Raw genomic sequence first — 56369 nt, 5'->3', positions numbered from 1 at the left:
CTGTGTGGACAGGCGCATCCCACCAGCCGGTCATCTCGTCATCCAGCATGGTCAGCGTGATCGAGCAGCCGGCCATGTCGAGCGAGGTGACGTAGCTGCCGACCAGCGAGCGGGTAATCGTCACGCCGCGCTTCTCGAAAATCTTTCGCGCACTGTTGTACATCAGATAGAGTTCCATCAGCGGCGTGCCGCCGAAGCCGTTGACGAACAGCAGCGCCGGGCCTTTCGCCCTGTCGCCGAGATCGCCCAGGATCGAGGCGCAGATTTCCTCGGCGATCGCGTCAGCGCTCTTCAACGTGTCACGGCGGCGGCCGGGTTCGCCATGGATGCCGACGCCGAACTCCATCTCGCCGTCACCGATGTCGAAGGTCGGCTTGCCGGCGGCCGGCACGGTGCCACTGGTCAGCGCCACGCCCATCGAGCGGGTGGCGGCGTTGACGCGGTCGCCCAGCACCTTCAACGGCTTCAGCGCCAGGCCATGCTCGGCCGCCGCGCCGACGATCTTTTCCACCACCAGCGTGCCGGCGACGCCACGCCGGCCGGTCGTATAGGACGAATTCTCGACGGCGACGTCGTCATTGGTCACCACCTGCAGGATGCCATCAGACATTTCCGCCGCCATGTCGAAGTTCATCACGTCGCCCTCGTAATTCTTGACGATGAACAGGCAGCCGGCGCCGCTGTCGACGGCCTGCGCCGCCGCCAGCATCTGGTCCGGCGTCGGCGAAGTGAACACCTGGCCGGGGCAGGCCGCGTCCAGCATGCCATGGCCGACAAAGCCGCCATGCAGCGGCTCGTGGCCCGAGCCGCCGCCGGAGATCAGTGCCACCTTGCCCGGCCGCAAGGTCCTGCGGCGGATGAATTTATGCTCCTCGCCAAGCACAAGGATGTCGGCATGGGCGGCGACGAAACCGTCGAGGCTCTCGGTCAGCACCGTGTCCACGGCGTTCATAAATTTCTTCATGGCGTCCTCCCAAACAGCCCGGCAAGAAATGGTCAGCTGCCACCCTTGCCGGCGATGCTGGTGATCTTCTGGATGAATTCGTTGATCGCCCGGTCGAGCGCCGCATTCTGCTTGTCGTCGCCGAAATCGGGCACGACAAGCGACACATGCCGCGTCTTGCGCATGCCTGCCGCGATCGACATTTTTCCCGGATGCGCCTGATGGTAGGCGGCGAGGAACTGATCCCGCTCGGCCGGGCTGAAATGGCAGACAGAAAAGATCGAAGGCAGATGCTTTGACGGGATAGGGATCGTATAGGCCGGGCTCGAGATCTGCGTCACGAAACTGCGGTGCTTGCCAAGCGCATCGGCGAGGCGCTGGCGCATGCCGGACGGGCGCTGGTCGATGACCTGAGACAGGATCGTCTTGTAGGCGCGGATCGCCTCTTCGGAACCGGGTTCGGGTTTGATGTCGACCATGCCAGCCTACACCGAAACATCAGCGATGGCCGCCTTGGCCATGGCGAGTTGCGCCGGCGCGACGGAAAGATCGCGCAAACCGGCTTCGAGCAGCGCCGGTATCGCGGCCGGATCGCCACCGGCATCGCCGCACAGGCTGACAGGAATGCCGGTTTCCCGTCCAAAGGCCGTGACCGAGCCGATCAGCCGCAGCACGGCGGGATGGCGGACCGAATTGAGGTGGGCGACCGCGGCGTTGTCTCGCGCGGCCGCCATCACATATTGCGTCAGGTCGTTGGAGCCGATCGAGAAGAAGGCGACGCCGGTGAATGCCTCCGGCGCGATGGCGACTGAAGGCACCTCGACCATGATGCCCAGCGGCGGCATCTTCTGCGCGACGCCGCGCGCTGCAAGCGCCGCCTGTTCCTCCACAAACAATGCGGTTGAGCGTTCATACTCCTCTGCAACGGCGATCATTGGAAACATGACCTTGAGATTGCCGTGTGGCGCGGCGCGCAGCAATGCCCGGATCTGTACGCGAAAAATGTCGAGCCGCGCCAGCGACAGCCTGATTCCGCGCAGGCCAAGGAACGGATTGCTTTCCTCAGTGGTGAAGCCCGGCACCGGCTTGTCGCCGCCGGCATCGACGGTGCGGATCGTCACCGGTTTCTCCCCGGCCCATTCGAGCACCTTGCGATAGGCGCGATACTGCGTCTCCTCATCCGGCAATGTCTTGCCGAACAGGAATTCGGTGCGCATCAGTCCGACACCGTCGCAGGTGGCGATGTCGATGCTGTCGACGTCCGACGGGTCGGCAATGTTGACCTGCACGCGCACCGCCGTGCCGGCCTTGGTCACCGCCGGCCGCGCCAGAAAAGTTCGCGCCTTGCCCTGGCGGGCTGCGAAAGAAGAGGACGACTGCCGGAACGAACCGATCTCTGCCGGCGAGGGCGCTAGCACGATACTGCCGTGCTCGGCGTCGAGCAGCGCAACGCCTGCGAGATCGGCAGGCGGTTCGCGCAGACCCACGACCATCGGCACGCCACGCGAGCGCGCCAGCATGGCGACATGGCTGGCCGTGCTACCCGCCTTCAGCGCGATGCCGCCGCCATTGCTCCAGTCGGTTTCGAGAAAGCGCGTCGGTGCGATGTCCTCGCCGCAGAGAATGGCACCGGCAGGCGCTGTGCTGCCACCGTCCTCGGTCAGGGCGCGCAGCACCTGGTCCCTGATGTCGCGCAAATCCGTGGCGCGGGCGCGGAAATAGTCCTGGTCCGAGGCCTCGTAGCCGGCGATCTCGGCATCGAGTGCCTGCCGCCAGGCCACGTCGGCGGTCCGCCCGGAAGCGATCGACGCGAAGGCCGGGCCGCTCAGCGCGTCGTCTTCCAACATGGCGATGTGGAATTCGAGGATGCCGGCGGCGTCGCTGTCGGCGGTTTCGACCATTGCCGAAAGCCGGTTCACGGCCTTGCCGATCGCGGCTTCCAGCGATGTCTTCTCTTCCGCTGATGTGGCTTTACCTGCATAGACGGCCGACGGCCGGTCGAGGTCGAACAGCGGTCCCTCGGCATAGCCGGCCGAGGCCGGAACACCCTCAATCCGCATGGCCCGCATTCCTTGCGGGCCGGCGAAGAAGCGCGCCAGCGTCAAGCTGAGCGGACATGACCGGCGTCCTCGTCGAAATCGCGCTGCACCAGATCGATCAGCGCGCTGACGGCGTCCTCGGCGCCGTCGCCGCTGGCCCTGATGTGCAGCACCGTACCTTTCGGCGCCTTGGCCGCCATCACCTTGACGATGCTCTTGGCGTCGAACCATGGCCCGTTGGCGGCAAGCGCGATTTCCACGTCGGCGGCAAAGGTCTTGGCCAGCTTGGTGAACTTCACCGAAGGACGCGCATGCAGGCCCACATCGTGGGTGATCAGGACGGTCGCTTCGGCGGCTGCGGACATTTCAGAAATCCCGTTCACTCACGACGGCGACAATTCGTGCGCCGTCGCCACGACTTCCCTGAGCGAGGCGCCGCCGGATGCCTCGGTCGCGGCCATCACCGCGCCCTCGACGATCGGCGCGTTGCAGACGATGATCTTCTGCGAACGCGGCTCGCCGATCATCTCCACCGCCATTTCCGAATTGGTCTCGGCGCCGCCGAGATCGACAAGGATGGCGACACCGGCTTCCGACCAGGCCTTGTCGATGGCGCCCATGATCGCCTCGACATTGGTGCCGAGCCCGCCATGGCCGTTTCCGCCGCACCATGCAAGCGGCACTTCGTCGCCCACCATCTGGCGTACCATGTCGGCCGTGCCCTCCGCGACCAGCGGCGAATGCGACACGATCACGATCCCGACATTGCTCATGCGTCGTCTCCGATCGCTTGGCCCAGCGTGCGCACCAGCAGTGCGGTCGAGCGCGCGCCGGCATCCATATGGCCGATCGAGCGGTCGCCAAGGAACGAGGCACGGCCACGCAGTGCCTTCATCGGCACGGTCGCCTCTGCGGCTGCGTCGGCGACGTCGGCGATTTCCGTCGCCGTCTTTCCGCCGGCGAGCGCGTCATGCACCGGCTGCAACACATCGAGCATTGTCTTCTGTCCAACTTGCGATTTGCCGCGCGCGGCCACCGCTTCGATCGCTTTGCCGAAGGCGGCCGTCAAATTGGCACGATCGGGGTTCGCCGAAATCTCCTTGCCGAGCGCTAGGAACAGGGTGCCGAATAGCGGGCCGGATGCGCCGCCCACCGTCATCACCAGCTTGGTGCCGATCGCCTTCAGGGCGTCGGGCAGCGGCTTTGCCGCGAACGCATCGGCCTCGGCCCGCACGGCCTCGAAGCCGCGCTTCATGTTCAGCCCATGGTCGCCGTCGCCGATCGCCTGGTCGAGCGCCGTCAATTCCTCGGCGTGAGCAGCAATCGTGTCGGCGGCGGCCGCGATCAGCCGGGCAAGGTTCAATGCCGCCATGTCGCCCAAAGTCCCGGTTTCCACCTTGCCGGCAGTAGCGAAAGAATGGTCACTCGACAACTGGTGCATGCGTCAGGCCGACACAAGCAGCGTGGCGGCGGCCGCGAACACCTCGGCCACCGCATGGGCGCCGGGGTCGACCACGCCCTGCAATTTCGTGCCGACATAGGCGGACCGACCGGCCTTCGCCTTCTCCATGGCAGCCGTGGCCTCGGCACCGCGCCGGGCGGCCGCCGCTGCTTCTTCCAGCCCGTTGGCGTCGAGCGCTTTCAGGGCTGGCTCCAGCGCATCGACCATCGTCCGATCGCCAATTTTTGCGCCGCCATAGAAAGTCATCCGGTCGAGCCCGGCGAGCAGCGCCTTGGCCACATCAGCGCCGCCATCCAGGGCTTGCGCTGCCGCCGTGAAGAAGATCGACAGCAGCACCCCGCTGGAGCCGCCCATCGACGCGCTCAATATATCGCCTATTGCGCCAAGCGTCGCCGCGGGGTTGGCCAGCGGCAGCGTGTCGAGCCGCTCAAGAATGCTGCGCGCGCCGGTTGCCACCGTCGAGCCGGTGTCGCCGTCGCCTGCCTTGGCGTCGAGCCCGTTCAACGTCGCTTCGAGTGAAATCAGCTTCTCGCAGACCGTGACGACCAAGCGCCTGGTGCCGGCATCCTGGCTGGGCTTGTGTGCCGCACCTTGTCCGGCTGCTTTATCGATCGGCACGATAGCAGGCGCCGCGACCGGCTTTGCCGGCATCCAGGCGTGTGGGCCGACCGGCGCCAGCAAGGCCGCCTCACGCGCGGCATCCAGCCGGATCAGTGACAGCGAGAAGCCGTTCATGTTGAGTGCCGTCATCAGCGGGCCGGGGCCGATCGCCAGCTTGACGGTATTGGCCAGCGGCGAGGCCAGTACCGCATTGGCAACCAGCGACATTTCGAGCGGCGGCACCGCGCCGAGATTGTTGATCAGCAAAGCATGGCTGGCTTTCGGATCGAGCCGCGCCGCCAGGCGCTCCGCCATGATCGCCACCAGCCTGTCGGCGCTTTGCACCGCGATGCGTTCGACGCCAGGCTCGCCGTGGATGCCAAGGCCAAGCTCGCCATCATTTTCGCCGAACCTGTCCTCGTGCGGCTGGCCGGGGATCGAGCAGGACGACAGCGACATGCCGAGCGAAACAATGTCCTTTGCCGCTGCCCGCGCCGCCACTGCGATGTCGGCCAGGTCGTGGCCAGCCTCCGACAGATGGCCTGATATCTTGTGCACGAACAGGGTGCCGGCCACGCCGCGCGGCTGGGCAATGTCGGGCAGCGCGATGTCGTCGGCAACGATCACCATCTCGACGCGGAACCCTTCGGCGCGCGCCTTCTCGGCCGCCAGGCCGAAATTGAGGCGGTCGCCGGTATAATTCTTGACGATCAGCAGGCAGCCGGCCGGTCCGGTGACCGCGCGAACGGCCGCCAGCACGGCTTCGACACTCGGCGAGGCAAAGATCTCGCCCGACACCGCCGCCGTCAGCATGCCCTTGCCGACAAAGCCGGCATGCGAAGGCTCGTGCCCGGCGCCGCCGCCGGAGACGACGCTGACCTTCGTCTTGTCCCAATCGGCGCGCAGCACGACCTTGATTTCGGGATAGCCGTCGAGGCGTGCGAGGTCGCCCGAGCCAATGGTGCGCAACAGGCCGTCCAGCGCCTCGGTGACGATCGTTTCCCTGCGATTGAAAAAGTGCTTCATCGAATTCGTCCCGTATTCGCGATCGTCAACCAAAAGCGGTGTTGCCCCTTGGGCGGAAAGCACCGAAACCATTCACATCAGTCGTTGTCCGTCAGCGCCGAAATAGAGCGGCGAGCGGTAGCGGATCACCACTCTGTCGCCTTGCGCCAGATCGGTGTCAGGATCGGTCAGCGTCACCAGCTTCTTCGGCCCCACCGTCACATGCAGGTGGTTCTGGTCGCCGAGATGCTCGACCCAGTCGACGACGCCGTCGGCATGGCCATTGCTGGCTTTCTCGATCGCCAGATGTTCGGTGCGCGCGCCGATCGTCTTGGTGCCGGTCGGTGCGCCGGCATCGGGCAGCAGTCCGGTTGGCAGAAGGTTGATCGCCGGCTGGCCGAGCCTTGCCGCGACATGCAGATTTGCCGGTTCGGAATAGATCGTCCTGGGTGAGCCGATTTGCACCAGCACGCCATCGGCGAGGATGCCGATACGGTCGGCCATGGTCATCGCCTCGATCTGGTCATGCGTGACGTAAAGCATGGTGGCGCCAAGCTCTGTCTGGATGCGCTTCAGTTCGAGCCGCAGATCCGCCCGCAGCTTGGCATCGAGCGACGACAGCGGTTCGTCCATCAGGTAGATCGAAGGCTTGCGCACCAACGCCCGGCCGATGGCGACGCGCTGCATTTCGCCGCCGGAAAGCTTGGTCGAGCGGTTGGCGAGCTTGTGATGGATGCGCACCATCTTCGCCACCTCCTCGACGCGCCGGCGGATCTGGTCTTCCGGTATTTTCCGCGCCGGCGAGCGCAGCGGGAAGGCAAGATTGTCGAACACCGACAGATGCGGATAGAGCGAATACTGCTGGAACACGAAAGCGGTGTCGCGCTCGGCCGGCGACAGCGTCGTCGCGTTGTGGCCGCCGATCTCGATCGTGCCGCTGTCCGGCCGTTCCAGCCCGGCGATCAGCCGCAGCGTCGTCGTCTTGCCGGCGCCGGTCGGCCCGAGCAGCACGACGAACTCGCCGTCGGCGATGTGCAGGTCGAGACCGTTGACGGCGACCTGCTCGCCAAAACTCTTGGTCACGTTCTTGATGTGCACGTCAGCCATGCTGCGCTCTCCCCTGAGAGGCGGTATCGTGGACGGCGGTTCTCACCGCGCGGCCGGACCCCTTGTCGAACAGCGAAAGTCGCGCGCTGTTCAAGGCCAGGCCGACATGGTCGCCGGCATTGAGCCGGATTTCGGCCGGGACGCGCGCCTTGATGATGCCGTCCGCCGTCTCCACAGCGACGATCTGCGTGGTGCCGAGATATTCGGTGCCGTAGATGGCGCCGCGCAGCTTGGAAGCGTCGTCGAAGCGAATGTGTTCCGGCCGGATGCCGAGCGCCATGTCTGCTGGCGCGATATCCTCGCGCACCTCCGGCACCGCGACTTTCGCGCCCTGGACGACGATCTCCTTCGCGCCCTTGGTGAGCCCGCCGCCGAAGCTCAGAAAATTCATTGGCGGCGAGCCGATGAAGTCGGCGACGAACATCGTTGCGGGACGGTCATAGATCTCGCGGGGCGTGCCGAACTGTTCGATGACGCCATGGTTCATGACAGCGATCTTGTCGGCCATCGACATCGCTTCCATCTGGTCATGCGTGACATAGACCGTGGTGGCGTGGATGCGGTTGTGCAGTTCGCGCAGCTCATGGACCATCAGGTCGCGGAATTCCGTGTCGAGCGTGCCGAGCGGCTCGTCCATCAGGAAGCATTTTGGCCGTCGCACGATGGCGCGGCCGAGCGCCACCCGCTGGCGGTCGCCGCCGGCGAGACCGGAAACGGATTTGTTGAGCAGATGGTCGATGCGCAGGAGTTTCGCCGTCTCTTCGACGCGGGTGCGGATTTCGGCCGAAGGCATGCCTTGCGCCAAAAGGGGAAAGCCGATGTTCTTGCGCACATTCATATGCGGATAGAGCGCGAAGAGCTGGAAGACGAAGGCGATGTCGCGCTCGCGTGCCCGCAGCATGGTGACGTCGTCGCCGCCGAGCAGGATCTCGCCGCCCGTCGGCAGCTCGAGCCCGGCGATCATGCGCAGCGTCGTCGTCTTGCCGCAGCCCGATGGGCCGAGCATGACGAAGAACTCGCCGTCCTCGACGACGAAGTTGGAATCCTGCACGGCGACGAAATCGCCGAAGGCCTTTCTCAGGTGCTGAACGCGGATTTCGGCCATGTCTATTCCGGGAATTTCGAGACGATGATGAACATCACGGTGCCGGCAAGCATGGTGATGAAGGAGTAGGTGTAGAGCGACAGCGCGAAGGGTTGGAACAGCATCAGGAAGCCGATGGCGATCAGCGCCGTCGCGATGTTTTCCATCAGGCCGCGCCTGGCCCAGACCGGCCAGCGCGATTTGCGTTTCACGGGCTTGGTCATGCTCATTTGCGCACCGCACCGAAGGTGATGCCGCGCAGCAATTGCTTGCGAAGCAGGATGGTGAAAACCAGGATCGGCACCAGGAAGATCGTCGTGCCGGCCGCAACCGCCGGCCAATCCTGGCCGCCTTCGCCGATAATGGTCGGGATGAACGGTGGCGCCGTCTGCGCCGTGCCCGAGGTCAGGAGCGCCGCGAAAGCATACTCGTTCCAGGCGAAGATCAGGCAGAAGATGGCGGTCGCGGCTATGCCGGTCGTCGCTTGCGGCAGGACGGTGCGCCAGAACGCCTGCAGCCGCGTATAGCCGTCGATCATCGCCGCTTCTTCATATTCGCGCGGGATCTCGTCGATGAAGCCCTTCAGCAGCCACACCGCCAGCGACACGTTGACCGCCGTGTAGAGCAGGATCATGCCGAGCGCGGTGTCCGAGAGGCCAAGCTCGCGGTACATCAGGTAGATAGGAATGGCGACCGCGATCGGCGGCATGAAGCGCGTCGACAGGATGAAGAACAGCAGGTCGTCGGCGAGCGGCACCTTGAAGCGCGAGAAACCATAAGCCGACAGCGTGCCGAGGAAGACCGCGCAGAAGGTCGAGCCGAAGGCGATGATCAGCGAGTTGACAAAGCGCGGCAGGAAGTTGGACGGGCCGGCGATCACCATGTTGCGCTTGCGCGTGGTTTCGTCGCAGAAGCCGGTCGCCGGTCCTAGCGAGTTGATGTATTCCGGCGTTTGCCGCGTCCGCGTCGTGAACAAATTGCAATAGCCTTCGAGGCTCGGCTGGAACAGCAGCTTCGGCGGATAGGCGATCGAGTCCGGCGGCGTCTTGAAGCTGGTGGCGAAGATCCACAAAAGCGGCACGATCGAGATCAGCGCATAGGCGATGATGATCGCGCCGGCGATGCGCTTCGAGTTGGTCGAGGGGGCGACGACCGAATGGGCTGTGGTCAGGCTCATCTCTGCTTCACCTTGTTGAGCGCCTTGACGTAGATGTTGGCGAGACCGAACACCGCGACGAACAGGATGATGGCGAAGGCCGAGGAATAGCCGGTGCGCCAGCTCTCGAACGCCTGCCGCTTCAGCGTGATCGAGGCGACCTCTGTGGTCGAGCCCGGGCCGCCGCCGGTCAGCAGGTTGACCATGTCGAACATCTTGAAGTTCTCGATGCCGCGAAACAGCACCGCCAGCATGATGAAGGGCAGCGCCATCGGCAGGGTGATCGACCAGAACTGCCGCCAGTTGGAGGCGCGGTCGACCTCGGCCGCCTCATAGATGTATTCGGGGATCGAGCGCAGTCCGGCCAGGCAGATCAGCATCACGTAAGGTGTCCACATCCAGGTGTCGACGATGATGATCGACCACGGCGCCAGCGACACGTTGGACAGCATCTGGATGCTTGTCGGTGGAATGCCGCTGACGAACGAGATGACATAAGAGAACAGGCCGATCTGCGGCTCATAGAGGAAGCGCCAGAAATTGCCGACCACCGCCGGCGACAGCATCATCGGCACCAGGATCAGCGTCGTCCAGAAGGCGTGGCCGCGGAACTTCCGGTCGATCAGCCAGGCCAGCGTGAAGCCGATCAGCGTCTGCAGCAGGATGGTCCAGAACACGAAATGCGCCGTCGTCTGCATGGCGATCCAGATGTCCTGGTCGCCGAGAATGCGCTGGTAGTTGGCAAAGCCGAGATTCTTCACCACTTCGTTCGGCCGGTTGGCCCGGTAATTCGTGAACGACAGATAGATCGCCCAGAACAGCGGGAAGATGTTGATGGCCAGCAGCAATAGGATCGTCGGCGAGATGAACAGCCAGGCGAGGCCCTTGTCGCTAATGCCCCGGACCTTGCGGGCCAACGGTTCCGGGGTCGCCCGGGCAACGTTCTCCGCAGTCCGATTGAGCATGGTAAGTCCTGCTTCGGTCACTTGGGTCGTCTCTGTCATGGAATTTATCTGAACTGCGTCCCGTGCCAAGGGTGGCACGGGACGCTCTGGGTCCTAGCTCGGGAGGAGCCGGTTACATCTTGCCGTCATCCTGGAACACCTGGGTCCAGTCCTTGACCAGGCCGTCGAGCGCATCCTTGGCAGAGCCCTGGCCGGCGACGACATAGTCATGGAAGCGCTTCTGCGACGCCTGCAGCAGCGGCGCGTAGCTTGGCTCGGCCCAGAAGTCCTTCACGATGGCCATCGAGTCGAGGAAGGTCTGCGCGTAGGGCTGGCTGGCCGGGAACTTCGGATCCTTCACCACTGCGTTGAGGCAGGAGTAACCGCCGAGCGACCACCACTTGGCCTGCACGTCCTTGTTGGCGAACCACTTGATGTATTTCAGCGCCGATTCCTGCTTGTCGGAATAGGACACCACCGAAATACCCTGGCCGCCGAGCTGCGCGAACTGGGCGCCGCCGGGACCCTTGGGATTGACGAAGTAGCCAATCTTGTCGCCGCCGACATTCTCGTCCTTCTGCAGGCCTGGCCAGGTGAAGGCGAAGTTCATGTGCATCGCCACCTGACCGGATTTGAAGGCATCGACGCCTTCACCCATGTAGCTGTTCGATGCGCCCGGAGGGGTGCAGCAATCATAGAGCGACTTGTAGAATTCCAGGCCTTTGACCGAGTCGGCCGAATTGACGAAGCCTTCCATCTCGTAGGGCTTCTTCGGGTTCTCGTACTGGAAGCCGTAGCTGTAGAGCACGTCCATGGCGCCCATGGTGATGCCTTCCGAGCCACGCTCGGTGTAGATCGAGGCGCCGTAGACGGTCTTGCCGTCGATCTGCCGCTTCTGGAAGAATTCGGCGACCTGCTTCAGCTGGTCGAAGGTCGTCGGCGGGCCGAGATCCCAGCCGTACTTTTCCTTGAATTCCTTCTGCAGCTCCGGCTTGGAGAACCAGTCCTTGCGGTAGGTCCAGCCGACGACGTCGCCCATGGCCGGCAGTGCCCAGTAGTTGGGCGTGTTCTTCGGCCATTCCRAATAGCCCACCACGGTCGCCGGCACGAAGTCGTCCATGCTGATCTTCTCCTTGTCGAAGAAGTCGTTCAGCTTGACGTAGTGGCCGTTCTCGGCCGCGCCGCCGATCCACTGGCTGTCGCCGATGATCAGGTCGCACAATTTGCCGTGCGAATTCAGCTCGTTGAGGAAGCGATCGGCATAGTTGGTCCACGGCACGAATTCGAATTTCATGCCGATGCCGGTTTCCTTGGTAAAATCCTTGGACAGTTCGACAAGCGCGTTGGCCGGGTCCCAAGCAGCCCAGCACAGTGTCAGGTCTTCAGCGTGCGCGGCGTTCGAGACAGCTGTCGACGCAACCACTGCCGAGGCCAGTCCCAACGCCATTTTCAAGCTCGATTTCATGCCTTCCTCCCATTTGCGAAACGCGCCCGGATGACGGTTTCAAGAGCCCTCAACCTCTCTCCTCAGAGGCCCAAACATGGCGGCGCCAGAGCGCGGCAGATGTTTAGTAATTTGTTTAGTGATGCAATTTTTACTAAACAACGCAAGCGAATTCGTTGCTGCGCCGCAACATGTCGAAACGCATGCTTGAAATCGTTGAGAAATGACCGCCGGATGGTTCTCCGGCAGCCGCTCAGTCCGCCTCGCCGATGACGTTGGTCTGTGGCGTCACCGGCCGGACCGGCGGCGCGGGCGGCAGCAAGGCGCGTATGTCGGCGAAGGGAAATGTCGGCTCGAAGCGAAAAGCCTCGGCCAGAGAACCGGGGACAGCGTTGCATTGACCGGCGCGAAATTCATTCTGAATGCGCGCCCTGTCGACATATTGCTCCGGCCGTTGCGAGCGGTGCGCGCGGATCGCCTGCGTCTTGATATCCCGGTAGGCTGATATGTCGACATAGTGCGTCGGCGAGAATCCGGTGCCGCCCATCGTGTCGGCATGCAGCACCGGAACCGCGAACGAGGCCGCGATGCGCACGCCGTCCGACAGTGCGCGGTGGTCGGCGTGATAGTCGTTGGGCGCATGCGTGATCACCAGATCCGGTCCGGTCTCGCGGATCAGCGTTTTCAGCGCGCCGATCAGCGCGGCATCGGCGACCAGCTCGCCATCGGGAAAGTCGAGGAAGCGTGGCGCAGCACCTAGCAGCGCCGCAGCGGCCGTTGCTTCGTCGCGACGGACACGGGCGAGAGCCGTGGCATCACTCTTGCCGCCCCTGGCGCCATCCGTGGCCACGGCAAAAGTCAGTTCTGCGCCTTGCGCCGCATAGGCGGCCATCGTACCGAACATGAAGATCTCGATGTCGTCCGGATGCGCACCGAGCGCCAGTATTTTCAACCACTCTCTCCCCGGAAATGAAAAACGTGACGAACGGAATTCTGCTCGCCCTGATTGCCTATGCAAGCTATTCGGGCAGCGATGCCGTTATCAAGAGCCTGGGCGGACAGTTCACCGTCTTCGAGATCGGCTTCTTCGCCACCTTGTTTGCCGGTTTTTTCCTGTTCTTCACTCGCCCGGCGGGTGAACGCTGGCGCGATTTCTGGCGCATGAAGCGGCCATGGGCGGTGCAGGCTCGCGCCTGGGCCGGCATCGCGTCAGGCGTGCTCAGCGTCTATGCCTTCACCCACATTCCGCTGGCCGAAGTCTACGCTTTGATCTTTCTGGCGCCCTTGCTGGTCACCATCCTGTCCACCGTCATCCTGAAGGAAAAGGTCGGTCCCTGGCGATGGTTGGCCGTGTTTGCCGGTTTTGCCGGCGTGATGCTGGTGGTGCGGCCGGGTTTTCGTGAATTGAACCTCGGCCATTTGGCCGCCTTCGTGAACGCTTTCCTCGCCGCGACCAGCGTCATCCTGCTGCGGTCGCTCGCGCAACAGGAGAAGCGCACGTCGATGCTCGGCGTGCTTGTCGGCTATGGCCTGCTGTTCAACGGGGTCGGCACCGCCGCCACCGCGTTCACCTTGCCGAATGCCATGCAGCTTGTCTGGCTGGCGATGGCGGGCGCCTTCACCGCGGGCGGACAATTCATGCAGCTGCTCGCCGCCAAATACGCTCCCGCCAACCGCATCGCGCCGACGCATTATTCGCAGATCGTCTGGGCGGGGATCCTCGGCGCGCTGTTCTTCAAGGAATACCCCGACTGGCTGTCGCTCGTCGGCCTCGCGATCGTCGGTGGGGCCGGCCTGCTGACCATGGTGCGCGAGGAGGTACGGCTCGGCACCGTGCGCTGGAACCCGTTTTCGCGGACCAGGCTATAGGGGTCGCGCGGTTGCACGGTGACCGTGACCGCTGATATGCGGACGCGATGACGACAAGATCACTGCCGGAGCTTCCGGTATCCGCCGTGCTGCCGGCGCTGGGCGCAGCGCTCGGCGCCGGCAACAGCGCGATGCTGGTGGCGCCGCCCGGCGCCGGCAAGACGACGCTGGTGCCTCTGGCACTGCTCGATGCGCCGTGGCTGGGTGCGGGCAAGATCGTTCTGCTCGAGCCGCGCCGGCTCGCCGCCCGTGCCGCCGCGCGCCGCATGGCGCAATTGCTGGATGAGGAGCCCGGCGCCACGGTCGGCTACGCCATGCGCATGGAAAACCGCACCTCGGCCAAGACGCGGATATTGGTCGTCACCGAGGGCGTGCTGGCGCGCATGATCCTCGACGATCCCGAACTGCCCGGTGTTTCGGCGGTCATTTTCGACGAGTTTCACGAGCGTTCGCTCGACGGCGATTTCGGTCTGGCCCTGGCGCTCGACGTGCAGGGCGCACTGCGGCCGGATCTGCGTCTGCTGGTGATGTCGGCGACGCTCGACGGTGCCCGCGTCGCCAAGCTCCTGTCGGGCGCGCCGGTGATCGAAAGCGAGGGCCGCGCCTTCCCCATAGACATCCGTTACGACGAACGTCCGGCCGGTGTTCCGATCGAGGATGCGATGGCCAAGGCGATCCGCGCCGCCCTTGCCGACGAGAGCGGCAGCGTGCTCGCCTTCCTGCCCGGCCAGCGCGAAATCGAGCGCACCGCCGAACGGCTGGCCGGCAAGGTCGGCGCCGACACCGACATCGTCCCGCTCTATGGCATGCTCGACGGCAAGGCGCAGGACGCCGCGATCAAGCCGGCGCCGGCGGGACGCCGCAAGGTGGTGCTGGCGACCTCGATTGCCGAGACCTCCATCACCATCGACGGCGTACGTGTCGTCATCGATTCCGGCCTGTCGCGCCTGCCGCGCTTCGAGCCGGCCAGTGGCCTGACGCGGCTGGAAACCGTGCGGGTCAGCAGGGCCTCGGCCGACCAGCGTGCCGGCCGCGCCGGACGCACGCAACCGGGCGTCGCTGTCCGCCTGTGGCGCGCCGAGCAGACATCAGCACTTCCCGCCTTCACGCCGCCGGAAATCCTCGAAGCGGATCTCTCCGGCCTGCTGCTCGACTGCGCCGCCTTCGGCGTCGCCGATCCCACGGCGCTCGCCTTTCTCGATCCGCCGCCGGCCCCGGCCCTCAACGAGGCAAGGGCGCTGCTGCGTGCGCTCCATGCCATCGACGATGCCGGGCGCCTGACCGAAGCGGGCATGGCGATGCGCAAGCTCGCGCTGCCGGTGCGGCTGGCGCATATGGTCGCCGAGGCTGCCAGGAGCGGCCATGCTTTCGAGGCGGCCATGCTCGCCGTGTTGCTCACAGAACGCGGCCTTGGCGGCGACGGCGCCGACCTCGAACGGCGGCTGATGCGCTTTCGCGGGGAAAGATCGCCGCGCGCCACCGCCGCGCGGCAATTGGCTGAGAGGCTGGCAAGGCAGGTGGGCGGCACAAAAAACAGCGAAGCTGTACCTGCCGGTCCTTTGCTCATCCACGCCTGGCCGGATCGCGTCGCTAAGGCACGTGGCGAGCGCGGGCGCTTCGTGCTGGCCAATGGTTCCGGCGCTATGCTCGATGCCGGCGACCCGCTGGCGGGCGAGCCGTTTCTGGTCGTCGCCGACCTGCAGGGCAAGGCGCAGAATGCCCGCATAGCGGCCGCCGCGGCCATCGGCGAGGACGACATCCGCGCCACGCTGGCCGACCGGATCGAAACACGCCGGCAAACGAGCTTCGACCGCGAGCGCCGCGCCGTGCGCGTGCGTGAAACCGTGCGCCTCGGCGCCATCACGCTCGCTGAACGCATGCTGCCGGCGCCTTCCGGCGCCGAGGCCGACCGCGCCATCCTTGACGCCTTGCGGGATCACGGGCTGTCGCTGCTGACCTGGAGCAAGGAGGCCGAGACGCTGCGCCAGCGGCTCTCCTGGCTGCATCGTGGCCTTGGGTCGCCGTGGCCCGATATGTCGGATGCCGTCCTTATTGAGCGCCTCGACGACTGGCTGCTGCCCTTCTTGTCGGGTGCGGCTTCGTTTGCCGCCATCGATCCCGGCATTGTCTCGGCCAGCATGGCCTCGCTCGTGCCGCACGATCTGCAGCGTAAGGTCGATGCGCTGGCGCCGACCCATTTCGACGCCCCGTCGGGCAGCCACGTGCCGATCCGCTATGACGGCGAATGGCCGGTGCTGGCGGTTCGCGTGCAGGAGCTGTTCGGGCTCGACCGCCATCCCTCGATCGCCAATGGCACGGTGCCGCTGACGCTCGAACTGTTGTCGCCGGCGCACCGGCCGATCCAGACCACGCGCGACCTGCCCGGCTTCTGGCGCGGCTCCTGGGCAGATGTACGCGCCGACATGCGCGGCCGCTATCCCAAGCATGTCTGGCCGGAAAACCCCCTGCTTGCCCAGGCCACCGCTCGCGCAAAACCGCGCGGGACCTAGCCTTGGGCGCTTTGCAGCTGTAATCCATGGCCATGATCAACGTTTTGCGTTCCCCCGATTTCCAGCAGAGCCAGAGACTGCGCCTCAACACGCTGATCCGGCTGCGCTGGCTGGCCATTGTCGGCCAGAGCGTAACGGTGCTCGTCGTCGCCTATGGCCTGAAATTCCCGCTGCCGGTCAGCCTGTGCTTCGCTCTGATCGCCTGTTCGGCCTGGATGAACCTGTTCCTGGCTTTCCGCTTTCCGGCCGCGCACCGGCTCACCCCGTTCGCCGCCTTCGGCATCCTGATCTTCGACAGCCTGCAGCTTGCCGGCCTGCTCTACATGACCGGCGGTCTGACCAATCCGTTTTCGCTGCTGATGACCGTGCCCGTCGTCATTTCGGCGACGTCGCTGCCGCTGCGCCTGACCTCCATTCTCGGCGGGCTGGTGATGATAGCGGCGACCTTGCTGGTGTTCATCCATCTGCCATTGCCCTGGTATGAAGGCGCGCCGCTGGCGATGCCCTTCATCTATGTCGCCGGCATGTGGATGGCGGTGCTCTCCTCGATCGCCTTCACGGCCATCTATGCCTTCCGGGTGGCGGCCGAAGCGCGGCTTCTGGCCAATGCGCTTGCCGCCACCGAACTGGTGCTGCAGCGCGAACAGCACCTTTCGGCGCTCGACGGCCTGGCGGCGGCGGCGGCGCACGAGCTTGGCACGCCGCTTGCCACCATCACGCTCGTCGCCAAGGAAATGGAAAAGGCGCTTGGCAGCGATCCGAAATACGGCGAGGACGTGAAGTTGCTGCGCTCGCAAAGCGAACGCTGCCGCGAAATCCTCAAACGCCTGACCAGCTTGTCGTCGGAGGGCGAGGCGCATCTGTCCCGCTTGCCGCTGACCTCGCTGGTCGAGGAGGTCACCGCGCCGCATCGCGACTTCGGCATCTCGATCAAGCTTCGCGCGGGCGAGCGCATCGGGCCGGAACCGGTCGGGCGCCGCAATCCGGGCGTCATCTATGGACTTGGCAATCTGGTCGAGAACGCCGTCGATTTCGCCCGCAAGAGCGTCACCGTGCGCTGGAGCTGGGACGAGGCGGCCGTGACCTTCTCGATTATCGACGACGGGCCTGGTTTTCCGCCCGAGATCATCGACCGCATCGGCGAGCCCTATATGTCGACGCGCCAGGGCAATGAAGCCGGCGGCGGCCTGGGGCTTGGCCTGTTCATTGCCAAGACGCTGCTCGAACGCTCGGGCGCCACGCTCGATTTCCGCAATTCGAGCGGCCTGGGCGAGGGCGCCGTGGTGCAGATTTCGTGGCCGAGAACGGTCTTCCTGAACCCGGAAACCGCCCCGGCCACGATGTTTGACATTGCGTAAATTGGACAATAGCGGCGCAAAACTATATCTGCGTAAAATTAAGGCAGCAGGAATTTCGAGACGATGACAGGCGATGAAAATATTGGCGCAATGGTTGAAGGCGAGGACACCTCGCTTCTGATCGTCGATGACGACAAGCCGTTCCTCACTCGTCTGGCCCGCGCCATGGAAACCAGGGGCTTCGTGGTCGAGACCGCCGAGAGCGTCGAGGAGGCTGTGGGCAAGGCCCGCGCCAACCCGCCGGCCTATGCCGTGGTCGACATGCGGCTTGGTGACGGCAACGGCCTCGACGTCGTCGCCGCCATTCGCGAGAAGCGCGAGGACTCCCGCACCATCATCCTGACCGGCTATGGCAACATCGCCACCGCGGTGACCGCGGTGAAGCTCGGCGCCGTCGACTATCTGTCGAAGCCGGCCGATGCCGACGACATCTTCGCCGCACTGACCCGCACCTCGGGCGAGCGCGCCGCACCGCCGGAAAACCCGATGTCGGCCGACCGCGTGCGCTGGGAGCACATCCAGCGCGTCTACGAAATGTGCGAGCGCAACGTCTCCGAAACCGCGCGCCGGCTCAACATGCACCGCCGCACGCTGCAGCGGATCCTGGCCAAGCGCGCGCCGCGCTGAGACCGAGCAGCGGAGGCGACATGCAGGATCTGAAACAGCGGCCGGTTTCCGTCTTCCGCGAATTTCTCGACAGCGAAGCGGCCGGCGGCATCATCCTGATGGTGGCGGCGGCAGTGGCGCTGATCGTCGCCAATTCGCCGCTCGCCGAAACCTATTTCTCCGTTCTCCATGCCTATCTCGGCCCGCTCAGCGTCTCGCACTGGGTCAATGACGGGCTGATGGCGGTGTTCTTCCTGCTCGTCGGGCTGGAGATCAAGCGCGAGATGCTGGACGGCCAGCTTTCGACCTGGCCGCGCCGGGTCCTGCCCGGTGTCGCGGCGGCCGGCGGCATGGTGGTTCCGGCGCTGGTCTATGTCTTGATCAACCGCAACAATGGGCCGGCCTTATCCGGCTGGGCGATCCCGACCGCCACCGACATCGCCTTCGCGCTTGGAGTGCTGTCGCTGCTCGGCAGTCGCGTGCCGGCTTCGCTAAAGGTTTTTCTGACCGCGCTTGCCATCATCGACGACCTCGGCGCCGTCATCATCATCGCCATCTTTTACACCAGCGGCCTGTCGCTGGCCTATCTCGGCGCCGCCTTCGCCGTCATTGCGGTGCTCATCGTGCTCAACCGCATGCGGGTGATGACATTGGTGCCCTATCTCGTGCTTGGCGCCATCCTGTGGGTCTTGGTGCTGAAATCGGGCGTCCATGCCACGCTTGCCGGTGTCGCGCTGGCGCTGACCATTCCGCTCGAACGCTCCGCCGGGATTGGCCACGACCTCGACCACTCGCCGCTGCACCGGCTCGAGCATGGCCTGCACAAGATCGTGCCGTTCTTCGTCATTCCGATCTTCGGCTTTGCCAATGCCGGCGTTTCGCTCGCCGGCCTGAGCTTCGGCGCGCTGATCGAGCCGTTGACGCTGGGCGTCGCCGCCGGCCTCGTGGTCGGCAAGCTGGTCGGCGTGTTCGGCTCCTCCGCACTTGCAATCCGGCTCGGCCTGGCCGACCTGCCGGCTCATGCCGGCTGGTCGCACATGGTCGGCATCTCGCTGCTCTGCGGCATCGGCTTCACCATGAGCCTGTTCATCGGCCTGCTCGCCTTCGCCAGCGATGTCGCCCTGCAGGATGCGGTCAAGGTCGGCATCCTCGCCGGCTCCTTCATCGCCGCCATTCTTGGCGCCGCCGTGCTGCTGATGGCGCCGGCCGCGGGTGGGGTGGAAGAAGAGACGGAGTAGGGGCGCGATTCGTGGCTCTTGGATTCCTCACCCCCGCAAAGCGGGGGAGAGGTGGCCCGGCGAAGCCGGGACGGAGAGGGGGACGCCCTCCGTGAAGCCAGAGCACAATGAAAGAGGGGGCGCTTGTCAGCTCCCTGATGCGACAATCTCAGATGCCGCGCCAGCCCCTCTCCGTCCCGGCTTCGCCGGGCCACCTCTCCCCACTGCGTGGGGCGAGGAATCCGGGTTTTTCGAACTACTCGCTCTCCCCCTCCAGCGCAGGCACCGACACACCGGCCAGTTCCGCCGCCAGCAGCCGCGAGGCACCGGCCCGGGCGATACGCAGCATCAGCGCCTTGCGCGTCGCCGCCGCCATGCGATGCTCCGGCGCGTCGCGCAGGATCTCGGCGCCGTAGCCATCGGAGAGAATGAAGCCGCACTCTTCCGGGAAGATGTCCGCCGGCACGCCGGGATGGGTGGCGAAGAAGAAGCGGTCGGAATGCAGTCGGTAGTCGGGCCATTTGCGGTCGACCCGGAAATCCTCGATCGAGGATTTGATCTCGATGATCCAGATGTCGCCCTGCCGGGTCAGCGCCACGAGGTCGGCGCGGCGGCCGGTGGCCAGCGACAATTCAGGCAGCACATGCGCGCCCATTTCCATGAGCAGCCGCTGCACGCCGCGCCGCACCAGCATGGCGCGTTCCGACTGGCGGCCGTCGATAAGGGGATTGATTGCGATGGGGGAAATGATCGGCATGACAGCCACCATGCCAGATTCTGTTCACGGTTTGAACCCCTTTGCGACGGGCGATTATATATTTGACAGACCCAAACGACTATGCGATAACGAATCCAAGGAGTTATCGCTATGTCCGTCCTGTCCCGCCCCTACTTCCACGATGAAGCCGCCGCCTTCGAACATGTCGAGGGTATGCTTTGGCCGCAGGGTCCGGTGTGCCACCATTGCGGCTCGATGGAAAAGCACTACGCATTGAAGGGCGGTCGCACGAAGGCTTCCAAGAAGAACCCTCACGGCGTCGAAATCCATGGCCTCTACAAGTGCTCGGATTGCCGCAAGAAGTTCACGGTTCGCATGGGCACGATATTCGAGGAAAGCCATTTGCCGCTGCACAAGTGGTTGCAGGCTATCCATCTTATGTGCTCGTCCAAGAAGGGTATCAGCGCCCACCAGATGCACCGCGTCTTGGAAGTCACCTACAAGACCGCTTGGTTTCTCTGCCATCGCATTCGCGAGGCCATGCGCTCTGGCGACTTCTCGCCCATGGGTGGCAATGGCAAGACCGTTGAGGTTGACGAAACCTACATTGGCCGTCTGGCTGGCACCCCGGTCAAGACCGGTGGCGGCTCGCATAAGAACACCGTTGTTACGCTTGTCGAACGCGGTGGCCGCGCTCGTTCCTTCCATGTCGATACTGCCCGCATTGGAACGGTTATGCCTATCGTCCGCGCCAACATCGCCAAGGAAAGCGCCTTGATGACGGATGAAGCTGGCATGTACCGCCGCGTGGGCCAGGAATTCGCGTCGCACGATGTCGTCACGCATTCCAAGGACGAATACGTTCGCTACGATGGCGAAAAGACCATCCACACGAATACCGTCGAGGGCTATTACAGCATCTTCAAGCGCGGCATGAAGGGCGTTTACCAGCATTGCGCCGAACACCATCTGCACCGCTATCTGGCAGAGTTCGACTTCCGCTATTCGAACCGCTCGGCCATGGGAATTGAAGACAACGTTCGTTCGCTCATCGCCTTGAAGGGTACCAAGGGTAAGCGCCTGACCTATCATGGGCCTCATCACAGCGAAGCATGACCACTACCGGAAGCCGGTCCAGTTGCAGCTACCCCTTTGGAAAGGTCAACCGTTTCGGAAACGGAATAAGCGTTGAGTCTTAAGGCGGTTTCGCCTATATTTAGGGCCTCCCTCGGCCCGAAACCCCTGCCAAGTGTAGGGAACCCGTCCAAGACGGAGGCGAAAGCTAGGGCCGGGGGACGCCTCTCATCTGCCTGTGCCAAATAGTGAATTTCCCCTTCACCGCCGTATCGCGCGCTGGGTCTAATACGCGCGCCTTGTCCAGAATGTAGTCAGACAGCCAGCACTTGGCTGGAGACGCGCCAGCGACCTTCCTATGGCCATTGAGATGGAAAGCCACCGCGCCAATTAGGAGGTCCGTCAACTGCAACAACGGCTCATCGTGCGAGCCTCGAAAGTGGAGTCTCCTAAACGGCCAATCCCGCTGATCGCCCTTCTTTTTGATGCCTCGATTCAGCATCAAACGGATTTCATCTAGCGGGGTATTTGTCTCGCGCTTGTCCGGGTAGACGTGGAAAAGGCAGTCGCCATAGAGCCGGCCAAATTTCATAAGGAGCTGGTAGATTTCCTTGTTGAAGCCAATCTCACGGTTGCCGCTGTTGAAGGCATGTTCATTCCGGCGCGCCATTTCGACAACCAGGCAATGGAATTCGACAGGGCCGCCATACCATTCGCCAATGAAAAACTGATCCACAATCTGCTGGTAGGCTTCAAGTTTCGCCAACGAGACTTTGGTCCACTTCAACTCAGAGCCGGGCAACTCCTTGCGGCGGATGAATTTGCACGCAACGTTCAAAGCCTCGGCCACACGGCGCGGCGCTATGATGCCGCCAAGCACCAAGAACCGGTGCTGGTTCTGGCTGCTTTCGTCGATGTAGATATTTCTGATAAGGTCGTCGTCCGGAGACTGCATAGGAGGCCGTAATGGCTACTGAGTCGCAAGAGAAACAACAGTATCAGAAATTCAAGGAAGCCGCCCACGATCTGGAGACAGACCAGTCTGAGGAAGCCTTTGATCGCGTGTTGAAGAAGGTAGTCACGGCAACCCATGGACTGAAGGTCTGCCCTGAATGCCAGCACGTCTTTCAGGGCAATGGATGGGACGGGATAGATGCTCATTGGAAGTCGAAGCACGACAGCATCATGCCGTACGCTGAAGCTTGGCCGCTGATCAAAGCTGGCAAATACACCAAGTAGCGTCCCTCCCAGTCGCGCGGGAGGGAYGGCACCAGGACCATGATCTAAGCGGCAGCTAGAAGCTGGTATCCATCATCATTGCTGTGCTGAATTTGGATCGGCTGCGGCTTCAGAGTGTGCACACTCCGGCGCGACAATTCATCCATGCCAGCTCCAGAAGCCAAATCGAGTTTTTCAATCGCCAGACGCCGGATGATCGTCTCCGCCGACCCGTCAATTACAAACTCGCCTCGCTCCCACCGTCCAACCGACTGCTTGTCGTGGTGAACAAGCATTGCAAGCTCAGATTGAGTATACCCCATTTCTGTTCTCAGGAAACGGAGTTCATCAGGGCTTATCCCGTGCTCATGCGAGATGATGCCAAGAGCGATCACGCGGTGAAGCTCATTGACAGCCGGGATAGTGATGACTTCGTCACCTTCATCGTCGTTTACGAATTCAAGACCGCTAATGAAAACGTTCTTCAGCCCGCATTCGGTGTAGTGGTGGCTATTCATCGTATTCTCCATTCAACGTACCTGCGCGGGTAGACGGTTCGTCGACCCACATAACACTAACAATCTTTAGGAAGGTGCCGGTCTTCTCAGGAACGACTATCACTCTCAGAGTTCGGCTATTGCCGTTGGGGCAAAGACCTTCCATCGCATATTTTTTGTACGCCGGTCGCGTACTCTCCATTGGCTCCATATGCACAAAGCCGTTTTTGAGGACGTACAACACGTCACCCATGATGATGTTGCGCTCGGCCATCCGCTCAATTGCATGGCGCTTATAGGAAATCGTAAGCGCTTTCGAGCGGGCGATTGTGCGGATCTCGTCCGTTGCTTGCCCTTTTGGCCAATCACAACCACGACCCACAACGCCCCCGCGCCCCTTTGGTTTCACGTCAGGTATATCACTATGATACATTTTAAAAGTAGTCCTTTCGTTAAAAATTCGTAATGTGGTAAAAAATCCATCCCACGAGAAAGGGCGCCCTGGGAGGTAAGGGCGCCCTTTTTAATCACTTCTTGATGTGCGTTACGATATGCGTGCTCGGCTTGCGAACCGCAGTCGAAACAGTCGTGAACCGACCCGAGACCGCACTGCGGCCAACGGTAAACGTCTTCTTGCTCATGCTCATCACCTCCTTTCCGGAGCACGTGCTCCTAGGGAGACGGGGTGAATCACATGCGCTTATGTATCACCATGATACTTTCTTTGTCAACAATTCCCGGTGCCGGGCAGTGTCTCAGTTTGAATTCCGCCCGAGCCATTCCCCTACGGCTGGGTAGCGTCGGACTTCGGATCAAAATCAGGATTGATCGGCGCTGTGTCGGCGCGCTGTATGATCTGGACGAGCCGTTCCATGCGCCATGTCATGCCCGTTCTTAGAGCTTCATTCGGCTTGCCTGCGGACGAATAGATAACCGAGGTTCCTACGTGATTGTTCAGCAGGGCTGCCTCACCCGCACCAAGAGCGGCTTCAATGAAGTCCGATGCTTTGTTGAGGAGTAAGTTCATGTTGGCTTCTAAGGCTGTAGCATCATCCGTGGTGGCGCATTGCGCGGTTAGCTCTCTGGCTTCCTCCAGAAATTTGCCCAATCGGTTCTTGATTACTATCCGCCGTCGATCGACGCCGCGCGTGTCCAGCTTTGCAAGCTGTGCCTGGTCCTCTTTCCAGATTTGAAACGGAACCGTGAAAAGGCGCAGCAACAAGACCGCGCCGAAAATCCAGACTGGAATTTCCCAGATGTAGGCATCCATCAGCTTGCCCACGTCTGGTCTGTAGTGGGTAACAATCTGCCCGATAATGCCGATGAAGCCAGCCCAAAAGTCCGTGGCGTTTGGCGCTGACCAAACGACGCCCTTGAACCATTTCCAGTAAAAATCCCGACCTTGCCCCATGCGCGATTCATAGCAGAACCGCCCGGATTCGCCACGGGTCTGTCAAATATATAATCGCCTTGCGACGGGCAATTATCGGTTTGACTAATCCGGCCATTGACGTGATAGCGCCGGCGCGACTTATCTAATGGGCAAATTGAGGCTCGCCGACATTGCACAAGGTTCTACTCGTCTCGTCCTATTTTATCTTGGGGGTCGGCATCTTCTTCGCGATGAGGCTGGCCGGTCTGGGCCCCTTCTGGAACTCCCTGGTGGTCGCAGCCATCGTCGCATTCGAAACGCGGTTCCGTTGGATGAAGTATTTAGCCAGTCGCTTCCGTAGTGGCCCTTAGTTCACGGTCCCGGGGTATTGCACTGGATGAACGGCGCATCCTTTGGCGGGCGCTACCCAGCCGTAGGGAAACGGGGATGCATCATTTGCTGCGTGGTGCCAGTGCGAATTTAATCGCTAAGGCAGTTCCATGTATGACGGTAACGACGGCCACGAGAATCGCGATCTGCCAATACCAAGCGTAGGGGAACGGTTGGCGACAAAGATAGCCGTAAAAATTGAAACCGTCCGGATAAGCCGACCCATCCACGCCTCCCTTCCTAGAGAATGCGCGTGGAGCCCCGTAGACGCCAAATCACAAGCGCGATACTGACGGCGACCCAGCGCCAAGCCAGCGGATGAACAACACACCCTTTCCGGTGACCCCCACCAGCTCTCACTGGCGCAAGGAAAGTAGAAACATCTGAGGCCATTGGGTCTGACAACCCTACGACCGAATGGCGGCCCGTAGGGAATCAGCAGGAGAGAAGTCGGGTTTATCCAGTGGAACGCTACGGGACCGGAGTGCCCCCCCCTACGGCTGGGGATCAGCGCGATTCACCCTGGCGAACTCTTTGTTTTTCGAGGAACCGCTTGGCGTGTTCGCCCCACTCCGCAGCCGTTGTTTTGTGCTCTCGAACGTATGTTTCGAAAGCCTTGCGCAGAGCGTCAAGGTCCAAAGCCCAAAGCCGCTCGCCTTTGTCGTCGTTCAACATTGCGTCACCAAGCCCCCCGGGTGACGGTATGCCCTTCAAATCAAGCCTTCAAGAACCGGTCCTGACTTCTTTTGGGTGTATCGGTCTGTCAAATATACAATCGCCTTCGATAGGTGACCGCAGGAACTGTTGCCAGCAGGAATGAAATCGACTTCATCGGGTGGAACGGCGCAGGGCAGGTGCTGCCTTCACAACTGAGCAGTCCGGTGACGGGACTTCAGTCTTAATTGAGCTATTCCTAATATGCATATAGCCTTGGCCGCGCGGGAGACGATCCCAAAAGCCTGACCCGCAACGACCCGGCACGACCCCATGTCCCCCCCGACTGAGCGTGCCGGGTCGTTCCTACAAGGTGCCTGGCAGGGCGCGAGCGCTCACGCGACAATGGTTTGTCAAATGTACAGACCGGCCCGGCCTGAAGCTGTCTTCCGTGATCGCGCAATATCCGGCTGAGTGCAGTCTGGTATTGATCCTTTGCAGAGTGGCCCTATGTCGTGCCCATCAAGTTCCGTTCTTGTTGGAGAATGGCAGGACTAAGGTCTTGCGTGCCGAGCGCAAAGGTCTGAGGGGACCGTTTAGGTTCCGTTAATGTCCATTGGACGTTCCGTTACTTTAGTTAGTCGGCATATAAAGGCTGACGTTGGGGAATATGGCTGGCGAAATGGCCGGCGCAGCTTGCTTTGGGTTTATAGGGGGGGCTGCACCGGCCATTGCGGGTGTGGGCTTTTGGGTGTGATTGTCCCCGCGTTGGTTAACCTACATGTATATTAGCAATCACGCAAATAAGACTGAAGTCCCTTGTTCCACCAGACCTGGCCGGACTTCCTCATAGTTTCGACTTCCGCCAGCCAGCCTTCCGAGCTTCCTGTTCCGAACAGAACCAGCGCTCGCCCTTCCACAGGCTGATCCGGGTCTCGGCGTAATATTGCTGTCCGGGAACGTGATAGATGCGCTCGCCCGTGTTGGTGCTGACGTTGCCCTTGATGGCGCAACCGACGAGAGGCGGCCCGGCCTTGACGGCAATCAGGCTGGCCAGGATGGCGATCGCCGCGGCGATCAATGTCCACGATATGGCGTTGCGCGAGGGACGCCAGCGACGACGACGCATGGCACGCTTTCGCCAGCGGTCGGAATGATTGTCGTAGCGAGACTTGTCCACTCCCCCTCCCGGCGGGAGAATGCGGCTGTTGTTAGGGCAAGTCTATAAGCTATGTCTAATTTAATGACGTGCGATCCCATCCATCGGATGGCGACCGACGGCACCCAATGCAGCGCCCGGGGGAAAGCCGCCTCGCTCGGCCCGCCCGAAATCCCTTGCTAGGGTCTCGCTGAAACGGCTCCACCGCCAGACGCCGCAGCCCCTGCCATGTCATCCAGGATCGGGCAGTCCGGTCTGTTGTCGCCATGGCAGGCATGGATCAGTTTCTGCAGGGTCGTGCGCATCGACTGCAGCTCGCGCACCTTTTCCTCGATCGCCGTGACATGGGCGGCGGCGATCTCGCGCACGTCGGCGCTGGCGCGGCCACGATCCTGGTAGAGCGCCATCAACTGGCGGCAATCATCGATGGAAAAGCCGAGGTTGCGCGCGCGGCGCAGGAAAGCCAGCCGGTGGATGTCGTCACCGGAATAATCGCGGTAGCCGTTAGCGGCGCGTACCGGCGCGATCAGGCCGATCTCCTCATAGTAGCGGATGGTCTTGGCCGGCAGGCCTGAACGATGGGCAGCGTCGCCGACATTCATGCTGATCCTCGATTCCAGGTAACCGTTTGATGTCGCCCCCATTGAATTTACTTCACAATCCAGGGAGGGCTGTTGCCGAAATGCCATAGTGATACGCTTACCCGCGGGTAAGGCCACGCATATAGGCATCGTGTGCTTGGCAAGCAAAGCAAATGCCAGCATGAATGATGGCAAGAAAGCGGTCGACTCGTGCCGCTGACCTTTGGGCGGGGCTCCGGATCATCTCATGCGCATGAAGTCGCTTGCAATAATTGCCGCATTGGCGCTGTCCACCGCCATCGCCGGTTGCAGCACCATTGGCGGGCAGATCTTCTCCAACGACTACGGCGCGGTGACCGATGCTGGCTACCAATTGCCACGCATCCCGATCGAAAAAGTGCCGAGGCAGTTTCACCGGCAGGAAGTGAACTACGACACCAAGGAAAAGCCGGGCACCATCATCGTCGATACGCAAAACAAGTTCCTCTACTTCGTCGAGGGCGACGGCTTGGCGATCCGATACGGCATCGGTGTCGGCCGCGAGGGCTTCGAGTGGCATGGTACTGCCCACATCGCGCTGAAGCGCGAATGGCCGACCTGGACGCCGCCCCGTGAAATGATCAGGCGCCAACCGGAACTGGCGAAGTTCGCCGATGGCATGGAGCCGGGCCTGAAGAACCCGCTCGGCGCGCGCGCCATGTATCTGTTCAACAAGGGCGGCGACATGGGTTACCGCCTGCATGGCAGCCCGGAATGGAATTCGATCGGCAAGGCGATGTCGTCGGGCTGTATCCGGCTGATGAACCAGGACATCATCGATCTCTATGACCGCGCCTCGGTCGGCGCCAAGGTCATCGTGATGTAAGGACCACGATCCCTCGCGGGATCATGGTCAAACGAGAAGACAAGTTTCGTGCGCGGACCGTCTAGGCAACAACGGACGTCCCAAACAGAAAACCGGGCAATTCGGCCCGGTTTTTTGTTGTTTGCGCGATGCGACGCCCGCTCGGCGGTCAGGACACCGCCGAGAACGAGGTGGGAGCCAAAATTTGGTTGGTGATTGTCTCGGTGATCGGGCCATCACGCTCGGAATCTTCCCGCGCCTGCGCCCAGGCAGGGTCCTTCACGAACGCCGTCCAGCGCTCTTCGCGTTCGGCCAGCGATTCCCATGCCAGCATGTAGGTCAGCTCGTTGTTCGAAGCACCGATCAGCGTGGTAAAGAAACCGGCTTGGCGGATACCGTGCTTGTCCCATAATTTGAGGGTGATCTTGTCGAAGCGATCAAGAAGCGCCGGCAAGCGTCCCGGCAAAGCCCGGTAAACCCGAAGTTCGTAGATCATTTTGGAGTTCCTTCCGAGCGATGCGCCGGAAGCGCAGAAAATCGGACCAGATGGTCAGCAGGCTAGAATTATCAGAGGGGCGTCAGGAGACCTGCTCGACCTGCTGTACCTCCGGCACGAAGTGACGCAGGAGATTCTGGATGCCGTGCTTCAGCGTCGCCGTCGATGACGGGCAACCGGCGCAGGCGCCCTTCATGTGCAGGAACACCGTGCCGTTCTCGAAGCCGCGGAAGGTGATGTCGCCGCCATCCTGGGCCACCGCCGGGCGCACCCGCGTGTCGAGCAGCTCCTTGATGGTGATGACGAGTTCCTCGTCCGCCTTGTCATAGAATTCGCCGGTCAGGCTGGTCTCGGCGGCCGGGCCGGCCTTGGCCATGACAGGCGCGCCGGACATGAAATGCTCCATGATGGCGCCGAGGATCGCCGGCTTCAGGTGCTGCCAGTCGGGGCCGTCCTTGGTCACGGTGATGAAATCGTAGCCGAAGAAAACGCCGGTGACGCCGGGAATCTCGAACAGCCGGCCAGCGAGCGGCGAGGCGGTTGCCGCACTGTCCGCATCGCGGAAATCGGCGGTGCCTTCGAGCAGCACTTCCTTGCCAGGCAGGAATTTCAGCGTCGCCGGATTGGGCGTCGATTCGGTCTGGATGAACATGGCCGTCTCCATGCCCGTTTCGGGCAGATAGTTTGGAATAGTTCTAAATAGGCTCTATCGGCTGGACATTCAAGCGAAACGCGTCGCCCGAACGGCTGGCTGGCGGAATGTTTTTGCTGGCTGGGGAACAGGATCCCGGGCGGGCTTCAAGCGAGACTGTCGATTTCCTCGTCCGAAAGGTTTTGCGGCACGACCGTGACCGGAATGGGGAAGGCCGCACCCTTGCCAGCCACGGCGCCGACCAGAGGTCCGGGGCCTTCCTTGCCGGCGCCGGCCGCCAGCACCAGGATGGCGATGTCCTGGTCTTCCTCGATCAGCTTGTGGATCTCTTCCGTCGGCTTGCCTTCGCGCACCACCATCTCCGGCTCGATGCCGAGCTTCTGGCGCACCTTGTTGGCATAGCCGTCGAGAGCGGCGCGCGCCGTGGCGTTCGCCTCCTCGCGCATGATCTTCTCGACGCCCAGCCAGTGCTGGAAATCGTCCGGCACGATGACATAGAGCAGCACCAGCGTGCCACTGGTGCTCTGCGCCCGCTTCGAGGCGTAGGCGACGGCGCGCTCGCACTCGGGCGTGTCGTCGATGATCGTCAGGAATTTCCTGCGATGACCGGCTTCGCGGCTGAGGCGTTTGGAGACCATGTCTATCTACCTGGTGTCATTTCGGCCGCAATCTGCCACCGCGGCAGACCGGCGGCAAGCCGCCGGGCCTTAGGCCAGTATGGTGCGCTGCACTGACGGTCGGGATCAGCCCTGCAGCAGCCCGATGATGTCGCGCACCGTCTTCATGGTGGTCTCAGCCAGCACGCCGGCGCGTTCGCCGCCATCCTTGAGCACCGCGTCGACATAGGCGCGGTCGCCTTCGATGCGGCGCATCTCGCCGGCGATCGGCGCCAGCTTCTCCACCGCAAGGTCGGCCAGCGCTGGCTTGAACACCGAAAACTGCTGGCCGCCGAATTCCTTCAGCACATCGGCCTTCGACATCTCGGCCAGCCCGGCATAGATGCCGACCAGGTTTTCCGCTTCCGGCCGGCTTTCCAGCCCGTCGACTTCACCAGGCAAGGCTTCGGGATCGGTCTTGGCCTTGCGGATCTTCTTCGAGATGGTGTCGGCATCGTCGGTCAGATTGATGCGCGACAGGTCCGACGGGTCCGATTTCGACATCTTCTTCGACCCGTCGCGCAGGCTCATGATGCGCGCCGCCGGGCCGCCGATGACCGGTTCGGTGATCGGGAAGAAGCCGTTCACCGTCTCCTCGCCGACCTGCATCTCGACGCCAACGCCAAGGCTGGCGATGCGGCCCGAAAAATCATTGTTGAATTTCTGCGCGATGTCGCGGGTCAGTTCCAGATGCTGCTTCTGGTCCTCGCCCACCGGCACATGCGTTGCGCGATAGAGCAGGATGTCGGCGGCCATCAGCGAGGGATAGGCGAGCAGGCCCAGTGAGGCATTTTCGCGGTCCTTGCCGGCCTTGTCCTTGAACTGCGTCATCTTGTTCATCCAGCCGATGCGCGCGACGCAATTGAAGATCCAGGCGAGCTCGGCATGCTGCATCACCCGCGACTGGTTGAAGACGATGTGCTTCTTCGGGTCGATGCCGGAGGCGAGGAACGCCGCGGTGATGGACCTCGTCTGGTCGGCAAGGTCGTCATGGACCAGTTGCGCGGTCAGCGAATGCAGGTCGACGACGCAGTAGATGCAGTCGGAGGTGTCCTGCAGGGCGACGAATTTCTTGATGGCGCCGAGATAATTACCGAGATGCAAATTGCCGGTCGGCTGGACACCGGAAAAGACGAGTGGCTTGAAGGCGGACATGGGTTTCCTCATGGCTTGTGGAGGGCCGTATAAGCATGATTCCAAAAAGTTGCAGACTTTTTGGAGCCAATCATGCGGCTGGAAACCGCGCGCGGCGAAAGTCTTGCGACGGCGCGCTTATGGACGAAGACGCCGCCGCGATCAAGATGGTGCTATAGGTCGATGGAGGCTCTAGTCGTCGATGCCGGTCTTTGCGGCCGGCGGCACTCCCTTGCGCCCGACATTGCGCCGGATCATGCCGAAATCGGCGCCGCCAGTGGCAAAGGCGGTGATGAAGTAGAGCGCAGCGCCGCCGGCGACGAGGCCAAGCACCGTCGTTGCCTTGATGACCAGCGGCGAGCCCGGCCCGAGCCTTGCGGCGAAATAGTGCTCGGCGAAATACAGCGCCACCGCCATTACCGCCGCCGACAGAACCAGCCGGGGAATGCGTTTCAGGAGCGGCACGTCTCGGCCCCAATGGCCGCGCCGGATCAGCACGGCAAGCAGCATCAGCGCGTTAACCCAGCCGGCCACGGCTGAAGCGACCGCAATGCCGGGTGCACCCATCCTGGGAAACAGCGTCAGCGCGGTGGCGACGTTCACCGCCACCGAGATAGCGGCGAAGATCATCGGCGTGCGGGTGTCCTCGCGGGCGAAATAGCCGGGGGTGAAAGCCTTGATCAGCACGAAGGCCGGCAGGCCAAGACCGAAGATCGCCAGGATCGCCGCCACTGTCGGGGTCGAATGGTTGGCAGCAAACGCGCCGCGCTCATAGACCAGCCGCACGATCGGCTCCGCCATCACCCAGAGTGCTGCCGCCGCCGGCAAGGTCATGAACAAGGTGAACTCGACGGAGCGGTTCTGCAGATTGGCCGCCTCGATGAGATTGCCCGATTTCAGCGCCCGCGACAGTTCCGGCAACAGCACAATTGCCACCGCCACGCCGACGACACCGAGTGGCAGCTGATAGACGCGGTCGGCATAGGCGAGCGACGACACGGCGCTGTCCTGCGCCGACGCGATGGCGGTGCCGATCAGCTGGTTGATCTGTGTGATGCCGCCGGTGATCGCCGCCGGCAGCGCCAGGATCAGCAGACGCTTGACGTTCGGCGTCATCTTCGGCCGGCGGAAGCCGATCGAGATGCCGGCATTGCGCACCGCCACCCAGACGATGGCAAGTTGCACGAGGCCCGCCGCCAGCACGCCCCAGGACAGGCTGAAGCCGACAGCACGGGCATCCAGCCCATGATACCAGGCATAGCCTAGCACGCTGATCAGGATGACGTTGAGGAACGCCGGCGCGATCGCCGCCGCGAAGTAACGGCGCAGCGAATTCAGCATGCCCGCCATCATGGCGGCAAGCGACATGCAGATGAGATACGGGAACATGACCGTCGCCAGGGCGACGGTCGTCTCGAACTTGCCCGGCGTGTCGGCGAAGCCCGGCGCCACCAGGTAGCGCACGATCAGCGGCATCGCCAGTTCCATGACGATGGTCAGCGCCAGAAGCGCCGAAAACAGCACGCCGAACACTTCCTCCGAGAAGCGCTTGGCGCCGTCGGTGCCGTGCGTTTCGATCTCCTTGGCAAACAGCGGCACGAAGGCGGCGTTGAAGGCGCCTTCGGCGAACAGCCGGCGAAAGGTGTTGGGAAACTGGAAGGCGGCGTTGAAGGCATCAGCCACCGGTCCGGTGCCGAGTGCGGCGGCCATCAGCATCTCGCGGCCAAAACCGAGCGCGCGGCTCATCAGCGTGCCGGAAGCGACCGTTGCGAATTTCTTGACTAGGCTCATGCGTTCGAAGACTGCCTTGGAGCAATTCCAGGAAAAGTGTGAAGCGGTTTTCCCGGGAAAAGCGCATAGCGCTTTCCCTTTGAAATTGCGTTAAAACAAAGAGTTAGAGCTGTCCGTCGTTTCTGGGAAACGGTGAACAGCTCTAGGGATTGGGACAAAGTGAGGATGGCAGTCACTCGGCGGCCGCCTTGGCCTTGCCGCCGCGTTCGGGCGCGATGCCTTCGAGCGCCGCTATCAGCCGGTTGCGGATGGTGGCGGTGCGGGCCGGGCTGTCGATCTTCTGGCCGGTGAGGTCGGTGACATAGAAGGTGTCGATGACCTTTTCGCCGAAAGTGGTGATGTGTGCCGATGCGATGTCGAGCGACAGGTCGGACAGCGTGCCGGTGATCTCCGACAGCAGGCCCGGGCGGTCGAGGCCCTCGACCTCGATGACCGAAAATCGGTTCGAAAGCGTGTTGCGGATCTCGGCGCGTGGCGGGATCTTGAACACCTTGGATCCGCGCCTTGGCTTGGTGCGCTTCTCGATCATCTCCGGCAGCCAGCTCTTACCCGACAGCACGTCCTCGATCAGCCGGCCGACGCGCTCGGCGCGCCGCCGCTCGTCCTCGTCGCGGTCGAATTCCCGTGAGATCAGGATCGTGTCCAGGGCGCGGCCGTCAGACGTGGTGAAGATCTGCGCGTCGACGATGTTGCCGCCCGCCCCGGCGCACGCCCCGGCAATGACCGAGAGAAGACGGGGATGGTCCTGCGCCAAAACGGTGATTTCGGTCACCGCCTCGAACTGGTGCGTCTTGACCATGGTGGCGAGCTTGTTGCCCGACACGTCCGCCTCGCGGATGAATTCGGCGTGGCGAATCTGGTCCGGCAGGTCCACGGCCAGCAAATAGTTCTCATAGTGCAGCCCGACATAGCGCTTGCGGGCCTTGTCGGGCCAGTCGGCGAGCGCCTCGGCCAGACGTTCGCGCGCCGCTGCCGTCCGCTGCGCGCGTGACACTTCCGAGAAGCCGCCGGTCAGGAGCAGTTCGGTCTCGTAGTAGAGCGTGCGCAGCAGCTGGCCCTTCCAGCCGTTCCACACACCGGGTCCAACGCCCCTGATGTCGCAGACGGTGAGGATCAGGAGCATCTTCAGCCGCTCGACCGATTGCACGACCGAGGCGAAATCCTCGATCGTCTTGCGGTCGTTGAGATCGCGCGTCTGCGCCGTCATCGACATGACGAGGTGGTTCTCGACCAGCCAGGCGACCGTTTCAGTATCGGCCGGCGACAGCCCCATATGCGGGCAGATGCGGCGCGCGATGCGGGCGCCGGCCTCGGAGTGGTCCTCCGGCCTGCCCTTGGCGATGTCGTGCAGCAGCACGGCGACATAGAGCGCCTCGCGGCTCTTCTTCAGGCCCGGCATCAGCGAATGCGACAGCGGATGCACCTTCTCGCCATCGCCGCGTTCGATCTCGGCCAGCACGCCGATGCAACGGATCAGGTGCTCGTCCACCGTATAGTGGTGATACATCGAGAACTGCATCATGGCGACGATCTTGCCGAAATCGGGGATCAGCCGGCCCAGCAGCCCGGCCTCGTTCATGCGCCGCAGATTGAGTTCGGCGTTGCGGTCCGAGGTCAATATGTCGAGGAACAGCCGGTTGGCCTCCTCGTCGCGGCGCAGCGACTTGTTGACCAGGCCAAGCGAGCGCGTCAGCAGCTTCAGCGCATCGGGGTGGAACTCCAGCCCATGCTTGTCGGCGAACCAGAACAGCCGCAGCAGATTGACCGGATCGCGTTCGAACACCTGATCGTCGGCGATGTTGATGCGATGGTTGTCGACAATGAAGTCCGAAGTGCCGGCGAGCTTGCGCTTGCGGCGCTGGAAGGTGAGGAAGATGCGGTTGAAGCCCGGCACATGCTTGGCCTGCTCCTCCTCGAGCGCGGCGCAGAAGATGCGGGTCAGGTCGCCGACATCCTTGGCGACGAGGAAGTAGTGCTTCATGAAGCGTTCGACTGCCGACAGGCCGGGATGGGTGGTGTAACCCAGCCGCTCGGCGATCTCGCGCTGGATGTCGAAATGCAGCCGCTCCTCGGCCTTCCCGGTGAGGAAATGCATGTGGCAGCGCACTGCCCACAGGAAGTCCTCGGCCTTCTGGAACTCGCGGTACTCGGCCTCGGTGAAGACGCCCTTGTCGACCAGTTCCTCGCCGGTACGCACCCGGTAGAAATACTTGCCGATCCAGAACAGCGTCTGCAGGTCGCGCAGGCCGCCCTTGCCGTCCTTGACGTTGGGCTCGACCAGATAGCGGCTCTCGCCGGCCTTGGCATGGCGATCGTCGCGTTCGGCGAGCTTGGCCTGGACATATTCCGGGCCGGTGGTGCGCACCACCTCATGGTCGAAGCGCAGCATCAGCTCGTCATAGAGCTTGCGTTCGCCCCACAGGAAGCGCGCTTCCAGGATCGAGGTGCGGATGGTGATGTCGGTGCGTGACAGCCGCAGGCACTCATCGATGTTGCGGGTGGCGTGGCCGACCTTTAGGCCCAGATCCCACAGCATGTAGAGCATGTATTCGACGGTCTGCTCGCCCCACGGCGTCTGCTTGTAGGGCAAGAGGAACAAAAGATCGATGTCGGATCCAGGCGCCAGCGTGCCGCGGCCATAGCCGCCGACCGCGACAACGGCCATGCGTTCGGCCGACGAACGGTTCTTCACCCGGTAGACATGCGTCGCCGCGAAATCGTAGAGCGCCCGGATCAGCTCATCCATGAGATGCGACAGCCGCTCGGCACAGGCGTTGCCGCCGCCATCTTGCTTCAGCATGGCCTCGGCGATCTTTCGGCCTTCGGCAAGCCGGGCCTTGAGAAGCTGGAGAACGCCGGCGCGGGCGGCCGCTCCGGAACCGTCGCCGGCCGTGGCCGTCGTCAGCGCGGTCATCTCGCGGCGCAAGGCTTCGCCGTCGATCAGTTCATCGAGCTTCAGGGAGATTTTCGCCATAGGTACCGGTTGGCCTTGCCATTTGGGCGGCGTCTATAGCGCGTTTTCGCGGCGCTGGGTATGGGGCCTGCCGGTGGCCCGGCAAGCGGCCTACTCCGTTGCGTCGATCGGATCGAGGGGAACGACAATCCGTTGCCGGAATCTGCAGAAATCGGCGATCCACCTCATGGTTCGCCTGGCCTCTCTGCTGATTCTCACCGCAGTCGGCTTCCTCTGCCTTGTCATAAGCCCGCTCACGGTCCGCGCGGCGTCGCGTTCCTGGTCAAGCAGGCTTGCCAGCCTTTCGCCGACGAACTGGTCCTGCGCGCAGAGCGCGGGAACAAGTTGGTAGACAGTCCTGCCGGCTGACATGATGGGGTCGAAGATGAGGTCATCGACGGCTATGTTGATCTGCGCCGTTGCCTTCAGAAAGTCTCGTGCCATTTGCCGCGAAAGCAGGTACCCCCCAGCCCCCGGATGGCCCTTGCGGAGCCGGACCATGGAAAAACCATGTCCGGCGGAGGTCCTCCTCCTCTGGATCACGGTTCTGGAGAAGAACGTCTCGAGTTTCACGACATCGGCGTCCGCCGGCACCCAACTCGTATCGCCCAGCAAGGCTCCGGCTCTGCTGGAGAAGACCATGTCGTCCTCGAATACGGCGCCATACGGGGCGTCATCCTGGGCAATGATCGTCCAACAGGCGCGATGACTATGCAGGCAGGCGACTTCGCTGCCGGCGAGCGGCCGGATGGCGTGTATTGCGTGCTGCGGCTGCAGTACCAGGTCGGGATGTTCCTTGGCATCGATCCCCGCGACCCGCTCGAACCCGATGCCGATACGGGCGAACTCCGACGCCATGTGGGCAAGCCGGTCGGGAGATCGATCGAGATTGATAACCAGACGCTTCATTCTTACGAGCTATTCTGTTCAAAATTCTTTGTACAAAATCCTTGCTTCCACCGGAACCGGCGGGAGCCGCCAAGCAGCGCAGGAGCCTTCTAGCACAGATGACGTTATGGTTGTTGATCTTTTCTGGAGTGGATATTATGCCAAAATCAGAAAGCCAAGCTTTTGAACCAGACTATCTTCCCAGGATTACCGGGGGATGACATGTTGCGGGTGGCCGGAGGAATTTTCTATTCAAGGTCACTGGCGGCAAGGCGGAATTCGCCCGGAGCCCAAGATTGTCCTCGAGGTCAAGCAGTTTCCAACCGTGGGTGCCGGATAAGCTGGCTTTTCACGGATGTCTCTGCGCGTTGTGGCCGCGCCGGATATCAGGCCCTGGCGGCCGGAAACAGGTCTATCGTTCTGCTTCTGGTGGATCGAAGGGGACAACCGTGTACCGCCGTAATCTGCAGTGGTCGACAATCCACTCGGCGACGCGCCTGGTTTCCACTCTCATCTTTTCGCGGAGGGGTTTTCGGCGTTTCGTGGTCAGCCCGCTTGCGATCCATTCGGCTTCGCGTTCCTCGTAAAGCAGGCTTGGCAGCCTGTTGCCCATGAACTGGTCCTGCGCGCAGAGCGCCGGAACAAGCTGGTAGATCGTCTTTTCACCCGACGTCGGGAACACCGGGTTGAAGAGGATGTCATCGGCGGCCGCGTTGGCCTGCGCGGTGGCATCGAGCAGATCGCGCGCCATCTGTCTGGAGAGGATGTAGCCGCCGGTCCCCATATGGCTCTTGCGGAGCCTGAACACGGAAAAACCGTGACCGACAGCGGTCTTCTTCCTCTGGATCATGGTCTTGCTGAAGAATGTCTCGATCTTGACGACATCGGCATCGGCCGGAATCCAGCCACCATCGGCAAGCAGGGCGCCGGCATTCGCGGAGAACACAATGTCGTCCTCGAAGACGGCGCCGAAGGGCGCTTCGTCATGAGCAATGACAGCCCAGCAGGCGCGATGGCTGTGCATGCAGGCGATCTCGCTGGGGGACAGGCGCCGTATGGCGTACTTCGCATGCTGCGGCTGGAGCATCAGGTCCGGATGCTCGCGGGCGTCGATTGCGGTGATTCGTTCGAAGGCGATGCCGATGCGGGCAAACTCCGCCGTGACATGGGCAAGCCGGTCAGGTGACCGATCAAGATTGATGACCAGACATTTCATGTCTCGACGGGATCGGCATCACGTTGGAGGGGTCGGCGTATATTAGAATACGCTCCGCTACTCAATGTGGGCTTTTTCGGGGCGACCAGCCCTGGACGGACTCGAAACGAGAAAAATCGGCACAGCCCTTGACCTTCCAGTTACTGGAAGCACTACCTCCGCAGGCAGAGGCACAAAGGCATTTTGGAATGACGCATTCAGACCATGATCACCACGGCGACCACCCCGGCGCCCATGGCGGCTGCTGTGCGGCGAAAGGTGCGGCCGTGGATGCGGTTCTGCGCGATCCGGTCTGTGGCATGACCGTGGACCCGGCCGCCGGCAAGCCGACATCGGAGCATGGCGGCCGCCTCTATCATTTCTGCAGCGAAGGTTGCCGCACGAAATTCCAGGCTGCGCCGGAACACTATCTGACGGCCACCGACCCCGTCTGCGGCATGAGCGTCGATCGCGCCACGGCCAGGCACTTTGTCCGCCATGAAGGCCAGGGCTTCTATTTCTGTTCCGCCGCTTGCCAGGCGAAATTCGAGGCGGCGCCGCAAACCTATCTCGGCGACAGGCCGGCGCCGGTGCCGGCGCCCAAGGGCACGCAATACACATGCCCGATGCATCCCGAGATCATCCGCGACAAGCCCGGCTCCTGCCCGATCTGCGGCATGGCGCTGGAACCGATGGGCGTACCATCAGGCGATGAAGGGCCAAATCCCGAGCTGGTCGATTTCACCAGGCGGTTCTGGGTCAGCACGGTCCTGTCGATCCCGCTTCTGATCATCGCCATGGCGCCGATGGTCGGGGTGACGTTCGAAGGCTGGGTCGATGATCGCACGAAGGTCTGGATCGAGCTGGCGCTGGCAAGCCCAGTGGTGCTGTGGGCTGCCTTTCCTTTCTTCCATCGCGGCTGGGACTCGGTCGTCAACCGCAGCCCCAACATGTGGACGCTGATCTCGCTTGGCGTCGGCGCGGCCTATCTCTACAGCGTCGTCGCTACGCTTTTCCCGGACATCTTCCCGCATCAGTTCCGCAGCCATGGCGGTGCGGTGCCGGTCTATTTCGAGGCTGCGGCCGTTATTGTCGCGCTGGTCTTCCTCGGCCAGGTGCTGGAATTGCGTGCCCGCGAAAAGACCGGATCGGCGATCCGCGCTCTGCTCGATCTGGCGCCCAAGACCGCACGGCGTATCGCCGAAGACGGTTCGGAGACCGACGTGCCGCTGGACAGCGTCAAGGCCGGTGATCGCTTGCGCATCCGGCCAGGCGACGCCATCCCGGTCGACGGCACCGTGCTCGAAGGTCGCTCTTCCATCGACGAATCCATGATCACGGGCGAGCCGCTGCCGGTCGAAAAGGTCGAGGGCGACGCCCTGACCGGCGGCACGCTCAACAAGAACGGCTCGCTGATCATGCGCGCCGAGCGGATTGGCGCCGAGACCACGCTTGCGCGCATCGTCGAACTCGTCGCCAAGGCACAGCGCTCGCGCGCGCCGATTCAAGGGTTGGCCGACCGCGTTTCCTTCTATTTTGTTCCGGCCGTCGTCCTAGTCGCCGTGGTGGCGTTCATCGCCTGGGCCGTCTTCGGCCCGGAGCCCAGCCTGATCTTCGCCATCGTCTCGGCCGTCTCGGTGCTGATCATCGCCTGTCCCTGCGCGCTCGGCCTCGCCACGCCGATGTCGATCATGACCGCCACCGGGCGCGGGGCGCATGCCGGCGTGCTGATCAAGGAAGCCGCGGCGCTCGAACGCTTTGCCTCGGTCGACACGCTGATCGTCGACAAGACCGGCACGCTGACCGAGGGCCGGCCGAAACTGACGGATGTTGTCGCTGTCGAGGGCATGGCCGAAAACGAATTGCTGGCGCTTGCCGCCGCACTGGAGAAGGGCTCGGAGCATCCGCTCGCCGAGGCCATCGTCGAGGGTGCCGGCGCCCGTGGCCTGACGATCACTGAAGCCAGCGATTTCGAGGCGGTCACCGGCAAAGGTGTTTCCGGCATCGTGTCGGGGCAGCAGGTCGCACTCGGCAACGCGGCGATGATGGCCGATCTCGGCATCGACATCGCACCCATCGCCACCAGAACCGAAGCTCTGCAGGGCGATGGCAAGACGGCGATGTTCGTCGCGGTCGGCAAAAAACTGGCCGGCATCGTCGCCGTCGCCGATCCAATCAAGGCGACCACTGCCGAGGCGATCAAGGCTCTGCATGACAGCGGCCTCAGGATCATCATGGCGACCGGCGACAACGAGCGCACCGCCAAGGCGATTGCCAGAAGCCTCGGTATCGATGAGGTTCGCGCCGGTCTGCTGCCGGAACAGAAGGCAGCCCTAGTCGAGGAGCTGCGCGGCAGGGGCGCCGGCGTTGCCATGGCCGGCGACGGCGTCAACGACGCACCGGCCTTGGCCAGCGCCGATGTCGGCATCGCCATGGGTACCGGCGCCGATGTCGCGGTCGAAAGCGCCGGCATCACCTTGGTCAAGGGTGACCTCAACGGCATCGTCCGGGCCCGTAAGCTCGCCCAGGCGACGTTTCGCAACATCCGCCAGAACCTGTTCTTCGCCTTCCTCTACAACGTGCTTGGCGTGCCGGTCGCCGCCGGCGTGCTCTATCCGCTGACCGGCACGCTTTTGTCGCCGATGCTGGCGGCGGCGGCGATGAGCCTGTCCTCCGTCTCGGTCATATCAAACGCATTGCGTCTGCGGACGTTGAAACTCTGATCCAAACCCCCAAATACGAAACCCATTCAACAGGAGACCATGAATGACCTGGGCTAAAAAACTCGTGCTTTTGCTGATGGCGGCCGGAATGCTGCTCGCCGTCTTCCTCGAAAGCGTTCCGGCGCAGAGCGAAGAGATGAAACATAACATGGCCGGCATGGCGATGGGTGCGCAAAGCCCTGCCACCGTCGGCTACAAGAAGGCGATGGACAAGATGCACAAGGACATGATGGTCAAATACACCGGCAATGCCGATGTCGACTTCGTCCGCGGCATGATCCCGCACCATCAGGGCGCCATCGACATGGCCAAGGTCGAGCTTGCCAATGGCAAGGATCCGGAAATCCGCAAGCTCGCCGAAGGCGTCATCGCCGCGCAGGAAGCCGAGATTAAGCAGATGCAGGACTGGCTCGCCGCTCATCCGGTGAAGTGAGCCGCTTCGTGACGAAGAATTGGGCGAGAACGCCTCTGGATTTCTCGTCCGCCCTGTGATGCGATCCGGCCTCAAACGGAGCCTGCCATGTCGTCGACCATCAGAACCATCACGCTACCCCAAGGCGAAGCCATTGCTGTTCTCGGCCAGGGCACGTGGAAGATGGGCGAGGATTCTCGCCGCCGTGCTGGCGAGGTCGATGCGCTCAAGCTCGGCCTCGACCTTGGCATCACGCTGATCGACACCGCCGAAATGTATGCCAGCGGTGGCGCCGAGGAAGTGGTGGCCGAAGCTATCGCCGGGCGCCGCGACGAGACCTTCCTGGTTTCGAAGGTTCTACCGTCGAACGCTTCGCGCGCGGGCGTGCAGCGCGCCTGCGAGAACAGCCTGAAGCGCCTGCGCACCGACCGCATCGACCTCTATCTCTTGCATTGGCCGGGCAACGTACCGTTGGCGGAGACGGTCGAGGCCTTCGAGGCCTTGAAGAAGGCCGGCAAGATCCGCCATTGGGGCGTCAGCAATTTCGACACCGAGGAAATGGAGGACCTGGCCGGCTTGCCCGATGGCGGCAATGTCCAGACCAACCAAGTGCTTTACAATCTGGTCCGTCGCGGCCTCGAATTCGATCTCGCCCCCTGGAGCCGCAAGCGCGGCATCCCGCTGATGGCCTATTCGCCGGTCGAGCAGGGCGCACTGGCGCGCAATGCCAGGCTCGATGCCGTTGCCGCCCGCCACAATGCGACCGCGGCACAGATCGCCTTGGCCTGGGTGATGCACCAGGAGGGCGTTGTCGCCATTCCCAAGGCCAGCAGCCAGGAGCACGTGCGCCAGAATTTTGCTGCGCTGGACATCAAACTAGCAGGCGAAGACCTCGCCGATCTCAACCGCGCCTTCCCGCCACCGACACGCAAGCGCGGGCTGGAGATGATCTGAGCGGCGGGTGAAGTTGCAATCTCCCCCCTCGTGGGGGAGATGCCCGGTAGGGCAGAGGGGGGCGCTGGCCCGCCAACATATATCAATCTTACAGTGACGGCTTCCTCGCCCATTTTCTGCCGAGCATCATCAGAGATCAGGTTAAGCAAGCTCAGCACTCTACGACGCCCCCCTCTGTCCTGCCGGACATCTCCCCCACGAGGGGGGAGATTGGCAGTTGCGCCGACGCCGCCCAGATTGCTAAATTATTTTCCCGCCAGACCCTTCAGCCGGTACAGCGCTTCCAGCGCCTCCCGTGGCGTCATCTCGTCGGGATTGATGTCGCCGAGCGCGGCGCCCAAAGCGTCGTTCTTCACCGGCTTCGGCATTTCACGCTTCACCGCCACGGAAAACAGCGGCAAATCGTCGACCAGCCGGTTGGTCTTGCCGGAAACCTCGCCTTCTTCCAATTGGTGCAGCACCTGCTTGGCCCGGTCGACCACCGCTTCCGGCAGGCCGGCGAGCCGCGCCACCTGCACGCCGTAGGAGCGGTCGGCCGCACCCTTGCCGACCTCGTGCAGGAAGACGACGTCGTTTTCCCATTCCTTGACCCGCATGGTGACGTTGTGGAGCCGCGCCAGCTTGCCGGCGAGCGAGGTCATTTCGTGGAAATGGGTGGCAAAGATCGCCCGGCAGCGGTTCTTCTCGTGCAGGTATTCCACCGCCGCCCAGGCGATCGATAGGCCGTCGAAGGTGGCGGTACCGCGGCCGATCTCGTCGAGGATCACCAGGGCCCGTTCGCCGGCCTGGTTGAGGATCGCCGCCGTCTCGACCATCTCGACCATGAAGGTCGAGCGGCCGCGCGCCAGATCGTCCGAGGCGCCAACGCGCGAGAACAGCCGGTCGACGACGCCGATATGGGCCGATGCCGCCGGCACGAACGAACCGGTCTGGGCCAGGATGGCGATCAGCGCGTTTTGCCTGAGGAACGTCGATTTACCGCCCATATTCGGGCCGGTCAGCAGCCAGATCGCGCCGTTCTTGGCGCTGCCCTCCGGCGACAGGTCGCAATCATTGGCAACGAACGGGCCTTCGCCGGAACGGCGCAGCGCCTGTTCGACCACCGGATGCCGGCCGCCGGAAATCTCGAAGGCGAGGCTGGAATCCACCACTGGCCGGCACCAGGCTTCGCTTTCCGACAACAGGGCGAGCGCCGCCGACACATCGATCACGGCCAGCGCGTCGGCGCCGGCGCGGATTTTTTCCGCCTCGCCGACGGCTTCCGCCGTCAGCGCATCGAAAGCCGCCAGTTCGATGCTCAGCGCCCGGTCGGCGGCATTGGCGATCTTGGTCTCGAGCTCGGCAAGCTCGGTGGTGGTGAAGCGCATGGCGTTGGCCATGGTCTGCCGGTGGATGAAGCGCGCCTTGGCGCCATCGCTGCCGGTCATGATCGCATGGTGGTTGGCGGTCACCTCGATATAGTAGCCAAGCACATTGTTGTGCCGGATCTTCAGCGAACGGATGCCGGTCTCCTCGATCAGCGAGCGTTCCAGCCCGGCGATGACCTTTCGCGATTCGTCGCGCAGCGCCCGCATCTCGTCGAGCTCGGCATGATAGCCGCCACGGACAAAGCCGCCGTCGCGCTTCAACAGCGGGAGTTCCTCGCCGAGCGCCTGCATCAGGTGCTGGGTAAGTGCCTGGGGCAGCGCCTGGATCGCGGCCATTGCGCCAGCCAATTCCCCGGGCAGGGCGGTCGCGGCGAAGATGTCGGCGATCGCGCCGGCCGCCTCGAAACCGGCGCGCAGCGCGCCGAGGTCGCGCGGGCCGCCGCGGTTGAGCGCCAGCCGGGACAACGCGCGCGGCATGTCGGCGACGCTCTTCAGGCTCGTCCGCACCGCCTGGCAAAGCCGGGTTTCGGAGCGGAAGAACGATACCGAGTCGAGGCGGGCGCCGATCGCCACCGGGTCGGTCAGCGGCGCCATCAGCCGGTCGGCGAGCAGCCTTGCGCCGCCACCGGTCACCGTGCGGTCGATCGCCTTGAACAGCGAGCCTTCGCGGCTGCCCGATAGCGTACGCAAGAGTTCCAGATTGCCGCGCGTCGCCGGATCGATGAACAGGGTCGAGCCTTGCTCTTCGCGCTCGGGCCGCGACAAAGGCGGACGCTCGGCCTTCTGCGTCTTCTCGACATAGGCGATGGCGCCCGAGATCGCCGACAGTTCGGCGCGCGAAAAGGTGCCAAAGCTGTCCGGCGTCGCCACCTCGAAGAAGCGGGCGATGCGCCCGGTGGCCGAGGCCGAATCGAACAGCGACGGTGGCTGCGGGTTGGCGACGCGGCCGAGCACGTCGAACACCGGCTTCAGTTCGGGATCGTGGAACACCGGCTCGGCGACGATCATCTCGCGCGGATCGACACGGAAGATGTCGGCCAGCAGCCGGTCGGCCGTGGTCTCGGCAACGCGGAAGGCGCCGGTCGAGATGTCGATCCAGGCAATTGCAAAGCTGTGGTCACTGCCGCCCTTCACCCGCCCCAGCGCCATCAGGAAGCTCGATTCCGACGGCGCCAGCAATTTGTCCTCGGTGATGGTGCCCGGCGTCACCAGCCGCACCACGTCGCGGCGCACCACCGATTTCCCGCCGCGCTTCTTGGCTTCGGCCGGATCTTCGATCTGCTCGCACACCGCGACACGGAATCCCTGGCCGATCAGCTTCTGCAGATAGTCGTCGGCCGCATGCACAGGCACGCCGCACATCGGGATGTCATGACCCTGGTGCTTGCCGCGCTTGGTCAAGACGATGCCCAGCGCCCGGCTTGCCTTTTCGGCATCGTCGAAGAACAGCTCGTAGAAATCGCCCATGCGGTAGAACAGCAGCGAATCCGGGTTCGCCGCCTTGATCTCGATGAACTGCTCCATCATCGGCGTGACGGCGGCTGCGCCGGGCTGTGGCGGCGTCATCACCTCGGGGGCGTCCGGCTCGTTCGGGCTGTGCATGTTCATGCGCGGCACGCTAGCAGATGTGATCGCGCGGTTTAATGCCGGGGCCGCGAAAAGCAGGGGACGACCGAGGCGGCCAGATTCGCAATTTCCCATCCGATCCGCGATTCCCGCGTGCCGGCGGTTTACACGCGGCGGCGCGTGGTCTTAATTCGGACCGAAACAAAGCACCCGCTTTCCAAGGAGGTGCTGCACCGGCGAGGAAATCAAAAGCATCATGGCCAGGAAAACCGAGAACAGCGGTCCGTCCGTCAGCGCGCAGGAAGCGCTCGAATTCCACGCCATGGGGCGCCCCGGCAAGCTGGAGGTCGTCGCCACCAAGCCGATGGCCACCCAACGCGATCTGAGCCTCGCCTATTCGCCTGGCGTCGCGGTGCCCGTCCTGGCCATCGCCGAGGATCCCAGCCGCGCCTTCGACTACACGACGCGCGGCAACATGGTTGCGGTCATCTCCAACGGCACTGCCATCCTCGGTCTCGGCAATCTCGGTGCGCTGGCCTCCAAGCCGGTGATGGAGGGCAAGGCGGTGCTGTTCAAGCGCTTTGCTGATGTCGATTCCATCGACCTCGAGGTCGACACCGAAGACGCCGACGAGTTCATCAACTGCGTGCGCTTCCTCGGCCCATCCTTCGGCGGCATCAACCTGGAAGACATCAAGGCGCCGGAATGCTTCATCATCGAGCAGCGGCTGCGCGAGCTGATGGACATTCCGGTCTTCCACGATGACCAGCATGGCACCGCCATCATCTCGGCCGCCGGCCTGATCAACGCGCTGGAAATCACCGGCCGCGACATGAAGACGACGAAAATGGTCTGCAACGGCGCCGGTGCCGCCGGTATCGCCTGCATCGAGCTGATGAAGGCGATGGGTTTTGCGCCGGAAAACATCACCTTGTGTGACACCAAGGGCGTGGTCTTTCAGGGCCGCACCGAAGGTATGAACCAGTGGAAGTCGGCGCATGCGGTCAAGACCGAGGCGCGCAGCCTCGCCGAGGCGCTCGACGGCGCCGATGTCTTCCTCGGCCTCTCGGCCAAGGGCGCGCTGACCACCGCCATGGTGCAGTCGATGGCCAAGAACCCGATCATCTTCGCCATGGCCAATCCAGACCCGGAAATCACCCCGGAGGAAGTGGCCGAGATCCGCACCGATGCCATCATGGCGACCGGCCGTTCGGACTATCCGAACCAGGTCAACAACGTGCTCGGCTTCCCCTACATTTTCCGCGGCGCGCTGGATGTGCGGGCCACCACCATCAATGACGACATGAAGATCGCCGCGGCACGTGCGCTCGCCGATCTGGCGCGCAAGGACGTGCCCGACGATGTCGCCGCCGCCTATCAGGGCAACCGGCCGAAATTCGGCCCCAACTACATCATCCCGGTGCCGTTCGATCCGCGCCTGATTTCGGCCATTCCGCTGGCGGTGGCCAAGGCGGCGATGGAGTCGGGCGTCGCCCGCAAGCCGATCCTCGATCTCGATCGCTACGCCCAGGAACTGTCCGCCCGCCGCGACCCGATCGCCTCGACCTTGCAGCGTATCTACGATCGCGTGCGCCGCCAGCCCAAGCGCATCGTCTTCGCCGAGGGCGAGGAGGAGCAGGTGATGCGCGCCGCCGTCTCCTATGTGAACCAGAAGCTCGGCACCGCCATCCTGCTCGGCCGCGACGACGTCATCAAGGAAAACGCCAAGCACGCCGGCATCGACTTGAACAAACAAGGCATCGAGATCATCAATGCCCGGCTGTCGCGCCGCAACGGCATCTACACCGACTATCTCTACGAACGCATGCAGCGCAAAGGTTTTCTGTTCCGCGACTGCCAGCGCCTGATCAACAACGACCGCAATCACTTCGCCGCCTGCATGGTGGCGCTGGGCGACGCCGACGGCATCGTCACCGGCGTCACCCGCAACTATTCCACCGCGCTCGACGACATCCGCCGCGTCATCGATGCCAAGCCCGGCCACCGCGTCATCGGCGTCTCGATCGTGCTGGCGCGGGGTAAAACTGTCCTCGTCGCCGACACCGCCGTGCACGACATGCCGAACGCCGAGCAGATCGCCGACATCGCCGAGGAGGCGGCCGGCTTCGCCCGCCGCATGGGCTATGAGCCAAGGCTCGCCATGCTCGCCTACTCCACCTTCGGCCACCCGCAGGGCGAACGCTCCGAGCGCGTCCAGGAAGCCGTGCGCATCCTCGACAAGCGCCGTGTCGATTTCGAGTATGACGGCGAAATGGCCGCCGACGTCGCGCTCAACGCGCGCGCCATGGCGCAATATCCGTTCATCAGGCTGACCGGCCCGGCCAATGTGCTGATCATGCCGGCGTTCCATTCGGCTTCGATCTCGACCAAGATGCTACAGGAACTCGGCGGCTCGACGGTCATCGGCCCGCTGCTGGTGGGGCTGAACAAGCCGGTCCAGATCGTGTCGCTGAATGCCAAGGATAGCGACATTGTCAACATGGCGGCGATCGCGGCTTATACGGCGGGGACTTGAGGCCGCGCTTTCAAGCTAGTAGATATCATGGTAATCTCCGCAGGGGGGAGTCGGATTTCATGGAAAAGATACAAGATTACATATCGCTTATTAGCGGCCTGATCGGCTTTGTCCTTGGGTGTGGTGTTACTTTAACAGTTCAGCGAATTCGCCAAGGAGCAAACGCCAGTTTTTCTGATCAGCGGGACAGCAAGGTGGGAGGAGATCAAGCGGGACGTGATCTGAAAAAATAAKTTATCATGGAAACAGTTTACGCAAATCAGTCGCGTGCGGCTGTCCAAGGCGATCAAGCCGGTCGCGATATATTTAAAAACGAATACAATATCGGGCCCCAGAGTGTTTCTCAGGTGTCCTTATGGCTTAAGAAGTTAGAAATACAGATTAAAGAAGATAATAAAGATATTGAAAATACATTTGTAGACAATCTTAGGTATTTTGTCGATCAGCGCGATCAGTCGGAAATAGTTGGACTTAAAGCAAAGATAGAGGCTAGCGGATACAACATATCGTACACGTCGGCGATTCTTCGAAAAGAAGAGTTTGTAAAGCTTTTGCTGAAGTACCAAGAGTTCAGCTCTGCACAGGAGCTATTCGCATATTTTTTGTCGATTATACATGATGTTTTCGAGGAAAAGATATGTCCGATAATAAATTCATTGGATTTCAGCTCGGTCCAAAATATAGTAGATACTCATATAATAGATAAAATATTTATTGAGATAGGTGCCGGCAGCGAAGATATACTTATAAATCGGAATCACGTTCGCGGCATGATATACTGGCTTGCGGACAAGTGTTATGTGCGGTGGCACTAATGAACTCGATAACGTACAGCGCATCTCAAGATCCATTTCATGCCGTGTTTCGTATGAGTGCGATCTTGGAGTTTGCAGAAGGCATAAACTTCGAAGTTGAGCGTTTGTTTATTTATGATTTCTACGTATGCTTCCCGTGGAGAGCAAGTACGATTAGGGGCTCTCAAAAGATAGCGGGCTTTATTCGAGACAGGAACGTACTACGACGTACCTATTTGCAAAACGTTTACGAGCAAATCCCGGACCCTCGGGTGATGTTACGGCGAATGCGGGCTTCGCAACTTGCTGCCATAAACAGTCTCGGCTCGTATGGTTTTGTTGATACAGAAATGCTCAGGGGTGGCGTCGTAAAGCGAACTTCGGAGCCGCTTCCCGCGACCTTGATGCCCAACATAACCGCTTTCATCGCAAAGAACAAAATCCTGCTCGAATTCCTAGTGATGCGACTGAACGAAGTTCCTCTCGCCGGTGCTGACGGCCTTAAGGATAGATCGGGGCTGGAGGAGTTTCGCTATGACTATGTTTAGGCCTAACATACGAGTTGACCGGCTTGTCGTCTTTAGCCGTGGAAACATCGTGTTTGATGAACGATTTCATGGCGGCTTAAATATCATAAGAGGGGAAAATTCGTCCGGAAAGTCCACGATAATGGACTTTCTATTCTACGGACTGGGCGGAGATCTGTTTGATTGGCGCGAGGTGGCGCTAAAGTGTGACACCATCTACCTGCAAGCGTCCATAAATGGCAGCGCGGTCACCCTATCTAGGGAAATATCCGATCAGTCAGGGCGACCGATGCGCATTTACATTGGCGATCTGGACGAGTCTCTCGTATCCGCATCTGCAGGGTGGGAGATCTATTCGTACGCACGTAGCAGCAAGGACAGCTTTTCGCAGGTTCTATTTCGATTTCTAGGTTTGCCTGAGGTGCAGCTCGGTGAAAACCAAACAAAAATAACAATGAATCAAATATTGCGCCTCATGTACTCTGACCAGCTGAGTCCTGTTGACAAGATATTTAGATTTCAACAGTTTGATGATGCAGTTACGCGGCAGACTGTCGGCGATCTGCTGTGTGGGGCATTTAGCGACCGGTTCTACCGCGCGAAGATTCGTTACAATGAGGCCGGCATTGAGTTTCGCGACATTCAGGTAAAAATCAAGTCGATCATCAATATGTATTCCTCTGGTGGCGTGCCTCTGACCAGAGAGTGGCTTGAGGCTGAGCGAGCAAAGGTCGACAAGGAACTATTGGCGACGAACACGAAGATCGAGGAGATCGAAGACAATATATTCCATGCTCAATTTGATGATCGTCTCACTCTGAACGACCAAGATGAGACCTACAGGCGAATTGTGGCACTTCAATCAACGATAGCGGAGCTCGAGGAGAAAATTACGAGGGTGGCGCTTGAGCAGGCGGACTCTGCCCAATTTATTGCAGCGCTGGACGCCAAGCTTTACCAGCTCCAAAATTCGCATGCAGTGGTAGAGGAATTTGGGCGGCTGGACTTTCAATATTGCCCGTCATGTTTGGAACCTGTTGCGGATCATGGCGTGGAGGGTGCCTGCAAGCTCTGTAAGGAGCCGTTCGATAAGTCGCGTACCCATTCGCGGTCGTTGAAGTTGATAAATGAGTTTAGCCGGCAGAAGGAACAATCCTTGGAACTGCAGGGACTCAGAGATATCGAAATAAGGGAATTACGTTCCAGGTTGGCGGGTGAAAGAGAACTCTGGGAGCAAGCCAATCGCCATTATCGTGTCTCTGTTAAGACCCCTACGACCGCTATGCGCTCAGAATTGCGGAATCTGAATCGGCAGGCGGGCTATCTGATTAAGAAGCTGGAGGAATTAGCTACTAGAAGTGAGATTGTTTCTCAGGTTGAGGAGTTGTCTTCTCAACGCGAGGGGCTCCAGAAAGAACTAGATGCGCTGTTGGCGGTAATTGAATATGAGAATAATAGAAATAAAAGTAGGATATCGTTAGCAAGAAAGGAAATTGAAGATAACACTATCGCTTTCTTGAAGGCGGACCTTTCACGCCAAAGCACGTTTGATAACGCAAATGTTGTCGATTTTGAGTTTGACGGCAATAAAATCTCCGTAAACGGAGACAGTTTTTTTTCTGCAAGCTCGATGGTCTATCTAAAGAATTCGTTCCTGGCTTCGTTTTTGTATGCTGCAGCAAACGATGGCGATTTTTCGCATCCGAGGTTGCTTATAATGGATACGATCGAGGACAAAGGGATGGAGCCGGAGCGTAGTAGGAATTTTCAATTGCAACTCAGAGATAAGTCGTTGTCGGCAGCTTCCGACCATCAGATGATCATAGCCACCTCAATGATAGCAGATGAGCTTAACAATAACTTATATACAGTTGGTGAATTCTATACGCATACCAATAGAACTCTCAAAGTCAAATAGAACGGCAACGAACTGCACGCGGAAGCCATCAACCGATCTTGATCACGCACCTTAGGCGATTATCGCCAATAGGCGCTGCGGAAACCGCCTGGACCATAGAGCCGCAGCCGCCCGGCTTTTGCAGCAGCCAATAGGTTCCCGGGGTCGAATAGCGCCCGCGAATTTAAGCAGCTAAGTGATGGTGGCCGATCTAGTCTCGCTCAATGCCGTCGGCTCAGTCAGCCTAATCGTGGCAGCTACGGCAGTAGCGTAACGAACGGTTTTCGCGCAGCAGACGGACCAGCCGCCCCGGCTCTTCGAACGCGGCGGCGCCCCAAACGCCGTCGCGCCCCCCATAACATATTGATAAGATTCAGCTGATATAGGGAAGCTCTTGCCGCATGCCGTAACGGCATCCACGGCGCGCTCAGACCGCCAAATGGGGGTGCGGCCATGAAGCATGACGGAGTTTCTGTATCCGTGGTCGGCGAGCGAGCCTACCACGACGAGCGATTGGATGCCTTGCTCAGCATCACCGGCCGCATGGACGGTTATCTCTACCGTTGCCGCAACGACGCGTCCTACACCATGCTGTATATCAGCGACGGCATCTTCACCGTCAGCGGTTACCGGCCGAGCGATTTCATCCACAACGCGGTGCGCGACTATGTCTCGGCCATCCACCCGGATGACTTGCCCTCGGTGTATGCCGCCGTCGACGCCGCGCTCGAGGCGCGCTGCAACTGGAACGTCGACTACCGCATCGTGCCGCAGGTCGGCGAACCGCTCTGGGTCCGCGAGATCGGCGGTGGTGTCTGGGACGAAGCCGGCGAACTCGAATTCCTGGAAGGCTTCGTCGTCGACATCAGCGACCGCAAGGTCGTCGAGGACCTCAACGCCCAGCTGCTTCTGGATCTGAAGACCGCCAACGAGGAACTGTCGGCGCAAAAGCGCGAGATCGAGGTGGCGAAGCAACAGAGCGACCATTCGGCCAACCACGATGCCTTGACCGACCTGCCCAACCGGCGCGCCTTCCACAACGAGCTCAAATCGGTGGTTGCCCGCTGCGGCGCCACCGGCGAGGCGGCCGGGCTTCTGTTCATCGACCTCGACCGGTTCAAGGAAGTCAACGACACGCTCGGCCATGAGGCCGGCGATGCGCTGCTGCAGCGCGTGTCGAGCCAGCTTCGCTCGATCCTGCGCAGCGCCGATTTCGTCGCCCGGCTTGGCGGTGACGAGTTCGCCTTCCTGTTCTCGGCCGACACCGATCTGGCACAGCTGAAGGCCGTACGCGTCGCCGAACGCATCCTGGAAAGGTTGCGGATCAAGGTTCCGACGCCGAATGGCGCCATCCAGGTCGGTTGCACCGTTGGCGTGGCCATGTATCCGGCGGAGGCCGCGGACTCCGAAGCGCTGATCGCGCTTGCCGACCGGCTGATGTACATCGGCAAAAAGAGCGGCCGCAACCGGCTGGTCACCGCCAGCGAAATGACACCGCAACAGCCATCGTCCGGGCCAAGCTTTCGCAAGACCGCTTAGCGCAGAGCGTGGACGAAATCCCTCAGACCATCCCCATCGCCTGCTTGTGGCTGGCGATCTCCGACAGCAGCCACTCGCGGAACCGCTTGATGCCGGCCGAGCCGCGATGGCCCGGCTTTTGCTGTAGGCAGTAGCTCTCCGGAATTGCATGCCGCACCGGAAACGGCGCTACCAGCTGGCCGCTGGCCAGCAGGTCCTGCGCCATGATGTTGTCGACCAGCGCGACGCCGCCGCCATTGACCGCCTCGCGCACGGCCAGCGCCGGATCGTGGAAGATCGGACCGGATTTCGCGTCGACTTTCAGGCCTTCGGTCTCGAACCATTCCTCCCACCAGGCGGTGGTGTTCTCGTGCAGCAGCCTCTGTCCGGCGAGATCGGTCGGCGTTTTTGGCGCATTCGGACCGGCAAGCAGGGCTGGCGCGCAGACGGGGAAGATCACCAGCGACACGAGCTGCAAATAGTCCGCATTGCCGGCATCGGCGGTGAACAGCACACGCAGATCGGCACTCGGGTTGCCGCCCCGGTTCTGATCATCATGGATCGACACGTCGAGTTCGAAATCCGGGTTCGCCGCGCGAAACCGCGGCAGGCGGTCGGCGAGCCACAGGTTCATGAAGGTGGCATTGATCGACAGCGAGGCGCGCTTGGCGGCAACCGGGCGGCCATGGCTGCCCATCTCTTCGATGGCATTCTCGATCGACCTGAAGGCGGTGGAGAGCCGGCGGGCAAAGTGGCTGGCTTTCGGCACCAGCGTCACCTGCCGGACGCCGCGCTCGAACAGCTCGATGCCCAGCGCCTGTTCCAGGGAACGGATATGCCGGCTCACCGCCGAGGGCGTCAGCCGCAACTCGTCGGCGGCTTCCTTGAAGCTGTGCAGGCGCGCCGCCGCTTCGAAGGCCCGGATCGCATTCAACGAAGGCAGCTTCATGCGCAAAGACAAAACTTCAGATGAGTTTTTGTCAAGTATGACGGACAGAAATGCCGTTTGTCGGACTGTGTCGAACGGGCAATTCTCGCGCGATCCGAACCCCCTGGGAGACCGCGCCATGCGCCATCTTGCCACCCTTGCCGCATCGATGATCGCCCTGTCCGCCTGCGTCCTGACGGGTAGTGCCCAGGCCGGCGAGGACAAGACCGTCAACATCTACTTCTGGTACGATTACGTGCCGGCCGACACGATCGCGCAATTCGAGAAGCAAACCGGCATCAAGGTCGTCTACGACACATTCGATGCCGTCGAGATGCTGACGACCAAGGCGCTGACCGGCGGCTTCGGCTACGATTTGATCATGCCGGGCGCATCGATCGTCGGCCAGTACATCAAGGCCGGCGCCATCCAGAAACTCGACAAGGCACAAATCCCCAACGCCGGGGGTCTCAATCCCGACATCATGGCCTTCCTGGCCAGGCAGGATCCGGGCAACGCCTATGCGGTGCCCTATGCCTATGGCACGACAGGCATCATCTACAACAAGGCCAGGATTGCCGAGCGGATGAAGGACGCCCCGCTCAACAGCCTCGACATGATCTTCAAGCCGCAGGTGGCGCAAAAATTCCAGGATTGCGGCATCGCCATGGTCGATTCCCCCGAGGGCGTGATGTCGATCGCGCTCAACTACCTCGGCTTCAACCCGTTCTCGACCGACGAGAGCGAGATCAGGAAGGCAGCCGATCTGCTGACCGCGATCAAGCCTTACATCAGGCATTTCAAATCGGGCGCGATCATGAGCGAGATGGCGGCCGGTGATCTCTGCCTGGCGCTTGGCTGGAGCGGCGATGCGATTGGCGCGGCGACCAAGGCAGTGGACGCCAAAAGCGGCGCCGATATCGGCTACTCCATCCCGAAAGAAGGCACGGAAATCTTCTTCGACGTCATCACCATCCCGGTCGATGCGCCGCACCCCGAAAACGCCGAGGCGTTCATGGATTTCCTGATGAAGCCGGAAATTGCCGCTCGCTTCACCAATGCGACGCTCTACCCGAACGCGGTCGAGGCGGCGGCGCCGATGATCGACAAGACCGTTCGCGACAATCCCGACATCTATCTCTCGCAAGAGACGATGAAGCATCTGTTCGCCGCCCAGCCACGCGACCAGAAATCGCTGCGCCTGGTCACCCGTCTGTGGACCGGCTTCACCACCGGAACCAACTGATCCCCGGCCTGTTTTGGCCCACACCTCACTCCAGAAAAGATGTGATCGATATGCTTGAATCCCTGCCGCGTTCGCGCCAGACCGACGACGCCGTTTTCGGCAAGAACATTTATGGCGGCTCGCACGAGCCGGTCTATGGCGGCGTGCTGTCCTTCATGCGCCGGCGGCTGACCCGCAACCTCGACGGCGTCGATGTCGCCGTCTGGGGCATCCCCTTCGATGCGGCCGTGTCCAACCGGCCGGGCGCGCGCTTCGGGCCGCAAGGCGTGCGGCGCGCCTCGGCCATCCTGGAGGGCGACCCGCAATATCCTTTCCGCGCCGATCCGTTCGAAAAGCTGGCGGTCATCGACTATGGCGATTGCGGCCTCGATTTCGGCCGGCACGACGAAACGCCGTGGCAGATCGAGGCGCAGGCCAGCGAAGTCGTCGATGCCGGCGTCACGCTGCTGTCCATCGGCGGCGATCACTACGTCACTTGGCCGCTGCTCAGGGCGCATGCGAAGAAATATGGGCCGCTGGCGCTGGTCCAGTTCGACGCCCACCAGGACACTTGGCTCGACGAGGAGAAGCGCATCGACCATGGCTCGTTCGTCGCCAGGGCGGTTGCGGAAGGCCTGATCCTGCCGGAGCGCTCGATCCAGATAGGCATCCGCACCCATGCGCCCGACACTTGCGGCCTCGAAATCCTGCATGGCGAGGATGTCGCCGAACTCGGCGTGGCCGGCGTGGTCGAGCGCATCAAGGCGCGTGTCGGCGATGCCAGGACCTATCTGACCTTCGACATCGACTGCCTCGACCCGGCCTTTGCGCCGGGCACCGGCACGCCGGTCGCCGGCGGTCTTTCGTCACGCGAGGCGCTGATGATCCTGCGGCGGCTGGGTTCGCTCGATATTGTCGGCGCTGATGTCGTCGAGGTGGCGCCGGCCTATGACCATGCCGACGTCACGTCGATCGCAGGTGCCGCCGTGCTGCAGCACTATCTTGGCCTGCTGGCCGAGAAGAAAGGCTAGAGCAATTCCAGGAAAAGTGTGAAGCGGTTTTCCGTCCGGAATTGCGTCAAGCAAAGAGCCCGGCTCGGAGGGCGCGCCGGCTTCAACCCGGCGTGAACACCCTTGCCGCTTCGACGACTTCATCGATCTGGTCCTGCCGCAGCAGGTCGATCGGAATGCGGCCGTCGAGCTGCGCCGCCGGCCGCGTCAGCCATAGCCAGGCGAGCCTCGGATTGCCGATCAGGGACTGGACGTCGCTTATGCCGGCGACCGGCCTGCCATCGACGAATTGCGCCAGCGGGAAGACGTGTTTGCGGCCACCCTTGCGCAAGGCGATGACGTCGCCACGTCTTTGCCAGCGGTGCAGGGTCGAGCGGGCGATGCGCAAATTCTCTTCGAGATAGGTCGAGCCGGCGACGCGCCCGGCCCAGTCCTCGATCAGCATCGATTCCAGGTCGTCGGACTGCGGCGACGGGGGAAGCGGCTCATCGGCCAGCAAAGCGGTCGACGGATTTGTGGCCCCGGCAGTGCCGGCTTCGCTGCGGCGCGCGGCTTCCGCCGCCCCCGCGCGCACGAATTTCGAGGCAAGGCCGGGAAGGTCGGCATGGATGGCGTCGATGGCACGCTGGTGCTTTGGCGACAGCAAGGTGACGGCGGACGCTATGCTGCCGGCGATCTTGCCGACCGAGACCACGGTGGATTGGTTGATGGCCTCATCATAATGGGCAAGCGCGCGTTCGACGTCCTCCGCGACCATCTCCGCGAAGTCGTCCTGTCCAAGACCCGTAGTCTGAAATCTGCTCATGCACATATCTTCCGACCGCGCGCGCTCCTCCCTCAGCCGCGGCCGATCGCTGAATTTCTAGTACGGAAAACGGAAGTCGCGGCGGCAACGGATCGCGCCGCCCGACAGCTTGCTGTCTTGCATTTTTCAACATCCCATCTGAACGCGGGCGCCCCGAAATGTCAGTCACGGGACGCTCTCGATTTCGTGTAGGAGCGATATGTGACAATCACGCGACGGTGAAGCTGCCGATCTCCCCCCTCGTGGGCCTGTTGTGTAATTGCAGCAGAGCGCGGATGAGAGCGGGATTGCGGGAATATCGCCCGTATTCGTGAGTTCTTGTGTCTGGTTTGGAATTTCGGGCGGCGGTTCGGCCTCGTGGGGCCGGACTGCGGGCGCACCTATCCTGTGATGGCGGCCCATCGGCGCATGTTGAAGGCAATCGCCGCTAACGTCACCTGGGCAGTGGCTTTGGCCAGCCCGACATAGCGGATCGTGGTCAGCTTCATGCG

The 56369-nt window shown here is 62.1% G+C and carries 52 protein-coding genes and 1 pseudogene (1 of these 53 running past the window's edge); 19 read left to right on the top strand and 34 right to left on the bottom strand.

Features of this window, described 5'->3' with window-relative positions; genetic code table 11:
* The 14 genes from dhaK to AC1DX4_RS00200 form a co-directional block, all read right to left on the bottom strand.
* Positions 1-964 carry the 5' portion of a dihydroxyacetone kinase subunit DhaK gene (dhaK, locus tag AC1DX4_RS00265; RefSeq protein WP_477218414.1) on the bottom strand. It extends 23 nt beyond the left edge of the window, so only the first 964 of its 987 coding nucleotides appear in the window; it begins with the start codon at positions 962-964; its stop codon lies beyond the left edge, outside the window.
* A gap of 32 nt (positions 965-996) precedes the next feature.
* Complete coding sequence (locus AC1DX4_RS00260; protein WP_477218413.1) at positions 997-1422, bottom strand: hypothetical protein; 426 nt, start codon at positions 1420-1422, stop codon at positions 997-999.
* 6 nt (positions 1423-1428) lie between these two features.
* Positions 1429-3003 carry a phosphoenolpyruvate--protein phosphotransferase gene (ptsP, locus tag AC1DX4_RS00255; protein ID WP_477218412.1) on the bottom strand — a complete coding sequence of 525 codons (1575 nt, stop codon included), beginning with the start codon at positions 3001-3003 and terminating at the stop codon, positions 1429-1431.
* Between the two features lie 41 nt (positions 3004-3044).
* On the bottom strand, positions 3045-3347 hold the full coding sequence (locus AC1DX4_RS00250) for an HPr family phosphocarrier protein (protein WP_477218411.1): 303 nt from the start codon (positions 3345-3347) through the stop codon (positions 3045-3047).
* An 18-nt stretch (positions 3348-3365) separates the two neighbouring features.
* Positions 3366-3755, bottom strand: coding sequence for a dihydroxyacetone kinase phosphoryl donor subunit DhaM (gene dhaM / locus AC1DX4_RS00245; RefSeq protein WP_127380390.1), 390 nt, complete (start codon positions 3753-3755; stop codon positions 3366-3368).
* On the bottom strand, positions 3752-4354 hold the full coding sequence (dhaL, locus tag AC1DX4_RS00240) for a dihydroxyacetone kinase subunit DhaL (RefSeq protein WP_477219083.1): 603 nt from the start codon (positions 4352-4354) through the stop codon (positions 3752-3754). Before dhaL ends, dhaM begins: the two co-directional genes overlap by 4 nt.
* A gap of 72 nt (positions 4355-4426) precedes the next feature.
* Complete coding sequence (locus AC1DX4_RS00235; protein WP_477218410.1) at positions 4427-6070, bottom strand: dihydroxyacetone kinase subunit DhaK; 1644 nt, start codon at positions 6068-6070, stop codon at positions 4427-4429.
* Positions 6071-6142: 72 nt separating this feature from the next.
* Positions 6143-7156, bottom strand: a complete 1014-nt coding sequence (locus tag AC1DX4_RS00230) for an ABC transporter ATP-binding protein (RefSeq protein WP_477218409.1) — start codon at positions 7154-7156, stop codon at positions 6143-6145.
* The gene (locus AC1DX4_RS00225) at positions 7149-8261 is read right to left on the bottom strand and encodes an ABC transporter ATP-binding protein (protein ID WP_477218408.1); all 1113 of its coding nucleotides are present in this window, start codon (positions 8259-8261) and stop codon (positions 7149-7151) included. The genes AC1DX4_RS00230 and AC1DX4_RS00225 overlap by 8 nt, the downstream gene beginning before the upstream one ends.
* A 2-nt stretch (positions 8262-8263) precedes the next feature.
* The gene (locus tag AC1DX4_RS00220) at positions 8264-8470 is read right to left on the bottom strand and encodes a hypothetical protein (protein ID WP_081850242.1); all 207 of its coding nucleotides are present in this window, start codon (positions 8468-8470) and stop codon (positions 8264-8266) included.
* Positions 8467-9417, bottom strand: coding sequence for a carbohydrate ABC transporter permease (locus AC1DX4_RS00215; RefSeq protein WP_477218407.1), 951 nt, complete (start codon positions 9415-9417; stop codon positions 8467-8469). The genes AC1DX4_RS00220 and AC1DX4_RS00215 overlap by 4 nt, the downstream gene beginning before the upstream one ends.
* Complete coding sequence (locus tag AC1DX4_RS00210; protein ID WP_027040434.1) at positions 9414-10361, bottom strand: carbohydrate ABC transporter permease; 948 nt, start codon at positions 10359-10361, stop codon at positions 9414-9416. The genes AC1DX4_RS00215 and AC1DX4_RS00210 overlap by 4 nt, the downstream gene beginning before the upstream one ends.
* A gap of 112 nt (positions 10362-10473) precedes the next feature.
* Positions 10474-11805: an ABC transporter substrate-binding protein gene (locus tag AC1DX4_RS00205; protein ID WP_477218406.1), complete on the bottom strand. Its 1332-nt coding sequence runs from the start codon at positions 11803-11805 to the stop codon at positions 10474-10476.
* A gap of 232 nt (positions 11806-12037) precedes the next feature.
* Positions 12038-12736 (bottom strand): PIG-L deacetylase family protein, encoded by a 699-nt coding sequence (locus AC1DX4_RS00200; protein ID WP_477218405.1) that lies wholly within the window; start codon positions 12734-12736, stop codon positions 12038-12040.
* Positions 12737-12762: 26 nt separating this feature from the next.
* Between AC1DX4_RS00200 and AC1DX4_RS00195 the strand changes: the two genes are divergently transcribed.
* The 5 genes from AC1DX4_RS00195 (at position 12763) to nhaA (ending at position 19365) form a co-directional block, all read left to right on the top strand.
* Positions 12763-13653, top strand: a complete 891-nt coding sequence (locus AC1DX4_RS00195; RefSeq protein ID WP_477218404.1) for a DMT family transporter — start codon at positions 12763-12765, stop codon at positions 13651-13653.
* Between the two features lie 47 nt (positions 13654-13700).
* Positions 13701-16163 (top strand): ATP-dependent helicase HrpB, encoded by a 2463-nt coding sequence (hrpB, locus tag AC1DX4_RS00190; RefSeq protein WP_477218403.1) that lies wholly within the window; start codon positions 13701-13703, stop codon positions 16161-16163.
* A 26-nt stretch (positions 16164-16189) separates the two neighbouring features.
* Entirely contained in the window at positions 16190-17521 is a 1332-nt protein-coding gene (locus tag AC1DX4_RS00185) for an ActS/PrrB/RegB family redox-sensitive histidine kinase (protein ID WP_477218402.1), read from the top strand.
* A 63-nt stretch (positions 17522-17584) separates the two neighbouring features.
* Positions 17585-18148 (top strand): ActR/PrrA/RegA family redox response regulator transcription factor, encoded by a 564-nt coding sequence (locus AC1DX4_RS00180; protein WP_010913121.1) that lies wholly within the window; start codon positions 17585-17587, stop codon positions 18146-18148.
* Positions 18149-18168: 20 nt separating this feature from the next.
* Complete coding sequence (gene nhaA / locus AC1DX4_RS00175) at positions 18169-19365, top strand: Na+/H+ antiporter NhaA (RefSeq protein WP_477218401.1); 1197 nt, start codon at positions 18169-18171, stop codon at positions 19363-19365.
* Positions 19366-19600: 235 nt separating this feature from the next.
* On the opposite strand, the gene AC1DX4_RS00170 is transcribed toward nhaA, so the two are convergent.
* Complete coding sequence (locus AC1DX4_RS00170; RefSeq protein ID WP_477218400.1) at positions 19601-20101, bottom strand: MmcB family DNA repair protein; 501 nt, start codon at positions 20099-20101, stop codon at positions 19601-19603.
* A 111-nt stretch (positions 20102-20212) separates the two neighbouring features.
* Between AC1DX4_RS00170 and AC1DX4_RS00165 the strand changes: the two genes are divergently transcribed.
* A complete protein-coding gene (locus tag AC1DX4_RS00165) occupies positions 20213-21178 on the top strand; it encodes an IS1595 family transposase (protein ID WP_477218399.1) in 966 nt (321 codons plus the stop codon).
* A gap of 166 nt (positions 21179-21344) precedes the next feature.
* Here AC1DX4_RS00165 and AC1DX4_RS00160 read toward each other — a convergent pair whose 3' ends face one another.
* Positions 21345-22091 (bottom strand): DUF3800 domain-containing protein, encoded by a 747-nt coding sequence (locus tag AC1DX4_RS00160; protein ID WP_477218398.1) that lies wholly within the window; start codon positions 22089-22091, stop codon positions 21345-21347.
* Positions 22092-22102: 11 nt separating this feature from the next.
* Here AC1DX4_RS00160 and AC1DX4_RS00155 point away from each other — a divergent pair, with 11 nt between their 5' ends.
* The gene (locus tag AC1DX4_RS00155) at positions 22103-22375 is read left to right on the top strand and encodes a hypothetical protein (protein ID WP_477218397.1); all 273 of its coding nucleotides are present in this window, start codon (positions 22103-22105) and stop codon (positions 22373-22375) included.
* A gap of 44 nt (positions 22376-22419) precedes the next feature.
* On the opposite strand, the gene AC1DX4_RS00150 is transcribed toward AC1DX4_RS00155, so the two are convergent.
* From AC1DX4_RS00150 to cueR, 6 genes are all read right to left on the bottom strand, one after another.
* On the bottom strand, positions 22420-22872 hold the full coding sequence (locus tag AC1DX4_RS00150; RefSeq protein WP_477218396.1) for a helix-turn-helix domain-containing protein: 453 nt from the start codon (positions 22870-22872) through the stop codon (positions 22420-22422).
* Positions 22865-23284, bottom strand: coding sequence for a DUF4258 domain-containing protein (locus AC1DX4_RS00145; protein ID WP_477218395.1), 420 nt, complete (start codon positions 23282-23284; stop codon positions 22865-22867). The genes AC1DX4_RS00150 and AC1DX4_RS00145 overlap by 8 nt, the downstream gene beginning before the upstream one ends.
* A gap of 351 nt (positions 23285-23635) precedes the next feature.
* Positions 23636-24262 carry a hypothetical protein gene (locus AC1DX4_RS00140; protein ID WP_477218394.1) on the bottom strand — a complete coding sequence of 209 codons (627 nt, stop codon included), beginning with the start codon at positions 24260-24262 and terminating at the stop codon, positions 23636-23638.
* 858 nt (positions 24263-25120) lie between these two features.
* Positions 25121-25288: a hypothetical protein gene (locus tag AC1DX4_RS00135; protein WP_477218393.1), complete on the bottom strand. Its 168-nt coding sequence runs from the start codon at positions 25286-25288 to the stop codon at positions 25121-25123.
* A gap of 826 nt (positions 25289-26114) precedes the next feature.
* Positions 26115-26447, bottom strand: a complete 333-nt coding sequence (locus AC1DX4_RS00130) for a sunset domain-containing protein (protein WP_477218392.1) — start codon at positions 26445-26447, stop codon at positions 26115-26117.
* A gap of 158 nt (positions 26448-26605) precedes the next feature.
* Positions 26606-27028 (bottom strand): Cu(I)-responsive transcriptional regulator, encoded by a 423-nt coding sequence (gene cueR / locus AC1DX4_RS00125; protein WP_477218391.1) that lies wholly within the window; start codon positions 27026-27028, stop codon positions 26606-26608.
* Between the two features lie 226 nt (positions 27029-27254).
* Between cueR and AC1DX4_RS00120 the strand changes: the two genes are divergently transcribed.
* A complete protein-coding gene (locus AC1DX4_RS00120) occupies positions 27255-27872 on the top strand; it encodes a L,D-transpeptidase (RefSeq protein ID WP_477218390.1) in 618 nt (205 codons plus the stop codon).
* Positions 27873-28020: 148 nt separating this feature from the next.
* Here the strand turns inward: AC1DX4_RS00120 and AC1DX4_RS00115 are convergent, their stop codons facing one another.
* From AC1DX4_RS00115 to AC1DX4_RS00080, 8 genes are all read right to left on the bottom strand, one after another.
* The gene (locus tag AC1DX4_RS00115) at positions 28021-28347 is read right to left on the bottom strand and encodes an NIPSNAP family protein (protein ID WP_477218389.1); all 327 of its coding nucleotides are present in this window, start codon (positions 28345-28347) and stop codon (positions 28021-28023) included.
* Between the two features lie 82 nt (positions 28348-28429).
* Complete coding sequence (locus tag AC1DX4_RS00110; protein ID WP_477218388.1) at positions 28430-28999, bottom strand: NifU family protein; 570 nt, start codon at positions 28997-28999, stop codon at positions 28430-28432.
* Between the two features lie 146 nt (positions 29000-29145).
* The gene (locus AC1DX4_RS00105; protein ID WP_010913128.1) at positions 29146-29637 is read right to left on the bottom strand and encodes a universal stress protein; all 492 of its coding nucleotides are present in this window, start codon (positions 29635-29637) and stop codon (positions 29146-29148) included.
* Positions 29638-29742: 105 nt separating this feature from the next.
* Positions 29743-30810 (bottom strand): tryptophan--tRNA ligase, encoded by a 1068-nt coding sequence (gene trpS, locus AC1DX4_RS00100; protein WP_477218387.1) that lies wholly within the window; start codon positions 30808-30810, stop codon positions 29743-29745.
* Between the two features lie 171 nt (positions 30811-30981).
* The gene (gene murJ / locus AC1DX4_RS00095; RefSeq protein ID WP_477218386.1) at positions 30982-32580 is read right to left on the bottom strand and encodes a murein biosynthesis integral membrane protein MurJ; all 1599 of its coding nucleotides are present in this window, start codon (positions 32578-32580) and stop codon (positions 30982-30984) included.
* A 172-nt stretch (positions 32581-32752) separates the two neighbouring features.
* Positions 32753-35554, bottom strand: a complete 2802-nt coding sequence (locus tag AC1DX4_RS00090; RefSeq protein ID WP_477218385.1) for a [protein-PII] uridylyltransferase — start codon at positions 35552-35554, stop codon at positions 32753-32755.
* Positions 35555-35644: 90 nt separating this feature from the next.
* Positions 35645-36442 (bottom strand): glycosyltransferase family 25 protein, encoded by a 798-nt coding sequence (locus tag AC1DX4_RS00085; RefSeq protein WP_477218384.1) that lies wholly within the window; start codon positions 36440-36442, stop codon positions 35645-35647.
* Positions 36443-36833: 391 nt separating this feature from the next.
* On the bottom strand, positions 36834-37637 hold the full coding sequence (locus AC1DX4_RS00080; protein WP_477218383.1) for a glycosyltransferase family 25 protein: 804 nt from the start codon (positions 37635-37637) through the stop codon (positions 36834-36836).
* Between the two features lie 188 nt (positions 37638-37825).
* Between AC1DX4_RS00080 and AC1DX4_RS00075 the strand changes: the two genes are divergently transcribed.
* The 3 genes from AC1DX4_RS00075 to AC1DX4_RS00065 all read left to right on the top strand — a co-directional run bounded on the left by AC1DX4_RS00075 (position 37826) and on the right by AC1DX4_RS00065 (position 41705).
* The gene (locus AC1DX4_RS00075) at positions 37826-40339 is read left to right on the top strand and encodes a heavy metal translocating P-type ATPase (RefSeq protein WP_477218382.1); all 2514 of its coding nucleotides are present in this window, start codon (positions 37826-37828) and stop codon (positions 40337-40339) included.
* A gap of 43 nt (positions 40340-40382) precedes the next feature.
* Positions 40383-40772, top strand: coding sequence for a CopM family metallochaperone (gene copM / locus AC1DX4_RS00070; RefSeq protein WP_477218381.1), 390 nt, complete (start codon positions 40383-40385; stop codon positions 40770-40772).
* Positions 40773-40859: 87 nt separating this feature from the next.
* A complete protein-coding gene (locus AC1DX4_RS00065) occupies positions 40860-41705 on the top strand; it encodes an aldo/keto reductase (protein WP_477218380.1) in 846 nt (281 codons plus the stop codon).
* A 245-nt stretch (positions 41706-41950) separates the two neighbouring features.
* Here the strand turns inward: AC1DX4_RS00065 and mutS are convergent, their stop codons facing one another.
* On the bottom strand, positions 41951-44680 hold the full coding sequence (gene mutS, locus AC1DX4_RS00060; RefSeq protein ID WP_477218379.1) for a DNA mismatch repair protein MutS: 2730 nt from the start codon (positions 44678-44680) through the stop codon (positions 41951-41953).
* 214 nt (positions 44681-44894) lie between these two features.
* Between mutS and AC1DX4_RS00055 the strand changes: the two genes are divergently transcribed.
* From AC1DX4_RS00055 to AC1DX4_RS00030, 6 genes are all read left to right on the top strand, one after another.
* Positions 44895-47174 (top strand): NADP-dependent malic enzyme, encoded by a 2280-nt coding sequence (locus AC1DX4_RS00055; RefSeq protein WP_477218378.1) that lies wholly within the window; start codon positions 44895-44897, stop codon positions 47172-47174.
* Positions 47175-47233: 59 nt separating this feature from the next.
* The gene (locus AC1DX4_RS00050; RefSeq protein WP_477218377.1) at positions 47234-47407 is read left to right on the top strand and encodes a hypothetical protein; all 174 of its coding nucleotides are present in this window, start codon (positions 47234-47236) and stop codon (positions 47405-47407) included.
* Positions 47408-47413: 6 nt separating this feature from the next.
* Positions 47414-47989, top strand: a complete 576-nt coding sequence (locus AC1DX4_RS00045) for an ABC-three component system protein (RefSeq protein ID WP_477218376.1) — start codon at positions 47414-47416, stop codon at positions 47987-47989.
* The gene (locus AC1DX4_RS00040; RefSeq protein WP_477218375.1) at positions 47989-48516 is read left to right on the top strand and encodes an ABC-three component system middle component 5; all 528 of its coding nucleotides are present in this window, start codon (positions 47989-47991) and stop codon (positions 48514-48516) included. Before AC1DX4_RS00045 ends, AC1DX4_RS00040 begins: the two co-directional genes overlap by 1 nt.
* A 49-nt stretch (positions 48517-48565) precedes the next feature.
* A complete protein-coding gene (locus AC1DX4_RS00035; protein ID WP_477218374.1) occupies positions 48566-50413 on the top strand; it encodes an AAA family ATPase in 1848 nt (615 codons plus the stop codon).
* Positions 50414-50845: 432 nt separating this feature from the next.
* Entirely contained in the window at positions 50846-51931 is a 1086-nt protein-coding gene (locus tag AC1DX4_RS00030) for a sensor domain-containing diguanylate cyclase (RefSeq protein WP_477218373.1), read from the top strand.
* A gap of 22 nt (positions 51932-51953) precedes the next feature.
* Here the strand turns inward: AC1DX4_RS00030 and AC1DX4_RS00025 are convergent, their stop codons facing one another.
* Positions 51954-52859, bottom strand: a complete 906-nt coding sequence (locus tag AC1DX4_RS00025) for a LysR substrate-binding domain-containing protein (RefSeq protein ID WP_477218372.1) — start codon at positions 52857-52859, stop codon at positions 51954-51956.
* 118 nt (positions 52860-52977) lie between these two features.
* On the opposite strand from AC1DX4_RS00025, the gene AC1DX4_RS00020 reads away from it, so the two are divergent.
* Positions 52978-54084 carry a polyamine ABC transporter substrate-binding protein gene (locus AC1DX4_RS00020; protein WP_477218371.1) on the top strand — a complete coding sequence of 369 codons (1107 nt, stop codon included), beginning with the start codon at positions 52978-52980 and terminating at the stop codon, positions 54082-54084.
* Between the two features lie 50 nt (positions 54085-54134).
* A complete protein-coding gene (gene speB / locus AC1DX4_RS00015) occupies positions 54135-55094 on the top strand; it encodes an agmatinase (RefSeq protein ID WP_477218370.1) in 960 nt (319 codons plus the stop codon).
* Between the two features lie 82 nt (positions 55095-55176).
* Here the strand turns inward: speB and AC1DX4_RS00010 are convergent, their stop codons facing one another.
* Positions 55177-55878 carry an antitoxin Xre/MbcA/ParS-like domain-containing protein gene (locus AC1DX4_RS00010; RefSeq protein WP_477218369.1) on the bottom strand — a complete coding sequence of 234 codons (702 nt, stop codon included), beginning with the start codon at positions 55876-55878 and terminating at the stop codon, positions 55177-55179.
* A 380-nt stretch (positions 55879-56258) separates the two neighbouring features.
* Positions 56259-56369 (bottom strand): annotated as a pseudogene (locus tag AC1DX4_RS00005) (IS5/IS1182 family transposase); the annotation flags it as partial.

Source organism: Mesorhizobium sp. P3_A8 (assembly GCF_056402995.1).
Note: the sequence above shows the minus strand (reverse complement) of the source record. Positions and strands in the feature narration are given on the sequence as shown.

What these genes read in the sequence shown, in the direction of transcription:
- AC1DX4_RS00260 (WP_477218413.1), bottom strand. Translation starts at nt 1,422, where the DNA reads ATGGTCGACATCAAACCCGAACCCGGTTCCGAAGAGGCGATCCGCGCC.
- ptsP (WP_477218412.1), bottom strand. Translation starts at nt 3,003, where the DNA reads ATGCGGATTGAGGGTGTTCCGGCCTCGGCCGGCTATGCCGAGGGACCG.
- AC1DX4_RS00250 (WP_477218411.1), bottom strand. Translation starts at nt 3,347, where the DNA reads ATGTCCGCAGCCGCCGAAGCGACCGTCCTGATCACCCACGATGTGGGC.
- dhaM (WP_127380390.1), bottom strand. Translation starts at nt 3,755, where the DNA reads ATGAGCAATGTCGGGATCGTGATCGTGTCGCATTCGCCGCTGGTCGCG.
- dhaL (WP_477219083.1), bottom strand. Translation starts at nt 4,354, where the DNA reads ATGGCGGCATTGAACCTTGCCCGGCTGATCGCGGCCGCCGCCGACACG.
- AC1DX4_RS00235 (WP_477218410.1), bottom strand. Translation starts at nt 6,070, where the DNA reads ATGAAGCACTTTTTCAATCGCAGGGAAACGATCGTCACCGAGGCGCTG.
- AC1DX4_RS00230 (WP_477218409.1), bottom strand. Translation starts at nt 7,156, where the DNA reads ATGGCTGACGTGCACATCAAGAACGTGACCAAGAGTTTTGGCGAGCAG.
- AC1DX4_RS00225 (WP_477218408.1), bottom strand. Translation starts at nt 8,261, where the DNA reads ATGGCCGAAATCCGCGTTCAGCACCTGAGAAAGGCCTTCGGCGATTTC.
- AC1DX4_RS00220 (WP_081850242.1), bottom strand. Translation starts at nt 8,470, where the DNA reads ATGAGCATGACCAAGCCCGTGAAACGCAAATCGCGCTGGCCGGTCTGG.
- AC1DX4_RS00215 (WP_477218407.1), bottom strand. Translation starts at nt 9,417, where the DNA reads ATGAGCCTGACCACAGCCCATTCGGTCGTCGCCCCCTCGACCAACTCG.
- AC1DX4_RS00210 (WP_027040434.1), bottom strand. Translation starts at nt 10,361, where the DNA reads ATGCTCAATCGGACTGCGGAGAACGTTGCCCGGGCGACCCCGGAACCG.
- hrpB (WP_477218403.1), top strand. Translation starts at nt 13,701, where the DNA reads ATGACGACAAGATCACTGCCGGAGCTTCCGGTATCCGCCGTGCTGCCG.
- AC1DX4_RS00185 (WP_477218402.1), top strand. Translation starts at nt 16,190, where the DNA reads ATGGCCATGATCAACGTTTTGCGTTCCCCCGATTTCCAGCAGAGCCAG.
- AC1DX4_RS00180 (WP_010913121.1), top strand. Translation starts at nt 17,585, where the DNA reads ATGACAGGCGATGAAAATATTGGCGCAATGGTTGAAGGCGAGGACACC.
- nhaA (WP_477218401.1), top strand. Translation starts at nt 18,169, where the DNA reads ATGCAGGATCTGAAACAGCGGCCGGTTTCCGTCTTCCGCGAATTTCTC.
- AC1DX4_RS00170 (WP_477218400.1), bottom strand. Translation starts at nt 20,101, where the DNA reads ATGCCGATCATTTCCCCCATCGCAATCAATCCCCTTATCGACGGCCGC.
- AC1DX4_RS00165 (WP_477218399.1), top strand. Translation starts at nt 20,213, where the DNA reads ATGTCCGTCCTGTCCCGCCCCTACTTCCACGATGAAGCCGCCGCCTTC.
- AC1DX4_RS00160 (WP_477218398.1), bottom strand. Translation starts at nt 22,091, where the DNA reads ATGCAGTCTCCGGACGACGACCTTATCAGAAATATCTACATCGACGAA.
- AC1DX4_RS00155 (WP_477218397.1), top strand. Translation starts at nt 22,103, where the DNA reads ATGGCTACTGAGTCGCAAGAGAAACAACAGTATCAGAAATTCAAGGAA.
- AC1DX4_RS00150 (WP_477218396.1), bottom strand. Translation starts at nt 22,872, where the DNA reads ATGAATAGCCACCACTACACCGAATGCGGGCTGAAGAACGTTTTCATT.
- AC1DX4_RS00145 (WP_477218395.1), bottom strand. Translation starts at nt 23,284, where the DNA reads ATGTATCATAGTGATATACCTGACGTGAAACCAAAGGGGCGCGGGGGC.
- AC1DX4_RS00140 (WP_477218394.1), bottom strand. Translation starts at nt 24,262, where the DNA reads ATGGGGCAAGGTCGGGATTTTTACTGGAAATGGTTCAAGGGCGTCGTT.
- AC1DX4_RS00135 (WP_477218393.1), bottom strand. Translation starts at nt 25,288, where the DNA reads ATGTTGAACGACGACAAAGGCGAGCGGCTTTGGGCTTTGGACCTTGAC.
- cueR (WP_477218391.1), bottom strand. Translation starts at nt 27,028, where the DNA reads ATGAATGTCGGCGACGCTGCCCATCGTTCAGGCCTGCCGGCCAAGACC.
- AC1DX4_RS00120 (WP_477218390.1), top strand. Translation starts at nt 27,255, where the DNA reads ATGCGCATGAAGTCGCTTGCAATAATTGCCGCATTGGCGCTGTCCACC.
- AC1DX4_RS00115 (WP_477218389.1), bottom strand. Translation starts at nt 28,347, where the DNA reads ATGATCTACGAACTTCGGGTTTACCGGGCTTTGCCGGGACGCTTGCCG.
- AC1DX4_RS00110 (WP_477218388.1), bottom strand. Translation starts at nt 28,999, where the DNA reads ATGTTCATCCAGACCGAATCGACGCCCAATCCGGCGACGCTGAAATTC.
- AC1DX4_RS00105 (WP_010913128.1), bottom strand. Translation starts at nt 29,637, where the DNA reads ATGGTCTCCAAACGCCTCAGCCGCGAAGCCGGTCATCGCAGGAAATTC.
- trpS (WP_477218387.1), bottom strand. Translation starts at nt 30,810, where the DNA reads ATGTCCGCCTTCAAGCCACTCGTCTTTTCCGGTGTCCAGCCGACCGGC.
- murJ (WP_477218386.1), bottom strand. Translation starts at nt 32,580, where the DNA reads ATGAGCCTAGTCAAGAAATTCGCAACGGTCGCTTCCGGCACGCTGATG.
- AC1DX4_RS00090 (WP_477218385.1), bottom strand. Translation starts at nt 35,554, where the DNA reads ATGGCGAAAATCTCCCTGAAGCTCGATGAACTGATCGACGGCGAAGCC.
- AC1DX4_RS00085 (WP_477218384.1), bottom strand. Translation starts at nt 36,442, where the DNA reads ATGAAGCGTCTGGTTATCAATCTCGATCGATCTCCCGACCGGCTTGCC.
- AC1DX4_RS00080 (WP_477218383.1), bottom strand. Translation starts at nt 37,637, where the DNA reads ATGAAATGTCTGGTCATCAATCTTGATCGGTCACCTGACCGGCTTGCC.
- AC1DX4_RS00075 (WP_477218382.1), top strand. Translation starts at nt 37,826, where the DNA reads ATGACGCATTCAGACCATGATCACCACGGCGACCACCCCGGCGCCCAT.
- copM (WP_477218381.1), top strand. Translation starts at nt 40,383, where the DNA reads ATGACCTGGGCTAAAAAACTCGTGCTTTTGCTGATGGCGGCCGGAATG.
- AC1DX4_RS00065 (WP_477218380.1), top strand. Translation starts at nt 40,860, where the DNA reads ATGTCGTCGACCATCAGAACCATCACGCTACCCCAAGGCGAAGCCATT.
- mutS (WP_477218379.1), bottom strand. Translation starts at nt 44,680, where the DNA reads ATGAACATGCACAGCCCGAACGAGCCGGACGCCCCCGAGGTGATGACG.
- AC1DX4_RS00055 (WP_477218378.1), top strand. Translation starts at nt 44,895, where the DNA reads ATGGCCAGGAAAACCGAGAACAGCGGTCCGTCCGTCAGCGCGCAGGAA.
- AC1DX4_RS00050 (WP_477218377.1), top strand. Translation starts at nt 47,234, where the DNA reads ATGGAAAAGATACAAGATTACATATCGCTTATTAGCGGCCTGATCGGC.
- AC1DX4_RS00045 (WP_477218376.1), top strand. Translation starts at nt 47,414, where the DNA reads ATGGAAACAGTTTACGCAAATCAGTCGCGTGCGGCTGTCCAAGGCGAT.
- AC1DX4_RS00040 (WP_477218375.1), top strand. Translation starts at nt 47,989, where the DNA reads ATGAACTCGATAACGTACAGCGCATCTCAAGATCCATTTCATGCCGTG.
- AC1DX4_RS00030 (WP_477218373.1), top strand. Translation starts at nt 50,846, where the DNA reads ATGAAGCATGACGGAGTTTCTGTATCCGTGGTCGGCGAGCGAGCCTAC.
- AC1DX4_RS00025 (WP_477218372.1), bottom strand. Translation starts at nt 52,859, where the DNA reads ATGAAGCTGCCTTCGTTGAATGCGATCCGGGCCTTCGAAGCGGCGGCG.
- AC1DX4_RS00020 (WP_477218371.1), top strand. Translation starts at nt 52,978, where the DNA reads ATGCGCCATCTTGCCACCCTTGCCGCATCGATGATCGCCCTGTCCGCC.
- speB (WP_477218370.1), top strand. Translation starts at nt 54,135, where the DNA reads ATGCTTGAATCCCTGCCGCGTTCGCGCCAGACCGACGACGCCGTTTTC.
- AC1DX4_RS00010 (WP_477218369.1), bottom strand. Translation starts at nt 55,878, where the DNA reads ATGAGCAGATTTCAGACTACGGGTCTTGGACAGGACGACTTCGCGGAG.